The sequence below is a fragment of the Staphylococcus sp. mip270_02 genome, from assembly GCF_054031535.1.
Map to the genome: position 1 here is coordinate 2,710,559 of NZ_CM132934.1, position 57,671 is coordinate 2,768,229.

Annotated in this window: 58 protein-coding genes and 1 pseudogene (2 of these 59 running past the window's edge); 14 read left to right on the forward strand and 45 right to left on the reverse strand. The window is 31.7% G+C overall.

The features are described 5' to 3' along the window. Nucleotides 1–63, forward strand: the end of a protein-coding gene (locus ACW5YJ_RS13000; RefSeq protein ID WP_017722600.1) for a GNAT family N-acetyltransferase. Its footprint begins 444 nt before the window's first position; 63 of the gene's 507 nt are visible here — the last part of the coding sequence; the start codon falls outside the window, past its left edge; the stop codon is at nt 61–63. A gap of 372 nt (nt 64–435) precedes the next feature. On the opposite strand, the gene ACW5YJ_RS13005 is transcribed toward ACW5YJ_RS13000, so the two are convergent. The 12 genes from ACW5YJ_RS13005 to ACW5YJ_RS13060 all read right to left on the reverse strand — a co-directional run bounded on the left by ACW5YJ_RS13005 (nt 436) and on the right by ACW5YJ_RS13060 (nt 13,862). Beyond that, nucleotides 436–1,467 carry an alpha/beta hydrolase gene (locus ACW5YJ_RS13005; protein WP_017722601.1) on the reverse strand — a complete coding sequence of 344 codons (1,032 nt, stop codon included), beginning with the start codon at nt 1,465–1,467 and terminating at the stop codon, nt 436–438. Between the two features lie 144 nt (nt 1,468–1,611). Further along, entirely contained in the window at nt 1,612–2,679 is a 1,068-nt protein-coding gene (locus tag ACW5YJ_RS13010; RefSeq protein WP_107551220.1) for a YkvI family membrane protein, read from the reverse strand. A gap of 393 nt (nt 2,680–3,072) precedes the next feature. Further along, the gene (locus tag ACW5YJ_RS13015; protein ID WP_017722603.1) at nt 3,073–3,573 is read right to left on the reverse strand and encodes a hypothetical protein; all 501 of its coding nucleotides are present in this window, start codon (nt 3,571–3,573) and stop codon (nt 3,073–3,075) included. Between the two features lie 155 nt (nt 3,574–3,728). After that, on the reverse strand, nt 3,729–4,091 hold the full coding sequence (gene dhaM, locus ACW5YJ_RS13020; protein WP_017722604.1) for a dihydroxyacetone kinase phosphoryl donor subunit DhaM: 363 nt from the start codon (nt 4,089–4,091) through the stop codon (nt 3,729–3,731). Continuing rightward, on the reverse strand, nt 4,091–4,669 hold the full coding sequence (dhaL, locus tag ACW5YJ_RS13025) for a dihydroxyacetone kinase subunit DhaL (protein ID WP_107551218.1): 579 nt from the start codon (nt 4,667–4,669) through the stop codon (nt 4,091–4,093). The genes dhaM and dhaL overlap by 1 nt, the downstream gene beginning before the upstream one ends. Nucleotides 4,670–4,703: 34 nt before the next feature. Continuing rightward, the gene (gene dhaK, locus ACW5YJ_RS13030) at nt 4,704–5,669 is read right to left on the reverse strand and encodes a dihydroxyacetone kinase subunit DhaK (protein WP_171914428.1); all 966 of its coding nucleotides are present in this window, start codon (nt 5,667–5,669) and stop codon (nt 4,704–4,706) included. 269 nt (nt 5,670–5,938) lie between these two features. After that, nucleotides 5,939–6,955: a FecCD family ABC transporter permease gene (locus ACW5YJ_RS13035; RefSeq protein ID WP_017722607.1), complete on the reverse strand. Its 1,017-nt coding sequence runs from the start codon at nt 6,953–6,955 to the stop codon at nt 5,939–5,941. Continuing rightward, nucleotides 6,952–7,953: a FecCD family ABC transporter permease gene (locus tag ACW5YJ_RS13040; RefSeq protein WP_119603714.1), complete on the reverse strand. Its 1,002-nt coding sequence runs from the start codon at nt 7,951–7,953 to the stop codon at nt 6,952–6,954. Before ACW5YJ_RS13040 ends, ACW5YJ_RS13035 begins: the two co-directional genes overlap by 4 nt. 9 nt (nt 7,954–7,962) lie before the next feature. Then, the gene (locus tag ACW5YJ_RS13045) at nt 7,963–8,766 is read right to left on the reverse strand and encodes an ABC transporter ATP-binding protein (protein WP_119603713.1); all 804 of its coding nucleotides are present in this window, start codon (nt 8,764–8,766) and stop codon (nt 7,963–7,965) included. Nucleotides 8,767–9,104: 338 nt separating this feature from the next. After that, nucleotides 9,105–9,941 (reverse strand): YitT family protein, encoded by an 837-nt coding sequence (locus tag ACW5YJ_RS13050; protein WP_017722610.1) that lies wholly within the window; start codon nt 9,939–9,941, stop codon nt 9,105–9,107. 583 nt (nt 9,942–10,524) lie between these two features. Beyond that, nucleotides 10,525–11,754 (reverse strand): NupC/NupG family nucleoside CNT transporter, encoded by a 1,230-nt coding sequence (locus ACW5YJ_RS13055; RefSeq protein ID WP_107551214.1) that lies wholly within the window; start codon nt 11,752–11,754, stop codon nt 10,525–10,527. Nucleotides 11,755–12,143: 389 nt separating this feature from the next. Further along, nucleotides 12,144–13,862 carry an ABC transporter ATP-binding protein gene (locus ACW5YJ_RS13060; protein ID WP_457338269.1) on the reverse strand — a complete coding sequence of 573 codons (1,719 nt, stop codon included), beginning with the start codon at nt 13,860–13,862 and terminating at the stop codon, nt 12,144–12,146. Between the two features lie 236 nt (nt 13,863–14,098). On the opposite strand from ACW5YJ_RS13060, the gene pbp4 reads away from it, so the two are divergent. Further along, the gene (pbp4, locus tag ACW5YJ_RS13065) at nt 14,099–15,394 is read left to right on the forward strand and encodes a penicillin-binding protein PBP4 (RefSeq protein ID WP_017722613.1); all 1,296 of its coding nucleotides are present in this window, start codon (nt 14,099–14,101) and stop codon (nt 15,392–15,394) included. A gap of 411 nt (nt 15,395–15,805) precedes the next feature. Here pbp4 and tagD read toward each other — a convergent pair whose 3' ends face one another. The 4 genes from tagD to ACW5YJ_RS13085 form a co-directional block, all read right to left on the reverse strand. Then, the gene (gene tagD, locus ACW5YJ_RS13070) at nt 15,806–16,204 is read right to left on the reverse strand and encodes a glycerol-3-phosphate cytidylyltransferase (protein WP_017722614.1); all 399 of its coding nucleotides are present in this window, start codon (nt 16,202–16,204) and stop codon (nt 15,806–15,808) included. Nucleotides 16,205–16,296: 92 nt separating this feature from the next. Further along, on the reverse strand, nt 16,297–17,355 hold the full coding sequence (locus ACW5YJ_RS13075; protein ID WP_457338270.1) for a glycosyltransferase family 2 protein: 1,059 nt from the start codon (nt 17,353–17,355) through the stop codon (nt 16,297–16,299). Continuing rightward, nucleotides 17,352–18,443 (reverse strand): teichoic acid glycerol-phosphate primase TarB, encoded by a 1,092-nt coding sequence (gene tarB, locus ACW5YJ_RS13080; RefSeq protein WP_119603711.1) that lies wholly within the window; start codon nt 18,441–18,443, stop codon nt 17,352–17,354. The genes ACW5YJ_RS13075 and tarB overlap by 4 nt, the downstream gene beginning before the upstream one ends. 361 nt (nt 18,444–18,804) lie before the next feature. After that, nucleotides 18,805–19,605 (reverse strand): ABC transporter permease, encoded by an 801-nt coding sequence (locus tag ACW5YJ_RS13085; protein WP_017722617.1) that lies wholly within the window; start codon nt 19,603–19,605, stop codon nt 18,805–18,807. Nucleotides 19,606–20,002: 397 nt separating this feature from the next. Here ACW5YJ_RS13085 and tagH point away from each other — a divergent pair, with 397 nt between their 5' ends. The 3 genes from tagH (at nt 20,003) to ACW5YJ_RS13100 (ending at nt 22,657) form a co-directional block, all read left to right on the forward strand. Then, nucleotides 20,003–20,797 (forward strand): teichoic acids export ABC transporter ATP-binding subunit TagH, encoded by a 795-nt coding sequence (gene tagH, locus ACW5YJ_RS13090; RefSeq protein WP_017722618.1) that lies wholly within the window; start codon nt 20,003–20,005, stop codon nt 20,795–20,797. Between the two features lie 169 nt (nt 20,798–20,966). Next, nucleotides 20,967–21,326, forward strand: coding sequence for a Na-translocating system protein MpsC family protein (locus tag ACW5YJ_RS13095; RefSeq protein WP_107545834.1), 360 nt, complete (start codon nt 20,967–20,969; stop codon nt 21,324–21,326). 296 nt (nt 21,327–21,622) lie between these two features. Further along, nucleotides 21,623–22,657, forward strand: a complete 1,035-nt coding sequence (locus tag ACW5YJ_RS13100) for an NAD-dependent formate dehydrogenase (RefSeq protein ID WP_107551211.1) — start codon at nt 21,623–21,625, stop codon at nt 22,655–22,657. A 300-nt stretch (nt 22,658–22,957) separates the two neighbouring features. On the opposite strand, the gene tarA is transcribed toward ACW5YJ_RS13100, so the two are convergent. After that, nucleotides 22,958–23,704 carry an N-acetylglucosaminyldiphosphoundecaprenol N-acetyl-beta-D-mannosaminyltransferase TarA gene (gene tarA / locus ACW5YJ_RS13105; RefSeq protein ID WP_017722621.1) on the reverse strand — a complete coding sequence of 249 codons (747 nt, stop codon included), beginning with the start codon at nt 23,702–23,704 and terminating at the stop codon, nt 22,958–22,960. Nucleotides 23,705–23,941: 237 nt separating this feature from the next. Between tarA and ACW5YJ_RS13110 the strand changes: the two genes are divergently transcribed. Continuing rightward, a complete protein-coding gene (locus ACW5YJ_RS13110) occupies nt 23,942–24,691 on the forward strand; it encodes a M50 family metallopeptidase (protein ID WP_119603710.1) in 750 nt (249 codons plus the stop codon). A 187-nt stretch (nt 24,692–24,878) separates the two neighbouring features. Here the strand turns inward: ACW5YJ_RS13110 and ACW5YJ_RS13115 are convergent, their stop codons facing one another. After that, nucleotides 24,879–25,523 (reverse strand): metal-dependent transcriptional regulator, encoded by a 645-nt coding sequence (locus ACW5YJ_RS13115; protein ID WP_017722623.1) that lies wholly within the window; start codon nt 25,521–25,523, stop codon nt 24,879–24,881. A gap of 120 nt (nt 25,524–25,643) precedes the next feature. On the opposite strand from ACW5YJ_RS13115, the gene ACW5YJ_RS13120 reads away from it, so the two are divergent. From ACW5YJ_RS13120 to mntC, 3 genes are read left to right on the forward strand one after another with little or no spacing between them, the layout of a single operon-like run. Beyond that, the gene (locus ACW5YJ_RS13120; protein ID WP_017722624.1) at nt 25,644–26,366 is read left to right on the forward strand and encodes a metal ABC transporter ATP-binding protein; all 723 of its coding nucleotides are present in this window, start codon (nt 25,644–25,646) and stop codon (nt 26,364–26,366) included. A 25-nt stretch (nt 26,367–26,391) separates the two neighbouring features. Further along, nucleotides 26,392–27,225 (forward strand): metal ABC transporter permease, encoded by an 834-nt coding sequence (locus ACW5YJ_RS13125; RefSeq protein ID WP_017722625.1) that lies wholly within the window; start codon nt 26,392–26,394, stop codon nt 27,223–27,225. Then, nucleotides 27,222–28,151, forward strand: coding sequence for a manganese ABC transporter substrate-binding lipoprotein MntC (gene mntC / locus ACW5YJ_RS13130; RefSeq protein ID WP_017722626.1), 930 nt, complete (start codon nt 27,222–27,224; stop codon nt 28,149–28,151). Before ACW5YJ_RS13125 ends, mntC begins: the two co-directional genes overlap by 4 nt. A gap of 253 nt (nt 28,152–28,404) precedes the next feature. On the opposite strand, the gene ACW5YJ_RS13135 is transcribed toward mntC, so the two are convergent. The 9 genes from ACW5YJ_RS13135 to ACW5YJ_RS13175 form a co-directional block, all read right to left on the reverse strand. Beyond that, entirely contained in the window at nt 28,405–30,456 is a 2,052-nt protein-coding gene (locus ACW5YJ_RS13135; protein WP_017722628.1) for a cation:proton antiporter, read from the reverse strand. Between the two features lie 320 nt (nt 30,457–30,776). After that, nucleotides 30,777–31,223: a Na+/H+ antiporter subunit G gene (locus ACW5YJ_RS13140; protein WP_017722629.1), complete on the reverse strand. Its 447-nt coding sequence runs from the start codon at nt 31,221–31,223 to the stop codon at nt 30,777–30,779. After that, nucleotides 31,198–31,500 carry a Na+/H+ antiporter Mnh2 subunit F gene (gene mnhF2, locus ACW5YJ_RS13145; protein WP_017722630.1) on the reverse strand — a complete coding sequence of 101 codons (303 nt, stop codon included), beginning with the start codon at nt 31,498–31,500 and terminating at the stop codon, nt 31,198–31,200. The genes ACW5YJ_RS13140 and mnhF2 overlap by 26 nt, the downstream gene beginning before the upstream one ends. Next, nucleotides 31,497–31,979 carry a Na+/H+ antiporter Mnh2 subunit E gene (gene mnhE2 / locus ACW5YJ_RS13150; protein ID WP_017722631.1) on the reverse strand — a complete coding sequence of 161 codons (483 nt, stop codon included), beginning with the start codon at nt 31,977–31,979 and terminating at the stop codon, nt 31,497–31,499. Before mnhE2 ends, mnhF2 begins: the two co-directional genes overlap by 4 nt. Then, nucleotides 31,979–33,481: a Na+/H+ antiporter Mnh2 subunit D gene (gene mnhD2 / locus ACW5YJ_RS13155; RefSeq protein WP_017722632.1), complete on the reverse strand. Its 1,503-nt coding sequence runs from the start codon at nt 33,479–33,481 to the stop codon at nt 31,979–31,981. Before mnhD2 ends, mnhE2 begins: the two co-directional genes overlap by 1 nt. After that, nucleotides 33,471–33,818 carry a Na+/H+ antiporter Mnh2 subunit C gene (gene mnhC2 / locus ACW5YJ_RS13160; RefSeq protein WP_017722633.1) on the reverse strand — a complete coding sequence of 116 codons (348 nt, stop codon included), beginning with the start codon at nt 33,816–33,818 and terminating at the stop codon, nt 33,471–33,473. The genes mnhD2 and mnhC2 overlap by 11 nt, the downstream gene beginning before the upstream one ends. Then, a complete protein-coding gene (gene mnhB2, locus ACW5YJ_RS13165; RefSeq protein WP_017722634.1) occupies nt 33,815–34,240 on the reverse strand; it encodes a Na+/H+ antiporter Mnh2 subunit B in 426 nt (141 codons plus the stop codon). Before mnhB2 ends, mnhC2 begins: the two co-directional genes overlap by 4 nt. Next, entirely contained in the window at nt 34,227–36,623 is a 2,397-nt protein-coding gene (locus tag ACW5YJ_RS13170; RefSeq protein ID WP_017722635.1) for a DUF4040 family protein, read from the reverse strand. Before ACW5YJ_RS13170 ends, mnhB2 begins: the two co-directional genes overlap by 14 nt. Nucleotides 36,624–36,646: 23 nt before the next feature. Further along, the gene (locus ACW5YJ_RS13175) at nt 36,647–37,198 is read right to left on the reverse strand and encodes a tyrosine-type recombinase/integrase (protein WP_017722636.1); all 552 of its coding nucleotides are present in this window, start codon (nt 37,196–37,198) and stop codon (nt 36,647–36,649) included. A gap of 147 nt (nt 37,199–37,345) precedes the next feature. Between ACW5YJ_RS13175 and sroA the strand changes: the two genes are divergently transcribed. After that, complete coding sequence (sroA, locus tag ACW5YJ_RS13180; RefSeq protein WP_017722637.1) at nt 37,346–37,552, forward strand: sigS mRNA-stabilizing protein SroA; 207 nt, start codon at nt 37,346–37,348, stop codon at nt 37,550–37,552. A 14-nt stretch (nt 37,553–37,566) separates the two neighbouring features. Further along, complete coding sequence (locus tag ACW5YJ_RS13185) at nt 37,567–37,785, forward strand: DUF2922 domain-containing protein (RefSeq protein WP_017722638.1); 219 nt, start codon at nt 37,567–37,569, stop codon at nt 37,783–37,785. 145 nt (nt 37,786–37,930) lie between these two features. Here ACW5YJ_RS13185 and ACW5YJ_RS13190 read toward each other — a convergent pair whose 3' ends face one another. Next, nucleotides 37,931–38,164 carry a hypothetical protein gene (locus ACW5YJ_RS13190; protein ID WP_017722639.1) on the reverse strand — a complete coding sequence of 78 codons (234 nt, stop codon included), beginning with the start codon at nt 38,162–38,164 and terminating at the stop codon, nt 37,931–37,933. A gap of 223 nt (nt 38,165–38,387) precedes the next feature. Here ACW5YJ_RS13190 and ACW5YJ_RS13195 point away from each other — a divergent pair, with 223 nt between their 5' ends. The 3 genes from ACW5YJ_RS13195 to sarA all read left to right on the forward strand — a co-directional run bounded on the left by ACW5YJ_RS13195 (nt 38,388) and on the right by sarA (nt 41,109). Continuing rightward, nucleotides 38,388–39,317: a DMT family transporter gene (locus ACW5YJ_RS13195; protein ID WP_017722640.1), complete on the forward strand. Its 930-nt coding sequence runs from the start codon at nt 38,388–38,390 to the stop codon at nt 39,315–39,317. Nucleotides 39,318–39,425: 108 nt separating this feature from the next. Then, nucleotides 39,426–40,370, forward strand: coding sequence for an HlyD family efflux transporter periplasmic adaptor subunit (locus tag ACW5YJ_RS13200; protein ID WP_230454273.1), 945 nt, complete (start codon nt 39,426–39,428; stop codon nt 40,368–40,370). Between the two features lie 364 nt (nt 40,371–40,734). Then, nucleotides 40,735–41,109 carry a global transcriptional regulator SarA gene (gene sarA, locus ACW5YJ_RS13205; protein ID WP_017722642.1) on the forward strand — a complete coding sequence of 125 codons (375 nt, stop codon included), beginning with the start codon at nt 40,735–40,737 and terminating at the stop codon, nt 41,107–41,109. Between the two features lie 219 nt (nt 41,110–41,328). Here sarA and ACW5YJ_RS13210 read toward each other — a convergent pair whose 3' ends face one another. The 17 genes and pseudogenes from ACW5YJ_RS13210 to ACW5YJ_RS13290 all read right to left on the reverse strand — a co-directional run. Beyond that, complete coding sequence (locus tag ACW5YJ_RS13210; protein ID WP_107551205.1) at nt 41,329–42,132, reverse strand: alpha/beta fold hydrolase; 804 nt, start codon at nt 42,130–42,132, stop codon at nt 41,329–41,331. Nucleotides 42,133–42,335: 203 nt separating this feature from the next. Further along, nucleotides 42,336–43,046: a hypothetical protein gene (locus tag ACW5YJ_RS13215; RefSeq protein ID WP_017722644.1), complete on the reverse strand. Its 711-nt coding sequence runs from the start codon at nt 43,044–43,046 to the stop codon at nt 42,336–42,338. Nucleotides 43,047–43,320: 274 nt separating this feature from the next. Next, a complete protein-coding gene (locus ACW5YJ_RS13220; RefSeq protein WP_017722645.1) occupies nt 43,321–43,827 on the reverse strand; it encodes an SA0570 family protein in 507 nt (168 codons plus the stop codon). Nucleotides 43,828–44,173: 346 nt separating this feature from the next. Next, nucleotides 44,174–44,974, reverse strand: coding sequence for an alpha/beta fold hydrolase (locus ACW5YJ_RS13225; RefSeq protein WP_426432535.1), 801 nt, complete (start codon nt 44,972–44,974; stop codon nt 44,174–44,176). After that, a pseudogene (locus ACW5YJ_RS13230) lies at nt 44,955–45,675 on the reverse strand (HAD family hydrolase). Before ACW5YJ_RS13230 ends, ACW5YJ_RS13225 begins: the two are co-directional and overlap by 20 nt. A gap of 70 nt (nt 45,676–45,745) precedes the next feature. Beyond that, nucleotides 45,746–46,696 (reverse strand): FecCD family ABC transporter permease, encoded by a 951-nt coding sequence (locus tag ACW5YJ_RS13235; RefSeq protein WP_171915219.1) that lies wholly within the window; start codon nt 46,694–46,696, stop codon nt 45,746–45,748. Between the two features lie 273 nt (nt 46,697–46,969). After that, nucleotides 46,970–47,854: an ABC transporter substrate-binding protein gene (locus ACW5YJ_RS13240; RefSeq protein WP_017722649.1), complete on the reverse strand. Its 885-nt coding sequence runs from the start codon at nt 47,852–47,854 to the stop codon at nt 46,970–46,972. Between the two features lie 228 nt (nt 47,855–48,082). After that, nucleotides 48,083–48,721: an endonuclease III domain-containing protein gene (locus ACW5YJ_RS13245; RefSeq protein WP_457338271.1), complete on the reverse strand. Its 639-nt coding sequence runs from the start codon at nt 48,719–48,721 to the stop codon at nt 48,083–48,085. Nucleotides 48,722–48,864: 143 nt separating this feature from the next. Next, nucleotides 48,865–50,532: an arginine--tRNA ligase gene (gene argS, locus ACW5YJ_RS13250; RefSeq protein WP_457338272.1), complete on the reverse strand. Its 1,668-nt coding sequence runs from the start codon at nt 50,530–50,532 to the stop codon at nt 48,865–48,867. Further along, nucleotides 50,533–50,946: a YwiB family protein gene (locus ACW5YJ_RS13255; RefSeq protein ID WP_017722652.1), complete on the reverse strand. Its 414-nt coding sequence runs from the start codon at nt 50,944–50,946 to the stop codon at nt 50,533–50,535. Nucleotides 50,947–51,269: 323 nt separating this feature from the next. Then, nucleotides 51,270–51,782, reverse strand: a complete 513-nt coding sequence (locus ACW5YJ_RS13260) for a YwhD family protein (RefSeq protein WP_017722653.1) — start codon at nt 51,780–51,782, stop codon at nt 51,270–51,272. Nucleotides 51,783–52,032: 250 nt separating this feature from the next. Beyond that, complete coding sequence (locus ACW5YJ_RS13265) at nt 52,033–53,337, reverse strand: HD domain-containing protein (protein ID WP_171916384.1); 1,305 nt, start codon at nt 53,335–53,337, stop codon at nt 52,033–52,035. A gap of 28 nt (nt 53,338–53,365) precedes the next feature. Continuing rightward, nucleotides 53,366–53,845, reverse strand: coding sequence for a GNAT family N-acetyltransferase (locus ACW5YJ_RS13270; protein WP_017722655.1), 480 nt, complete (start codon nt 53,843–53,845; stop codon nt 53,366–53,368). Nucleotides 53,846–54,037: 192 nt separating this feature from the next. Further along, nucleotides 54,038–54,580, reverse strand: a complete 543-nt coding sequence (locus ACW5YJ_RS13275; protein ID WP_017722656.1) for a flavodoxin family protein — start codon at nt 54,578–54,580, stop codon at nt 54,038–54,040. 262 nt (nt 54,581–54,842) lie between these two features. Next, on the reverse strand, nt 54,843–55,778 hold the full coding sequence (locus tag ACW5YJ_RS13280) for an aldo/keto reductase (protein ID WP_171915405.1): 936 nt from the start codon (nt 55,776–55,778) through the stop codon (nt 54,843–54,845). Nucleotides 55,779–56,194: 416 nt separating this feature from the next. Next, a complete protein-coding gene (locus ACW5YJ_RS13285) occupies nt 56,195–56,536 on the reverse strand; it encodes a YuzB family protein (RefSeq protein ID WP_017722658.1) in 342 nt (113 codons plus the stop codon). 389 nt (nt 56,537–56,925) lie between these two features. Beyond that, nucleotides 56,926–57,671: the 3' portion of a sugar phosphate isomerase/epimerase family protein gene (locus ACW5YJ_RS13290; RefSeq protein ID WP_017722659.1), read on the reverse strand. The gene runs 223 nt beyond the window's last position; only the last 746 of its 969 coding nucleotides appear in the window; its start codon lies beyond the right edge, outside the window; it ends in the stop codon at nt 56,926–56,928.

Consider the following 57,671-nt stretch of genomic DNA (forward strand, 5'->3'; position numbering starts at 1 on the left):
GATAAATTATACATCGACGGTAGGTATTACAACAAATATGTAATGGCCAAGTTATTATTTTAATCTACCTCTAAGCATAATATTTAAACATGTCACACTTATAGTTTAATTATAAATTAACAAGGAGCCAAATAATAATGTTGTCATATAATCATTTAGATATAGAAATTTAAAATACCGATGTTGTTTTATAATCATTAATAGTTGACCTCTTTCAACTTTTTACTACAATTTTAAAAAGGAGCAGGACAATAAAATCATTATTGAAAATATGATTTCTGTCCCGCTCCTTTTTTATAACTGGAATGTAGTCAATTTTTGAAATTAAATTAATGATTATACTATATGCGTTTAGCTAGCCTCATATTAAGACTGTCGCAATCTAAAATTACTAACATTATAAGATACAAATAACACTTCATATATTCTTATTATTTAATAAGGGTTTAATTCGACTCCATTAGGATTCGTTGTTTCTTCGCTAACATTTGTTTCAACACCTGATGAACTTGTATTTCTACTTAAAAACCTTAGAACATCTTTCATATTTTGTTGTGATTCTGGTAAATCCATATGGAATTGGTATTGGTGTCTCAAATTATGGGAGCCATCATAAAATAATTTATCCACCGGAATATCCATCGATTTCAGCTTTTTATAAAATGATATATTTTGACTATAAAATGGATCTGCGTCACCTACAGATAAAAACGTTGGCGGGTAATCTTTGGTAACCTGATTTATCGTAGACATCTCACTAATATATTTAAACTGCTGTTCCCAATCTCGTTTTCCTGTATAACTTTCCATAAAAAGTTGTATCCTTGGAAACTCAGTAGCTTTTACTGTTTTCATGTCATAAAAACCACCGAAAAATATTGCTGCCTTCAATTGATTTGCCTCAAATTGTTGTTCGAATGACATATCTTCTCTTAATGATTTATTTGTTTGAATTGCCGTGTATTGGCTAGATAGCTGTGCACCAGCAGAGTCCCCTCCGAAAATAACTTGATCAAAATCCATTGGTAATTCATGCTTATTACGTTTTATAAATTTTACAGCTTGATCAATTTGGTGTAGCTGCGTTGGATATTTATTATCTGGTGCAAGTGCATAATTAATATTTACAACAATATAGCCTTGCTCAGCGATTTTGGATAATAGTGGATTCTTATATTGTTTATCTCCCGCTATAAAGCCACCACCATGCATCCAAAAAATTACGGGCAACTTATTATCCGAATCTAATTCAGTTGGTGTTAATATATCTAGTCTACTATTAGGCATACCAGTACCATAAGTTATATTTGTAAATGCATTTACATTTTTATTATTAATCTGTACTTTTTCTTTAATTTCTTGTGAATGTTGACGGTCATACTGTTGTTTTAATAACAGAGCAGTCAAGATTGCTACTACAATAACAATACTTAAAGTAATTATCGTCCATTTGTGTTTTTTCTTCATGCATTACCTTCCCTTTCGAAATGCATTGTACCATAATTAACTATTGCACAGTAGTGTTTATAAATTATCGAGATTATTAAAAACTCAGCTTGTACAATTTGTACAAACTGAGTTTTTATTTCTTATTTTAATACCATGAATACTTTATGCTATGAACTTTTTGTTTTGACGTTTTCTGCTATAGTATTTAATTAGTACGCCGATTACAACAACAAGTCCTACAATACCCATTATCGGGTATAAGAAATTAATCAAGCCTGCGAAACCTACGAAACTCAAACCGTAAGCTACAACCATTATAACTACGATAAATATATGATATTTTTTACTATATGGTTCTGTAAATCTCGCAGCAAATGAATACATTAAACCAAGAATTGTATTATACATAACAGCTAACATAATAACTGATAGTATAAGTGCAATCCAAGGACTTATGTTATTTGCTAATGTCAACATAGGAATATCAGCATCCTTAATCTTTGGAAACTCAGACTGCAACGCAAAGTTAATCAACGCTAATAATATTGTATAAACAATACCTCCAAATAATGCCCCAGCTCCGGATACTCTACGTCTAGAAGCATCACCGCCAATAGCAACAATCGTACTAAAGCCTACTGCGAACGCAAGTCCACCATAATTAATTCCTTTCAATATACCTAACCATAAGCTAGCTTCTGGTACAGTTTCATTTACTTTACCTATCGAAATACTACCATTAAAAAGATAATACGCAGCAATGATTACAACCAAAATAATTAAAAATGGTGTAACAATGCCTAATGCTCTAACAATTTTATTAAAATCCATCAATAATGTAATATAAATTGCAATAACCATAATCAATGCACCTAACCATGTTGGCACATTAAAGCTTTCTTGGAATGTCGATCCTGCTCCAGCAATCATTGTGACTGAAATGCCAAATAAGAAAAAGATAAGCAAATAATCTACAAGCTTACTGAACTTATCGCCAAACAAATAGTCTAATGTTGACTCATGGTTTTGCGCATCAAACGCAGTACCAATCTTTGCAACTTGTCGACCTATAAAGCCTAATATTAAACCAGAAAGTATAACCCCAATATATGACCATAGGCCATATGGTGAGAAAAATTGCATAACCTCCTGTCCTGTTGAAAAGCCAGCACCTACAACGATACCGACATAAGCGAAACCAATTTTTATAGCTTCTTTATTCAACCCCATGTTATTTTAACCTCCTCATAGTTAACACATTGCATTATTATAACTTACTGATTATTTTTTGCAACTACACAATATAAAATTTTACACTTATAATTGCTCTCAACAATAACAAATAAGTTGAATATCGTTTTTAATCATTCATTATATTCTTTAAATATAACAAACCTTAATGTAGCCATTGCATTTTTATGGTTATCTTAATTTAATTTTTGCAATTTTATACATTACTAAAGTTAGGCTTCAACAATGTGTAAAATTGCAAAAAATAAAAGAAAAAGAATCAAAATAGATACACCTTTTAACATGTATATTTCGATTCTTTAATAAATCACTTTAATGTGTTATTTTGTCAAGTTCTAATAATATGATTACTCAACTATGATAATTTTATAATTAGTGTGCATTTTTAAAACGATTAAGTTCATTAAAGTCAACAACTACGTTATCCATACGTTTGGCTGTTTCTTTCAGTACATTACGCGCAACACTGTTAGTTGGGTCCAATTTAAGTATTTGTCTAGAAATTTCAAATGCCTTTTTATCAGAAATGACTGGTTCAGGAACTGCATGTAATAATAACATTTGTAACAAACTTTTTACTTCTTTGCCCTCAGTAAGTTTTATGGATGACTCTGCATGGTAATACGCAGAATCTAAAGCACCCTGAAGTTCACTTAATGGATAGACTAATAATAGAAAAGCTAAATCATGCATTTCTGCAGTTTCTTCTACTTTCATCATATCTAAAATACATGTATAAAACATAATGTTTTCAGCTTCATGTGCGCTTGAAATGTATACTTCTTCAAATTCCATAAAATCTGTTTGGGACATTAAACGTTTGACTGACTCAAATTCGCCGTTTAAGACATGTTTTAATATTAAATCTTTCATGGCAATGTCCTCCTAGATATCCAGATTTCTATTACAATTAATTTTCATTTTACCACAATTCAATTAAATATTCCTATAAAAAAGAAGTTTTTTGTTATATTAGTTGAGAACTTCATTTTAATTTATATTTAACATAGTAAAACAAATAACATTATTTAGCCAAACGTTTTATTTAATTCTCCTAAAGTTTCCTCTATGGATTTACCAACTGATAATTGCACAGCTGCAGTAAAACTACCTTCAACAATTGGCGCTTCTACTTTTTCAATACGCTGGTTACCTTCATACATTTCAATCGCTAAATCTAAGTTCATTTCAGCAGAACCTATATCATAAAAACACAATGCATCATCTGTTAATTCATTTATTAATGCTTGAATATGATCATACGATGTACCAATTTTACCATCAACGCCACCTTGTACAATGACGTTAACATCGCCGGCCATTTGATTTAATAGTGCTTTTGTACCTTCTGCAATTTCTTTACTATGACTAATTACTACTATATTTGTCATTACGAGTCATCTCCAATCAATGCGTTCAATATATAAACACTACTTTGAGCTCCAGGGTCAACATGTCCTAAGGAATCTTTTTTGAAATATGCCGCTCTACCTTTAGTTGCTTCGATATCTTTTGTTAAATCTGCGTAGGATTGTAATACATCAATTGTTAATATTTCATCATTTTGTGAAGCTTGGTTTGCACGCTCAATTACATCATACATAGTTTTTTCATTCAACGTTACTTTACCTCTTTGAGCAATTGCCTCTGAAAAAGTTTTTAAGAGTTCTTTCAAATTCGAACTTCCTATTTCATCTGATACTACTTGTGACATCTTTACAAAACTAAAACCGTATAATGGACCAGAAGCACCACCAATATTAGACATAAGTGTCATACCTGTAGATTTCAATAAACTTTGCATAGAACTATCATCAATATTATTTGGTAACGCTTTGAAACCTCTAACCATGTTCACGCCATGGTCGCCATCACCGATTGCTCTATCTAATTCTGTTAATAATTCTTCTTTTTCTTCAAACACATCTACTAATTTTAATAATCTTTCTTTTAGTTCACCGATATTCATCTATCTTTCTCTCCTTTCAATAATCATTTTATTTTTAATGGAAATATAAACTTTCTGTTGTTTCAGTTAACGCTTCTAACAATTCTTCTGAAGATGGCACAAATGTTAATGATAGACCTTGCATATCTAATGCAGTCATGTAATCTCCGACTAACCAATGAGTAATCGATTTGCTCTTTTGTTCTAAATTTTCATCGACATATTTTGCAGCGATATTAAGTTCTGACAAAGGCGTTGCCCCCATGCCGTTGACCATTACGATAAGCTCATCTGATTCAACCTCTTTAAGTAAAACTTGAATTAATCGCTCTACAATTTGATCTACGGGTTCAATTTTTTCTCTAGACAATCCTTTTTCACCGTGTATACCTACACCAATTTCCATTTCATCTTCTTCAATATCAAATCCATATTGTCCAGTAGTGGGAACCATAGGTGCTGTTAGTGCCATACCAATACTTTTTATTTGAGGTAATAAACCTTCTACTTTTTCTTTTATTTCTGACAATGACAGCCCTTTTTCCGCTAAATGTCCTGCATACTTATGAACAATAACTGTACCTGCTACACCTCGACGTTGGGCCTCATCTTCCACTGCAACATCATCTTTTACAACGACAGTTTCTACTTGAATGCCTTCCATTTCTGCCATTTCCTGAGCCATCTCAAAGTTCATAACATCACCGGCATAGTTTTTTACTATAAGCAATACACCATCGCCATTATCAACAGCTTTTATGGCACTAAGAATCTTATCTGGCGTCGGTGAAGTAAATACTTCTCCACAAACTGCAGCGTCTAACATACCATTGGCAACATAACCCGCATGAGCTGGTTCGTGCCCACTTCCACCACCAGAAACTAAAGAAACTCCTTGTTCTTTTCTATTCTTTCTAACTACGACTGTGTCTGAAATAATTTCTATTTGTTTGTTTGTTTTTGAAAGCCCGTCCAACATATCATTCAAAAAATTCGTCTTTTGTTTAATTAATTTTTTCATAATAACGACCTCCTATTTAAACTATTCAGTTATAGTATACCCTACACACAAATGCAAACGCTAACATATGAATGCTAATTTCATTTGTATGGGAAAAATTAAAACATTACTCATAATTTCTAAAAGTTATTTATAGTAGCAAAGCACTGTTAGCAAAGATGAGTAAGCGCAAAAAAGCACGAGATATAAATGTATCTCATGCTTCCTTGCCTCGGTTTTTTTCAATTTTATAAACACTACGTAAAGCGAAAATTTTACACTTAAATAAATTATACTGATTTTGTTTTATACATTAAGTATAAGAAATAAGGGGCACCTATAATAGCAACTACAATACCTGCTGGAACACCTGAAGGTTGTAGTATAACTTGACCAATAGTATCTGCTAGTACAAGTAAAAAGGCGCCTATTAGTATTGAAATCGGTAAGAATAATTGATGTCTTGGGCCAACAATCGACTTAGCAATATGTGGTCCCAACAAACCAATAAATCCAATCGCACCAGCTACAGAAACAGCTGCTGATGATAACACAACTGCCACTAATAATAAGACAATCCGTTCACGCCCTATCTTCACACCGACACCTTGAGCAATATACTGATGTGTGTTCAATAAATTTAGCACATTCGCTTTAAATAATAAGAATGGTATTAATACGATAACCCATGGTAAAAAGGCTATAACAAACGCCCATTCATCACCCCAAATATTACCAGCAAGCCAAGAAGCTATAAACTCTGATTGGTCTTCGTCAAATGTGGACATTAGTGTTAACGACCCACCACTAAGTGCAGTAGACATTCCCACGCCGACAAGTACCATACTCGCTGGAGTAATACCTTCTCCTTTATTATAACTAAACGAGAAAATAATAAGTGCTGTTAAAACACCGCCTACCATACTAATAAATGGTAAAACATACACAAAATTACCCGCGTCTACCTGGCCTACCACTATAAATAAAGCAATTACAAAGCCGCTTCCGGCATTAATACCTAATATACCAGGCTCTGCAAGTGGGTTTTTCGTTACACTTTGTATGACTGCACCACTCATGGCTAAAGCAGCACCAGCTAGTATTGTAATAATCATACGCGGCAATCTAAATTCCATCAATATCAATGTGTCTGTATATTCGCCCTGGCCAATTAACGTTTTGAAAAATGCCTCTACAGACATTTTATATTCTCCAGAAGTAATACTCCATGCGCACGCTAACAAGACTAGAATAGTGAGTATAAGCATCGTAAGCCATTGTTTATATCTTAACTTTGGATCTATCATGAGAAGCGACCTCCTCTTTTAACTAAATACAAGAAGTAAGGTACACCAATAAAGGAAATGATGGCTCCTACTGGGGCTTCTCCTAACATACGTGCAATCGTATCTGCTACTAGTAATAGCAAACCACCGACTACAGCAGTTAAAGGTATCACTCTAGCATAGTCCGTGCCCACTAAGTATCTCACTATATGCGGCACCATCAGACCGACAAAGGCAATTTGACCAACCATTGCAACTGCAATACCAGCCAAAACCATAGATAATATCAGTGAAATAGCTCGCGTAAACGCAACGTTTTGCCCTAGACCTTTAGCCAATGTTTCACCTAAATTTAAAATTGTTAATTGCTTACTCATTGAAATGATAATAACAAGAGCAATGATGATAAACGGCGCTGCCCAAACTAATTGGTTCCAGGTTGTACCAGATACACCACCAGCACTCCAAAACGTTAAACTTTGATTTAGTCTAAATAATAACGCAACACCTTGGCTTAACGCGGTTAACAATGCACTAACAGCAGCGCCTGCCAAAATAATTCTCATAGGATTGAACCCGTCGCTTCTTGACCTTCCAATCATTAAAACAATAAAGCCACCCATCAACGCACCTATAAAACCAGCGAACATCATCACAAGGAATGGTGCAGTAGGATAAAATGCAAACGTAAGCGCTAGCATAAATGATGCACCAGAGTTTAATCCTATAAGACTTGGATCAGCTAAACCATTTTTAGTCACACCTTGGATAACAGCGCCTGAAGTACCTAACGCAACACCTACTAATATAGCTCCAATATCTCTTGGAATACGAATCTCACTAATAATATTATGCTGTTGATTTTTAGAGTCGTAATTAAACACCGCTTCAAAAATTGTGCTTAAGTGAATTTTGGCATCTCCGAACAATATAGAAATGATGAGTGCGCCGATTAATAATAATACAGCTATTATAAAAGTTGCTGTAAAACTTAACTTCCCTTTTTTCTTAGTAGTCATAATTTACCCCTAAACTTCTGAATAGCTTTTTCTGCACAAGTCGTAAGTTACTAACATTGGTTTGCCAGTTCTTGGGTCTGTACTAATTTCAACATCAATGTTGAATACTTTTTCTAATATGTCTTTAGTTAATACTTCCTCAGTATCACCATTAGCGATAATATCACCATTCTTCATAGTGATTAAATGATCAGAAAAACGAACGGCTTGGTTAATATCATGCAATACCATAATAATAGTACAGCCTTGTTCTTTATTGAGCTGTGTAATTAATTCTAATATCTCTAACTGATGCGAAATGTCTAAATATGTTGTTGGCTCATCTAAGAATATAATATCTGTACGCTGAGCTAACGCCATTGCAATCCATACACGTTGTCGTTGTCCTCCACTCAAATCATTTATTGGTCGTAATTTAAAATCGTAAGTACCTGTAACACGCATTGCCCAGTCTATTTCTTTTTTATCTTCGGCAGATAGACGTCCAAAACCTTTTTGATGTGGAAAACGACCATATGATACTAATTCACCAACTGTAAGGCCATCTGCAACCTCTGGAGATTGAGGTAAAATTGCAATTTTTTTAGCAATCTCTTTCGTAGATTGTGAGTGTATGTTTTCGTTATCTAATTGGATTTCTCCACCTTTAATTGGCAGTAGTCGTGATAACGCTTTAAGTAACGTCGACTTACCACAACCATTTGGTCCTATAATTGAGGTAATCTTGCCATCAGGAATGTGAACATCTAAGTTATCCACAATAATATTTTCTCCATAACCTATAGTGACCTGTTCTCCTTTTAAGCGATTCATAATTCCCCTTCTTCCTATATTAATAAGCATAACATCGTATATTTTCCCAATTAATTTATATTAAGTCATGTTAAATTTTCTAATTATCTCAAGTAAATGATAATCATTATCATAGATGGTATTATATCATTTTTTACACCTATTGACTATTAATTATTTTCAACAGACCTTCATATTTCGTTATCTTTATAGGCTTTATGTTCATAAAATAACATTTTTAAATCTTAATTCGCTATATGATTTGTTTAACTTTTTTCTATCATAAAAAGCCTAATTCACTATGGAAATATTCCAAATAAATTAGGCAACTTTATTATTCAACTTTACATTGTGTTATCTTAATGTTCATCGATTAAGAAACCATTTCCGTATACATCTCGTACATCATGAATAACTAAAAATGCGTTATCATCGATTTTTCTTATTAAACGCTTGGCTCTTGTTACTTGTGTTTTAGTAATAACAACATACAAAATATCTTTATCTTCTTTTGAAAAATAGCCACGGCCATTTAAAATGGTAAGCCCACGTCCTACTTGTTCATCAATTACTTTAGCAATTTCATCAGGCTTGCTTGAAATAATTGTCATTGCTTTCTTCGTATTTAAACCTTCAATGACGTAATCCATTACTTTCGTACCGATATACAATGAAATCACAGTAACCAGTGCACTAGAAATTGGAATAACAGTCAGTGATATAGCTACAACAATTAAATCGAAGAATAGTAACGCATAAGGTGTACTAACGTCTAAGTATTTATTAGCGATTCGAGCTAAAATTGTAGTCCCTGCTGTAGTACCACCTGCAAGCACAATCACACCTATACCTAGCCCCACACAAAGACCACCAAATACTGCATTAACCAATATATTGCCTGTTTCAATTTCCCAACTTACAGTTAATTCTAAAAAGATAGAAATTAAAATCGTTGCGATAATAGTTAAATACATACTTCGTTTACTTAAAAATTTATAACCTATCCCAATTAAAATGGCATTAAATACGAAGTTTGTAATACCTGGAGAAATGTGAAAAGCATAGTAAAGTACGATCGCTATACCAGTCACTCCTCCCTCACCTAAATCAGCAGATATAATAAACGTATTCACCCCAGCTGAAAAAATGAACGATCCAAAAACAACTAATATTAAATCTCGCACTGTTTTGTTCACCCACACGACCCCCTTGAATTTGCACTAATCAATTGAATGTTAGCAAATTATCGGAAATACTACAACACGAATATACAGAAAACCCTTTATATAATAAATTTATTTTGTATTGTAATTCCTATATATTTAATTAAAATTAGTTAATTTTAAAAATTCTGAAATTTCTGTTTACTTATTAATATCTCTTTGATATAATAAAATTTATCTTCTTATTGGTAGCCAATAAGAAGCCATCTCCTTTGTGTTGTTTATAGTAACAAACAAAACAATTTTTGCTCGAGTATATACTTAGTACCTAGTCCTTACTATTTATATACAGTTAATTCATTTCCCGTAAAAGCCAAGTAATGATGAATGTGTCTCCTCACTTCAATTACTTGGCTTTATTTTTTTGCTTTTTATTTTATAACTATAATGTTTGATGGCTAGGAATTTAATTTATAACAAACTATAATGTTGCGTCTAATAAGGAACAAAAAAACTAGACATTCAAAAGCGTGACAAACACTTTTAAACGTCTAGTAATTTAACATGTTCCAATAAAAAATAAGCATACAACTTAAGTTTAATGTTTATTTATAATTTACCAAGCAAATAATCCAACAAATCCTGCAGTCATCAACGATACTAAAATACCTGCAAGTAATAACATCGGTACATATTGTGATACGAAATCTGATGTTTTCTTGTCTACGATTCCTTTTAAAGTACCTACAATCATACCAATTGTCGAGAAGTTCGCGAATGAAATTAAGAATGTTGTAATGACTGCACGTCTATGTGGCGAATAAGATTCAACAACATCTTTAATTTGTCCCATGACAACAAATTCATTAGTGACAATTTTTTTGGCCATTTGTTGTGCAACAATCCAAGCTTCATCCCATGGTAAACCAAGCAATAACGCAAATGGATACATAAACACACCAAGTATTTGATCTAAACCAAAACTACCTTTAATACCTGCCCAACCACCAATGATGCCGGTAAGTAAATTAATCAATCGATCAATTAAATCTGATAACGCAACGAAACTAATAACAAATGCTATAATAATTAAGATTAATTTACCTGCATTTAATACTGAGTCACCTAAGAATGAGAAGAACGGTTGACGTTCTAATTCATTACTTTGAATAGTGTAAATAATATCTTCTTTTTCTTCTACCGTAACCGGATTCAATATAGATGAAATAATAATCGCATTGATTATATTTAATGGAATAGCTGTCAATACTAAATCACCAGGAACCATAGAGACATATGCCCCTACTATAGCCCCAGATACAGAGCTCATAGACATCATCGCCACCGTTAACACACGAGTTTCTTTCATACGTTTTAATTGTTCATTCGAAACTGCTAATGCTTCTGTATTACCTAAAAACATCATTTCAATACCAAAGAATGATTCGAACTTTGGTTGACGTGTGATTTTTGCTAAAACCCAACCAATACCACCAATTACTTTAGGTAAAATATTAAAATACATTAAAATGTCGAATAACGGAACAACTAATAATATTGGGAATAATGCACTAACTGCCATATCCATTGCGCCTGGTTTTACCCAGCTAGAAAAAGCAAACCCTGTACCTGCATGTGCTGAATCAATCACCCAAGAAATACCATTAGCTAATGTTTGTACTGCAGTTTTCCCCCACGGGAAGTACATAAAGAACCAAGCTAAAAATAAGTTTAATACAACTAATATTGCTATTGATTTCCATTGAATATCCTTTTTGCTTCGAGAGAATAATACTGCAATCCCTAAAAACACAAACAATCCAATTATGTTAATCACTAAAAACATAATACACCCACCATTTCTTATTAAAATCATTGATAACAATGAATTTTTGAAAGTAATTTATGTAGCTATGTATTCAGAAGAATAAAGGTAAATGCATATTACTGACATAAACAATCAAACGTTCATAGACAGCATTAAATCCTGCATTTACCTTAATTATTCCTAATCCCTAGATTTGTTAATTCATTTTTGTAATCAATTTATACTTTCTCAAAACACTGTTTATTAATAATTCACAATAATTATAGCATGCATGTACTTTATATAAAATAACAATTTTATAGTTCGACAAACATCACTTTTTGTACATAATCTAAAATCAAACATTCGTCTTTCGGTATGAAAACGCCTACATAAACACAACTATAATTTACTTTTTACTCTTTTTCTTATTTCGTCAAATTCTGTGTGTTTACAAATTGTTGATATTTCTCATGTTTCATAATCAATTCTTGATGTGTACCTTTACCAGTTACTTTACCAGCATCTACGAAAATAATTTGCTCTGCTTTTTTAATAGTAGATAATCTATGCGCAATAACTACAGTTGTGCGGTTTTCCATTAATTCTTCTAGCGCATCTTGAATCTTTCTTTCGCTTTCACTATCCAAATTAGCTGTAGCTTCGTCTAATAATAAAATATCTGGATTTTTGACAAAACTACGAGCTATATCAATACGTTGACGTTGACCACCAGATAATTTCAATCCTCGTTCGCCAACCATCGTATCGTAGCCATCTTCAAATTGTTCTATAAACTCATGACAGTTCGCTAATTTCGCAAAATGTATAAGTTCCTCATCACTTACTTCACGATTAATACCATACAATATGTTATCTCTAATAGTACCATTCATCATTGAGTTTGATTGCATTACGTAACCTATTTTATCACGCCAGTCACCTAACCCAATGTCATAAATGGACTTATCACAATATTTAATATCACCTTGCTCAACATCATACATCCGCTCAATAATATTAAAAATAGTACTCTTTCCTGACCCTGAAGGGCCTACAAATGCAGTAACTTTACTCTGTGGTATTTCAAAATTAACATCACTCAGAATTGGTTTAACTCCATATTTAAAGTCAACATGTTCAAATACCAAACTACCATCAGTAATCTCATCTTCTTGTTCTATATGAAATGCTTCCGTAGGCTCTTCCATAATTTCATAAATACGGCCACTTGCGCCTACAGCTTTTTTATAATCTGTAACAAGCGTTGAAAGATTAATCAGTGGCGTTGATAATTGGATCACATAGAAAATCATAGCAATCAATGTACCTGCTGTGATTGCACCAGTGGAAATTCTAATCGCACCAAACCCTAATATAATTGCGATTGTAAGTAACATAATCACGCCTGAAATAGGCTGTATTACTGCGGTGATTTTAGCTTGTTTTAATCCTAAAAAGTAAATTTCTTTTAAGTTTTTATGTGCATTATTCAGTTCTAAGTCTTCTGTATGTGAAACTTTCACTAAACGCATTTCTGTCAAAACTCGACCTAACAAGCCACTAAAATTAGCAATTTCAGCTTGTGTTTTTTTAGAAATCTTTTCCATAATTTTACCTAATGGAAACATAATTAACACAAAAATTGGAATAGTGATGAATGTGACTAATGTCATTTTCCAATCCATAATGAATAACATAACCAACGAACCTAAAATTGTTAATACAGACGGTAATAAATTAGGAAGTTTTTGAGAAATAAATTCATTGATGACTTTCGTATCATCCGTCAGTCGGCTCATCAATTGGCCACTTTCATTTTGATCAAAAAATGGCATTTTTAAATGGATAATATGATGCCATAAAACAGATCTAATTGCGTATATAACCTTTTCCCCAATTTTACTTAACAGATATAAACCAACACCGCTAAGTAATGCATTAACAATAAAAATTGAAATAAAGCCTGCAACAAACATCCAGTTCATATTGTCAAAGGAAAATTTATCTACCAGTTTCCCAGTAAATAGTGGGACTAGAAGCCCAGTAATACTACCCAATGAAGAAATAAATACAGCAATAATGATAAGGCCAACTGGCCATGACAGTTTTTTAAATAAATAGAATAATGGATTTTCTTGCTTCATATTTTTACCTCTTCTATTTTTATATTTTTAAGCTAATGCTAAAAATCAATCTGAGCAGAATAACATTATAATAGTTAATGAGTTAAATTCCAAGCAAACACAATTTTATTTTTTACAATCATTTTTAACAATGCAATAATTACAACAATTTCATGAATGTATTTTATTTAAACTTTACAATATGCTAAAATATTTCTATTGCAATAAAACTCAAAATATTAAGAGGGAATGTAATTATGAGAAAGTTAATTTTGACATTTATAACTGTACTCTTCGTCGGTACAATTATAACACCCTTTGCTGAAGCTGAAACTGTTACACCCACACAAGCAGCAAATCAATATGGTTATAATGTATCTGAAGCCTATCAACCTGAGGGTGCAGTAAATGTTGCACAAACGGGTCAGCTACTTTATCAATACAACATGAATAAAAAGTGGTACCCTGCTTCAATGACTAAGCTTATGACCATGTATCTTACGCTTAACGCAGTCAATAAAGGCGAGTTATCTTTAAACGATAAAGTAAAAATTACAGATACACACTATCGTATGTCCACCTTACCAGAATTAAGCAATACCAAGTTATACCCTGGCGAAACGTATACAATTAAGGAATTACTTCAAATTACGGTATCAAACTCAAGTAATGCAGCTGCACTCATTTTAGGAAAAGAAGTTTCAGGCAATCTTTCTGACTTCACTGATAAAATGAATAAAAAAGCAAAAGCATTAGGAATGGAAAATACGCATTTTGTAAATCCAACAGGTGCAGAAAATCACCAACTTCGTGACTTTGTACCTAAAAAATATAAAAATGAAAATGATAATACATCTACTGCCAAAGACTTCGGTATACTTTCGCAACGTGCCGTTCAAGACACACCGAAAATATTAGATTTCACTAAGCAACTAGCACCTACACAACACGGTGTGACATATTACACCTTCAACCATTCGCTTGAAGGTGCAGATATGAGTTTAGAAGGTACTGACGGTTTGAAAACGGGGTCAAGCGATGTTGCTGACTATAACCATACAATAACAACGAAACGTGATGGCTTTAGAATTAACCAAGCTATTATGGGTGCAGGTAATTACGATAAACTTGGTGGCGAAAAGCAGCGTAACATGATAGGTAATGCTTTAATGAACATGTCTTTCGACCAGTATAAATATGAAAAAGTATTGTCAAAAGGTGAACAAAAAATTAATGGGAAAACGTATTTTGTAGAAAAAGATCTTTACGATGTGTTACCAAAAGATTTTGATAAAAAAGACTATAAAGTTGTAATTGAAGATAACAAAGCACATATTGAATATGACCGCGAGTTTATTAGTAGTAAATATGGTCCCCCTTCAGTTGATGTCAACAAACCACTCGTTCATCAAGCAACAACAGTTGTAAAATCATCTTGGGATGAGCATCCAATACTAACTTTATTAGGTACAATTCTAATTATTGCAGCAATCGCAATCATTATCTATCTAATCATTGATTTAATCAGAAAAAAATCAATTAATAAGAAATAATAATCGTTCAAGTGATTGTTACATTATTAAGCCCTGCTATTCAATTAAAGTTATACTCACGCAAAGTAAACTTAATATTACTACTACCCTTAACTAGGTAGTAGCTGCTCAAACATATTGAGGGTGTGAAGATGAAATCGAATTTTTGATTTTGTTTTCACATCCTCATTTATTTTAACAACAAAACTAAATGAGTCGTGAAGAGAAATAATTAGCGTTAAATGCCCGTTCGCAGTCCCTACAGATTCTTTATAAACCTTTTAAACAGTTGATACTAAATACACGTCTTAAATGTAAATTAACAAACAATAACAAAAATAAGCTAGATCACATCAACGGTTATCAATCCCGTATTTCTGTAACCTAGCTACTCAAATCACTTCGCAATAAATCATTTATAAAATAGCAAAGCTATTTTTCATTGTCACCATAAAGTTCTTTTTTAATTTTAGTCGTAGAGATACCTTCAGTACGATTTAGATAAATAACTTCACATTTATCTTTTAAGAAGTCGAATTCACCTTCCCAATCGTGGCCCATAACAAATGTATCTATCTCATATCGATCAACATCAATTTCTTTTTGTCCCCAACCACTTTCAGGGATAACAAGATCGACATACCTAATTGATTCTAACATCATTTTTCTTTGTTCATAATTATAATAAGATTTTTTATTTTTAACTCGATTAAATTCATCTGTTGAGAGTGCCACGACTAAATAATCGCCCATTTCTCTAGCTCTTCTTAATAATTCAATATGGCCATAATGCAATAAATCATATGTTCCATAAGTAATAACTCGTTTCATTAGCATATGCTCCTTAACAAAATATTAATTTAATATTTACATTTTTAAAAATTATAGCATATTAAATCTTAGTTTACGAATTCTGATAATTTTCATCTTTTCAAAATTTGTTTTAATTTCATTTTACCTCTAAATTTTGCGCGTCTCGGTAGCACTTCCACTTTAAAACGATAATAATTAGGTCTCCCAATACCAACGCTTAACAATGCATCTCTCCATTGATAATATAAAGCTTTGTTCCATTTCACACTACCTTGTTCAATCACTTTAATTATTCTAAATAATGCTTCCCCAGCATAATCTGTTTTTTGCATTTCTTTAATATATGAGATAACAAGACCTAACATTTGTTGTGTAACGGTTTTATGCTCTCTGACGTATGCTTGAATCAGATAACTTACAATCAATTCATCCATACGGTAACTATAATAGACTCTTGCTTCTCTTAGCAATAATGTATCCATTACACGTGTTCTAACTTTTTCTGCATCACGCATATAAGATTCAAATTGATTCGCAAGTTGATCAGTTACTGAACCAGCTTGCTCATTATATCCATAAACGATATCTGGCAATAATTGAATATCTCGTGCCTTTTTATATGCTTGGATAATGAAGGTATGTTCTTCACAAAAAACAACGTCTTCATCGAATCTTAAATCAGCAAATTTTGCGCTAAACATTTTGGCACCAGGACCAATTGATTGCATCATTTCAGGACATTGAGCAATATTTACAGTATCTAATTTCTTGATTACTTCATGAGAATAAATGGTTTGCCAGTCACCATTGTTTTCCCTTGCAATTTGTCCGATAACAATATCTACATTTTCATCTCGTTGATAATAATCAGCCATAAAATCTATTCTACTAGGTAAGAATTCATCGTCAGCATCTAAAAACATAAAAACATCGCCTGACATATTAGCAATACCAACATTTCTACTAACTGCTGCACCTTGATTTTCTTGGTTGATAATCGTTATATTTTTATATTCTTTTTGCAATTGTTCTAATACAAACTTACTATCATCTTCCGAACCATCATTGATGCATATAATTTCATAATTTTGCTTTGTATCAATCGATGCAATTGCTCTTCGAATTGTGTCTTCAGCATTATACACAGGAATGATTATTGAAATTTTCATTTTTTCACCATCTTTTCAATTTCATTAATTATGCTCGTCAAACTATCTTTCGTATTATATTTATGCCAATCTTCAAATAATAGTGCTGTCGCGTAACTATTTTCATGTAACTTATGCATTAATTCATCCTCATTATATGCTTTATATGCCTTAGGTATTTTTTCATAAAATACATTTAATCCACGGGTGCGACTATAATCCGCTTCATCATAAACATAAAAAAGCGTGGGTTTGTTTAATATGCTCGCTTCAATTGCTAGTGAACTGTAATCACTAATAATCACGTCTGCTAATATCATTAATGATTGCAAGTTAATTGTCGTCTGTTGCTCTGTGGCAATAGATGGGTGTAATTTGCTCAATAAAGTATACTCTGGTAACTTTGCTTCAAATTTCTGTTTATCTATCTGACGGTTAGCCTGCTTGTGTTCTCGATAGGTAGGTACATAAACAGCTACCTTGCCGTTTATCCCATATTGTTGTTTCAATTCTTGTTGTCTTTGTTCAACGTCCAACCTTGTGTATGGCACCAACCTAGGCAATCCCGTTCTTAAAAATTGTTTTTCATTTGCCCCAAATGATTCTTTAAAGCAGTCTGCCATTGGTTCACCACCAACAATATACTTATCTGTTGCGTCATAAACTTTTTTATATTGTTGAACTATTTTATTATTTGATAAGTCAACTTGTCTATCTGTAAATCCGAAATTTTTCAATGCGCCTGCCGCATGCCATGTTTGTACGACAGTTTGCTGTTTTTTCTTCTTAAATCCACCCATTATCAGATAATAAGTGTCTATTACAATCACCTTTGCGCTACTCAACGCTTTGATATGCTTAAATACTTGTTTATTTCCTGCAGGTAAAAACACTGTATTCTCTAAATGTTGGATATATTTACGATTTTTTTCTGTGCCAATAACTGTCAATTTATATCCTTTACGGTTTAACGCTTCAATAATAGGTAACACATCTTCAGCAAAAGTCATCATCAACACAATTTGGTCACTTTGAACTTTTTTCTTTCGATATATCATATTCAAAAAGCTAATGATAATGATATAAAGCTTTTTTATAATTTGTCTCAATACATTTCACCGCCGTTAATTATTAACTACTTTAGCTTTTATTATATCTACCCCACATAAAAAGTTATAGAAAAACCTTTTATATAATATAACATCAACACATCTTTAAAAACGTATTTTACTTTCATTCATAAACTCACATGATTTTAAAATTTATGTTTACCAGCTAAAGTTTTATGTTATTTAGGTATCGTACCAGTTCTATAACAAAACGTTAACTATAAACACTACTCTATTTAACAACTTTTAATTTTAGTAGAAAATAAAAAAGGGAGCAGATGCAGAAATCATTTTAAAAAAATTGATTTCTGCCCTACTCCCATTACAACACTACTCAAATGTAGTCATTCCAATATTTCCATTACATAAAGTCTGCAAAATGATCTCTATAACGCATATGCATAATCGAACCTACTATAAATAAGAACAAGATGATTAATAGATTATACAATGTCAGTTCCCAATGCGTTATAAAATACCACTCTTTATGTAACACAGCAGAACGATATGCTTCAGCTAGATAATATATTGGATTTAATTTCATTATATCTTTTACAATGCCTTCTGGAGGTACAATTAAAATAGATGATGCAAAGAACACCATTCTCATGAGCGCTTGAATTGCCTGTTGTGTGTCCTTTACAAGCACTCCTAACGTTGATGTAAATAACGCTATTGCAGTTGTTAATATTAATGCAAATGGTACATATAAGAAAAGTTGCAACGTGTATATCGTTGGATAGTAACCTGCCAACATACATAGTAAAATGACTACGACAAGTAGTGCAAGATGACCGTAAAACCTACTCATTACTATGTAAGAAGGTATGATTGATAACGGAAAATTCATCTTCGCTACTTGGTTATATTTTGTTGCTATTGATTTAGTACCTTCCAAAATTCCTTGGTTAACAAAGAACCACATGCTGATACCTACGAGTAACCAATAAATAAATGGCACACCATCTATAGGATTGTTACTTCTAATACCAAGACCAAATACAAACCAATAAACCATGATTTGCATAGCTGGATTAATTAACTCCCAAGCCATACCTAGATAGTTATTTGTATTAGAAATCTTCACTTGGAACTGTGCTAGTCTTTGTATTAGATAGAAATTTTTAAAATGCTCTCTAAATACTACCCATACTGCATTCATTTAAATAAACCACACTTTCAATCGATTTGCTTATCACAATTTACTTATGACACTATTATATTCAATTTCAATATACGCTTTATTAACTATCATAACAACTTTCAGTGACTTTCGGAAATAGTTATTTAAAAAAGTGTTAAAAAGTTGAATCTCTTGTATACTGAATAATGAATATAGATAGTTGATATAAGTCTAAATAATAGCTATCGCACTTTATATATTTTTTAATTTTGTCGTTATAGTTGATTTTATAATTTTAATTCAGTAAAATTTAACAACTGTATAAGCATTAATTCCGTTAAATTATACTCACTTACTTTACAATAGGTTTATAAATTTAACAACTAATATAATGTATAATATAATAGTACTATCTGTAAACAAGGAAGGTAAAATTATGAATGTATCCGTTAACATTGAAAATGTAACTAAAGAGTATCGTATTTATCGTAATAACAAAGAACGTTTAAAGGATGTCTTACTCCCTTTTCATAAAAACAAAACATTTTACGCCTTAGATAACTTGTCCTTGAAAGCATATGAGGGCGATGTGATTGGATTAGTTGGTATCAATGGTTCAGGGAAATCTACCTTAAGCAATATGATTGGTGGATCTCTATCTCCTACTGATGGTGGTATTAAGCGTGATGGTGATGTAAGTGTGATTGCAATTAGCGCAGGACTAAATGGACAACTAACAGGTATTGAAAATATCGAGTTCAAAATGTTATGTATGGGGTTCACTAGAAAACAAATCAAAGAATTAACGCCTGAAGTTATTGAATTCAGTGAATTAGGAGAATTCATATACCAACCTGTTAAAAAATATTCTAGTGGTATGCGTGCTAAATTAGGTTTCTCAATTAACATTACAACCAACCCAGATATCCTTGTTATTGATGAGGCTTTATCCGTCGGTGACCAAACTTTCGCGCAAAAATGTTTAGATAAAATTTTTGAATACAAAGAACAAGGTAAAACCATTTTCTTTGTGAGTCATAATATGAAACAAGTACGAGAATTCTGTACTAAGATTGCTTGGATAGAAGCTGGCAAACTGAAACAATTCGGTGAATTAGATAAAGTATTGCCTGAATATGAAAAATTCTTAAATGACTTTAAAAAACGTTCTAAAGCAGAACAAAAGAAATTCAGAAGTGATTTAGACAATTCTAGATTTGTCGTAAAATAATATAAAACGTGATACCCCCTAGCATTGATTTCATATTCAGTGCTAGGGCTTTTTATACTTTATAAACTTTTGAATTAGTGAATTACAAACAAAGCACTTTTCAAAGTATATTAAAAGCGTTACCATATATTTATGTGTCTATAATAATAAATATTATTTAGCAAATGGGGTGAATATCATAGAAAAAAATAATAAAACCCAGGCATTCGCTAATTTAGTTCGTGCTTATAGAAAAACTTATATCGGCAAGGGTCCAGAGACTGTTAAAGTTTTCTTTAAAGACAATTGGGCTGTAGTTCACATGACCGGTAGTTTAAGCAAAGTTGAAAATCTTTATTTGCGTAATAAAGATTTAGAGAGTATGCTTAAATATGGAAGGACTGAAGAAGTAAAAGCATTATATAAACAAAGTCCACCAACTGAAATGGAAGAACTTGTCGGAGCAAAATTCGTTAAACTATTTACCGACCTCTCTTTAGAAGACGACGAAGTTGTTTCTATATTTGTTTTCGATCAAAATATTGAATAGATTTTAAAAACTAACTATATCATTATCATTTATAATTTACTTCAACTTTTTATAAGTTACTAATGCATACAATGTATTGAGTAAATATTAAAAAGTTATAAATATTAAAGGGATTGTCAAAAAGTACTTGGTGCTGTATTTGTTACTCCCCTCACTGAACGTATTAACATTCAAGGAGGTGGTTTATACAAATCCATCAAGTACTTTTTTTGATTCATTTAAATATGAATCACTCAACGTAATAAGTGCTTTTCATCATAGAAATAACTCAATAAAAAAAATTAGGAGTGTATATTATGAAAATTGTAGCATTATTCCCAGAGTATATAGAGGGCCAAGAAAACCAATTATTAAACACTAAGAAAGCAATCGGTTTAATTCCATTTTTAGAAGAAAAAGGACACGAACTCGTTATATTAACAGATAATAACGCGGACTTAGACAAGCATTTATCAGATATGGACGTTGTAATTAGCGCGCCCTTCTATCCAGCATACATGACAAAAGAACGTATAGAAAAATCACCAAACTTAAAATTAGCGATTACTGCTGGTGTAGGTTCTGATCACATAGATCTACAAGCTGCTAGTGAAAACAATATCGGCGTAGTTGAAGTAACTGGTAGTAATACCGTTAGTGTAGCTGAACATGCAGTTATGGATCTTCTCATTTTATTACGTAACTACGAAGAAGGACATCGTCAGTCTGTTGCAGGTGAGTGGAATTTATCTAAAGTTGGAAACCACGCACACGAATTACAAAATAAAACAATAGGTATTTTCGGTTTTGGTAGAATTGGTCAACTTGTTGCTGAAAGACTTGCACCATTTAACGTTAAAATTCAACATTATGATCCAATTAACCAAAAAGATAACAAAGATTCTAAATTTGTTAATTTTGATGAACTTGTTTCTACTAGCGATGCACTTACAATACATGCACCTTTAACACCAGATACAGACAATTTATTTGATTATAATGTATTAAGCCGTATGAAAGTTGGTAGTTATCTAGTAAATACTGCACGTGGTAAAATTGTAAACACAAATGATTTAGTAGAACTTTTAACTGCAAAACACATCCAAGGATATGCTGGAGATGTATGGTACCCGCAGCCAGCACCAGCTGATCATTCATGGAGAACTATGCCTAGAAATGCAATGACAGTGCATTATTCTGGTATGACTTTAGAAGCACAAGAACGAATTGAAGAAGGTGTAAAAGATATTTTAAATCGCTTCTTTAACAATGAACCGTTTCAAGATAAAGATATAATTGTTTCCGGCGGTAAAATTTCAAGCGCTAGTTATAAGAGCAATAAAAGTAAGTAATAACCAATTAATAACAGATATATCAGATATTCTAATTAGTAGAAATGTATTATTTTAAATTAATATCCACATCTAAATCCCACACTTTAAAGATAATGTATAATATTAATAACGATTAAATCAAAGTTAACTACTAATATTAAATCTATTTTGATTAACTAAAGCATATGTAATGTTTAAACTGATCATACGACAGAAAAGGCTGAGACAATTAAAATTTGTCTCAGCCTTAATCATTTTATAGGAAAAGATGACGAAATATTTTTAAATAAAATATATTTCTGTCCCAATCCTTTTTCACTATTTTTTAAATTTAACTTTAGCTACTTTAAATAAAAATTTAGGTATCGATTTCATTCTACCTATACGCTTCCAATCAATTAACAAGCGATAAATCCATTCAATATTTAACTTCCTAAATACCATAGGTGCTCGTTTTTTTGCACCACTGAATACTTCGATTGATCCACCTACCCCCATTAACACTGTTTGGTTAAATTGATCTAAGTGACGTTCTATCCACTGTTCTTGTCTTGGATAACCCATACCAACAAACACATAATCCGGATCAAAAGAAGTTACTTGTTTTAATACCATCTCATCTGATAAATCAAAAAAACCATGGTGGTAATCAAAAATAATATTAGGGTATTTTTCAGCTAGTTTATGTTGCGCCGTTTTAACAACATCATTTTCAGCACCTAGTAGAAATACTTTTTGTTGATTTACATTAGCAATTTTTAAACATGCTTCCATCAATTCAATACCTGGAACTCTGGATTTTAAAGGCGTATTAAGTATTCTCGCTGCCTTAACGATGCCAGTCCCATCCGGCACTACATAATCTGCACGGTTTATTAAATTTCTATAATTCTCATTCTCCGTAGCATAATCTACAATTTCAGGATTTGCAGTTACAATAAACAAACTTCTAGAACTTAATGTTAAGAAAAATTGTTTAATATTGTCTTGCATTTCCTCTAGAGTAACGTTATCAAAATATACAGATAACACATTTACTTTATTTGCTTTGTTGCTTCCCGTCATGTTTTAGAATCTCCTAACTCATTTATAGCGCTTTATCATTATAGTTTATGATTGTTATATTAACACATTATGATTCCTCCATATAATATAAGTAGATACTAATCATCTTTTTATTCAAAATCTACATCCAAAGTCCAAATGCTTTATTTCAAAATTTACTTTATACTTAATATTGCGCTATGACTGTTTTTACTTTCTATAAAAGCGTTTATTGAAAACTAAAATCGAGGTTATATTATGTCATATTTACAATCATTTTTTAGCTCTTTAATACAACTCAATTTATACTGGGTCGTGTTGATAGCTTTAATATATGTTTTGATTCATTCTTATCGCAACAAACCAATAAATCAAATTTTAGATATATACTTAAATTACATCCCCGTATTAACACATGAATTCGGACATATCTTATTTAATAAAATAAGTGGCGGTAAAGCTAAAGATTTAGTGATTGTTTCCTCACCTTCAGAACGTATCGAGACTTCTCAACAAGGTTTCGCCATTACTCAATCCAAATCACGCTTAGGACAATCCATTACCACTTTTGGCGGGTATGTTATGCCACCACTAATGTTATTTATTGGTTTTTGGGCACTAGATTCACAGTATCCTAGTTTATTTATTACGGCATACTTAATCATTTTTATATATTTTTTAATATTAACTTCCAGAAAACTATTGCCAATTATCATTGTAATATTGTTATTTACTTTGCTTTATTTCTTATTCCAAAGCGATAATCAACTCATGATGTTTTACATTGTAGCAATCACCTATCATTTCATTCTAGGTGTACTTTTAGGCGAGGTTATACAATCCTCATGGACTATTTTTAAACTAACATTTTCACACCAATCAGTTACTTGGGATGGCTCAACTCTTAAATCATTAACTTATATACCTACATTCATTTTTAGTATTATTTGGATAGCAATCAATTTATTTACTATTTATCAATTGTTTCATGTTTATTTTACAACCTAAAAACCTAGTTAGATTGGTATCAGAAACTAGATAAACGCCTTCATGAGATATGCAAATAAACCCCCTCCAAAGTTTTCATTTTTTTATGATTACTTGGAGGGGGTATCATTAACGATAGTTTAAGCACCTTCATAAAGTGGAGGTGCTTTTTTTGAATACAGCACATGTCAAAGCTCAATTTGCAGCATCATTTTTCTGCATAGATATGTGCTGCGTTATCATAGCTTAATACTGTAACTTGATCACCTTTTTTAACAATAATGACTTTGTTGGTATCATCTCTATTGATAATTTCTATTTGCTCATCTATTAAAATTGCTTTACTTGATAAATAAATTAATAAGTCCGTTCTATCACGTACTCTTTTAATTGTTACTATATCACCAGTTTCAAAAGACAATAGATTCGTTGTGTATAGTTCTTTATATTGATTTTCTCTTGGTATTACGCCCCCATGAGGACACGTTATTGGGTAATCTAATAATTTATCTAAACGATCAACAAACAAATGAGATACTCTATGTTCCAATACCTCTGCTTCTTGATGCACTTCTTCCCAATTATATTGCAAAATTTTTATTAAAAATAATTCCAATAAACGATGACGTTTAATTATATCTAAAGTATAAGTTAAACCCGTTTCAGAAAGTTTCACACCTTTATAAGGTTTAGTTTCTACATATCCCGACTTTTCTAAACGATTAACCATTTCACTTACAGAAGGTGGTTTAATATTTAAATATTGGGAAAGTGTTTTGTTTGAAACGAAAGAATGGTCGCCATCATGCGTTAAAATTGCTTTTAAATAATCTTCCTTTTCTTCAGTTAGCATTATCTCACCTCTCAAGTCATTCATCTTATTGTATCACGAATCGACTTGACACGCTAAAAGTTCATGGTATATTATAAATGAAATTAGGTTAACCTAAAATTATTATTAAGGAGGATGAAAATGCTAGAAGTTGAAAATTTGAATCTTACATTAGGAAATAAACATGTTCTACAAAATGTTAATTTATCCATCCCCATTAATGGTGAAATAATCGGGATTATGGGTCCTAATGGAGCTGGGAAATCATCTTTAATTAAATCTCTTATCGGAGAATTTAAATCGACAGGCAAAGCCCAATTAAATGGTTCTCCCATACAAAATGATTTAAAATCTATAACTTATATCCCACAAAAAGCGCATATTGACCTAGATTTTCCTATTAATGTGGAGCATGTGGTCATGTCAGGTGCATATAAAGATATAGGGTGGTTTAAATGGGTAAATCCCGAAACAAAAAAAAGATTAAATCAATTAATGGATACCTTAGAATTAAAAGATTTACGTCATCGTCAAATTTCAGAACTAAGTGGTGGACAGTTACAACGTGTGCTAGTAGCTCGCGCTTTAATGACTGATAGCACATTATACTTACTAGATGAACCTTTTGTTGGAATTGACTTTCACAGTGAACAAATCATTATGTCACAATTACGAATTCTAAAAGAATCCGGAAAATTACTGCTCATTGTACATCATGATTTATCAAAAACTGATGAATATTTTGATCGCGTAATTCTTTTAAACAGAAATATTCGTTACTTTGGGGACAGCAGCACTGCTATGAAACCTGAGCATTTAAACAACACATTTATAAGTGCTCCGTCACAACATGAAACTGCCTAGTATTTTAGAAAGGACGTAACTTATAATGGAATTTTTTCAACAATTACTCGATTATAAATTTTTAAGTAATGCATTAATTATTTCAATTGTTGTAGGTATTGTATGCGGAACAGTCGGCTCTCTTATTGTTCTTAGAGGCCTTTCATTAATGGGAGATGCCATGAGCCATGCCGTACTACCAGGTGTAGCATTATCATTTTTATTCAATATACCTATGTTTATTGGTGCTTTAGCAACTGGGATGGTGGCAAGTATTTTTATTGGTTTTATTACTAAAAATAGTAAAACCAAATCCGACGCAGCTATTGGCATTAGCTATACTGCATTTTTAGCTTTGGGTATTATATTAGTCAGTTTAATCAATAGTACTACCGATTTATATCATATTTTATTCGGTAATTTACTCGCAGTTACACAAGTCACATTCTGGTCAACTATCGTTGTTGGAGTTTTAGTAATGTTATTAATTATTGTTTTTTATAGACCTTTAATGGTTTCAACATTCGATCCAGTATTCAGCAGAATGAGTGGCCTAAATACAACATTAATTCATTACTTTGTAATGCTATTACTATCTCTTGTAACTGTAGCAAGCATTCAAACTGTCGGTATTATACTGGTGGTAGCTTTACTTATAACACCAGCATCTGCCGCATTTTTAATTTCTAAAAAATTACATACCATGATGATTGTGGCTAGTCTAATTAGTACTGTAAGTGCTATTGTCGGACTATATTTCAGCTACGTTTATAACATCCCTAGTGGTGCAACGATTGTATTCTTCGCATTCTTAATTTATATCGTTATTTTTGCTTTAACTAAATTAGAACTTTTTAAAAAGAGAGGACAACAAACATGAAGAAATTACTATCACTCGCTTTAATATTTTTACTATTTTTAGCAGCCTGTGGTAACGACAAGAATGACTCAGGTTCAAATTCTAACGAAAAATTAAAAGTTGTAACAACAAACTCTATTTTATATGACATGGTTAAAAACGCTGGCGGCAAAAACGTTGAAATTCACAGTATCGTACCAATAGGCCAAGATCCACATGAATACGAAGTTAAGCCTAAAGATATTAAAGCGTTAACTGATGCTGATATCGTTTTTTATAACGGCTTAAATTTAGAAACAGGTAATGGTTGGTTTGATAAAGCCTTATCTCAAGCTGGTAAGTCAGCAAAAGATGACAGTGTGGTAAAAGTGTCTGACAAAGTAAAACCATTATACTTAAACGATGCTGAAGGCGATGAAAGTAAACAAGACCCACATGCTTGGTTAAGCCTTGAAAATGGAATAAAATACGTAGAAACAATTAGAGATACCTTACTTAAACACGATAAAGCACATAATGATGATATCAAATCGCACAGCAAAGATTATATCGCTAAATTAGAAGAGTTAAATAAAGAGAGTCATGAAAAATTCAATGATATACCAAAAGATCGGAGAGCCATGATTACAAGTGAAGGTGCATTTAAATATTTCTCTAAACAATATGATATTACACCAGGTTATATTTGGGAGATAAACACTGAAAAACAAGGCACGCCAGAACAAATGAAACAAGCGATTCAATTCGTAAAAGATCATGACTTAAAACATCTTCTTGTTGAAACAAGCGTAGATAAGAAGAGTATGCAAAGCTTAAGTGAAGAAACTAATAAAGATATATACGGTGAAGTATTTACTGATTCAATTGGTCAAGAAGGATCAAAAGGTGATTCTTATTACAATATGATGAAGTCAAATATCGAAACTGTTCACGGAAGCATGGAATAAATGGTTTGGGCTATTTAACCTAGATAATAGGTGAATAGTCCCATGCCGTACAGCTTTCCTCCTAATTGCGTACGGCATGGTGGTATTCAAGCCTTAAATCATCTCCCTAACTCCATCAATGGCTGGTTCCTCCCCCCATTGATGGAGATTTTTATAATACTTTTAAATAAAGTACATAATTATATTTTTCTAAACAAAATAATAGATTTCATAAAAAAGCAGATTCCATCAATGGAATCTGCTTTTTTATGATTTAATCCGTCAGACTATCTACAATAATCATTTCATCATAATTTATCGCTTCACGGATTTTTAATGCTGTCACTTCACTTACTTCTTCATCTTCAACAAGTTGATTTAAAATACGACGTTGCTCTTTAAGTGCAAGTAATTTAATTTTTGTTATTGAATTTTCATTTTTAGGATTAAAGAAATTGGAAGGTGTTAAGTTATCGATACGAAGAAGATAGCTATCACAAATCATACCGACTTCTAATTTATTATCCTCAGTTGTTTCTTTTGCTAAACGGCTCACAACACGATAGTGAACTGTACGCATTACATTTGAAATCTCTTGTAAGTTATCAATTATGGATAACGGAGATGCCGCATTAGTTTTTACTTTATACTTAATTCTTCTTTTTAAAATCATTGCTCTGAATTCAACTTTTATACGTTGTATTAATGAAGCCTGTTTATAAACTTGAGTACGCTCTGTATAACGCATATAGTTATCTAACACGTTAGTAGTAATATCGCCATTCTCAACTAAGTTATTGAGTGTATGGTTCTCTACATCAAATGCTAATTTTTGTAATCTTTGAAGTTCTTTAGTATTTTCATCTTCATTTTCAACAGTTCTTAGGAAAGCCAATTTATCATGATAATCCTTAATTACGTTGCCATATTGAAAACTAGATTCTACTGAAGACATTTGATTTAAATTATCTATTACTTTTTCTAAAATATACACACGGGCTTGTTTGAAATTCATACCCACAACTTTAGGTTTTTTAGCGTTAGGAGTAACAATAGGAAGTACAAATTGTGCTACGATTAAACTGATGATGACCATGCCTGAAGCTATAAACAATAGATCATCTCTAAAAGTAAACGAGTGATGATTTGCAAGCATATAAGGTAATGTTAAAGCAATGGCTAAAGAAATCGTCCCATGAACACCACATAAAGTCATGATAAACGCATACATGCCACGTTTAGGTGGTGTTTCCTTTACTTTGGTTTCATCTTCATTATATGAAATCATTTTCTGGAATGGGCTCACTGGTAAATAAAAATACGGATATAAAACAAAAACCCATAAAAATCTAAATAAATAAATAGCTAAGGCGATTAAACATGTCACCACTATTAAGAAAATTAAATTGTGTGGTTCATTTTCAATGATACGCCCAACCACTTCAGGAATTAAATAGCCTAAAATAGAGAATACAAAACCATTCAAAGCATATCCCAAAATATTCCAAGTATGGTTATAGCTCATCTGCAATCTTGTACGTGCTTGAGCAATACGATCACGTTCAAAACCATGAACTAAACCAGCAATTACTGCTGCAATAATACCAGAAGCATGGAACATTTCTGCCACGATATAAGTTACAAATGGTGTGACTAATTGAATAAATGTGAACATATTAATATTTTCAATACCACGACGAGACAATGTCACTCTAAATCTAACAAGCGCAACACCTATGATTAAACCTACGACAAAACCGCCAATTGAAGAAATTAAGAACTGTTCAACAGCATTAATCATTGAGAAACCACCTGTAATCAGTGCTGCTACAGCAATTTTAAAGGATATGATACCAGCTGCATCATTTAAGAGAGATTCACCCTCTAAAATTGTCATAGAACCCTTCGGTAATACTTTCCCATTAGTTATAGCTTGTACTGCTACTGCATCAGTTGGACATAATATCGCGGCCAACGCAAAGGCAGCTGCCATCGGTAATTCTGGCCAAATCCAATGTACAAATAGTCCTACCACTATAACTGTAGTAACTACTAGTCCTAACGCCATCATTAAGACTGGTTTTATGTACCGTCGCAAATGAACACGTGAAACTTTAACACCTTCAACAAACAGTAGCGGTGCAATTAAAGCGACCATAAATAGTTCCGAATCAAATCGAAATTCAACGGGGATTGGTGTCACATACAATAACATACCTAATACAATTTGGATAAAAGCCAATGGTACCTTAGGAAGTATTGTGTGGACCAGCGAACTTACAATAACAAGTGCTAAAAATATAAGTATCGTTTCAAATATTTGCAAGGTTTCACCTCTTTTCAACATAATTATTCATTCATAATTGTTGAGGTTGAAACATAAAATAATATTGTTTTTTATTGAATATATTGTGTTTCAAACTCTTACTCATCAAATACCAAACGTATTTCATCCCCAATTTGATAATTAATTTAAAAATTAACATAATTACAAATATATATTATTTTATCATTTTATAGACTATCCCTTAAACGTAATGCACCTAAAAACTACAATTTTCTACTTTAAAGTAAAATTATAGTTAATTAACCCATTTTAACAAAAAGACACTTCTTAAAATATGAGAAGTGTCTCCTTGAAACAAATTAGTAATCATGTTCTTTTTCATAAGTTTTTCTTCTGCGTTCTTCACGCTCATGTGCACGTTTTTTCAATTGTTCAAATGTGTTATTCTCAGTAGCGCTCAATAATATATTCGTTTGTCTAGGGGCATCACTTTTTCTATACATATACGCGCCAGTACGGTATGCTGCACGAGAAATTAAGTGTCCCCCAACAGGAGATGTTAAATTAATAAACACTAAAGCGAGAATAAGTCTTACACTTAAATAACCTTGTGACGAAATAAAATATATGATAACGCCCACAAGCGTCAATAATACAGATAACGTTGAACTTTTCGTTGCCGCATGGCTACGTAAAAAGACATCTTGGAATTTAATTAAACCAATGGCACTAATTAAAGCTATAATACTTCCTAAAAATATCATAAAGGCTGCAATAAGATTAACGATTTCGCTTGTTATTTGCATTGAAGACGTGCCCCCCTTCTATAAATCTAGAAATCGACACTGTACTTACAAAGGAAATAATGGCGATGAGTAATATCGAATCCAAGAATGAGAATGTGCCAAACACGATGCTTAACAATCCAACCATCGACATTAATATTGCACTGGCAGCATCAAATGCAACTACTCTATCTGCAGTAGTCGGGCCCTTTATCAATCTAAATAGTGTTAGTAACAAAGCTATGCCAAATATAATTAGCGCACTCGTAATAAAGAAGTCTATTAGATATTCAATCATTCTGCCACCTCCAATATGAGTCCTTCATATTGTCTGATACTTTTCAGTAATTTCTGCTTTTCTTTATCTGAAACATCAATAGCATGTATAAAGAACTTTTGCTTTTCTTTGGAAATTCTAATAACTGTAGATCCAGGTGTGATAATAATTAAAATTGTTAGGAAAGATACTTCCCAATCTGTATCTAAAGTTGTTTCATAAGTTACTAATCCAGGATTTAAGTCCTTTGTTTTAAATAATATATAATTGATTGTCGTAATACTTGAAGTAATTAGCTGATAAAGATAAACTACTAAAAACTTAATGCTGACCCAAACTTTTTTTAAATAGAATTGTTGCCCAAAGAAACGATGTAAAATATAGATAACCAATAAACCTATGAGGTAACCTGCGAAAAAGGTCGATATTTTAAAAGAATCTTCATCTTGAAAAAGGACCCATAAAAAGGCAATTACGATATTAAGTAAGACTTGTCTCATTATTTATCCTCCTTCATTAAATGAGGATTAACCATTTTTTCGTACAATCCATCATCCATATTTAAATGCGTCGCATTATCGGTTACTTTAAATATTAACGGCGCCGCGATACCCATTGCGATAATTGTTGCCACTAAGATACCTATAAGGACTTTTCGGTATTGTGGAATTTTTTTAAATACAATAGCCTCGCCTCTTTGTTCATTGCCTAGATACATCACAAAGAAAACTCTAAATAAACTAAACATTGCTATTAAGCTTGTAATAATCATCAGCGTTAAACCAATATAGTTGCCATTTTCAATTGCACCTTCAAAAATGAAAACCTTACCAGGGAAACCGCTTAATGGAGGCACACCACCGATTGCTAAAATCATCACTACAAATGCTACACCAAAGAATGGTTCTTGTTTCGCCAATCCATGTAAACTTCGATATTGTCTATAACCCGTCACGTATACTAGACTACCTATAATAAAGAATAGTAACGTTTTAACTACAATATCATTCGCTAAATAGAAAATAGCACCGTTCACACCTGCAAAAGTATTTGTTCCCAACCCTAAAATTACGAAACCAATAGATAAAATAACCTGATATGCTGCAATTTTTTTAATATCTTTATATGCAAGTACACCAAAAGCACCTATTAACATTGTAATACAAGATAAGAAAACTAATAATGGGTGTGAAATCCCATGATGTTCATCAAATATAAGTGTAAAGAAACGAATTAATGCATAAGCACCAACTTTAGTCATTAATGCTGCAAATAGTGCTGCTAATTCTGTATTTAGCACTGCATATGCTTTAGGTAACCACATAAATAGTACTAATGCAGCTTTTGCACCAAATGCAATTAAGAACACCATTGAAACAATTACGATAGAACTTTTGTCATTCATTTCATTTAGTCGTTGGGATACAAGTGTGAAATTTAATGTACCTGTTAATTTGTACAATAAGCCAATGCCTAATAATAATAACCATGAACCTAAAATATTAAGTACGACATAGATAATTGCAGCACGTAATTGTTCTACTGATTGCCCTAATGTAATAAGTACGAATGATGCCAATAACATCACTTCAAACATAACATAGATATTGAATAAGTCTGCAGTTAGAAATGAGCCTATTACGCCGACAGTTAAGAATAAAATAAAACTAGGTAAATAGTAACGTATCGCTCTTTTCTCAGTTCGTCCAAAGCCATATGCCATAATCAGCGTAACAACAAAACTTGAAGTTACAACCAACAATAAACTTAAGGAATCTCCGACAAATTGAATGCCGTATGGCGCTTTCCAACCACCAAAATCTAACGCAAGCGGTTTGTTATACATCACATAAATAAGCAATGTTAAAGAAACTAACGTTGTAAGAGCCATTGTACCAATTGAAAAGATCCTAGATAACCTACTGTGCGTACGAATGAACACTAAACCTAAACCACAAACAGCTGGCAGTAGTAATGGTAATATTAATAAATTACTCATCATTGTCGTCATCACCTCTCAGTACATCGATTTCGTCTTCTTTAGTTACACGATATGTTCTATAGACAAGTACTAAGAGAAAGGCAGTCATTGCGAACCCGATAACAATTGCAGTTAATACAATCGCTTGTAATAAAGGATCCACAAATTGCTTGCTTCCTTCACCAATTAAAGGCTCAACCATATCTTTGCTGTATTTCCCCATACTCATAATAATTAGATTACCAGCATGCGTGTATATCGAAATTCCAATAACAATTCTTATTAAATTGACTGATAATATCATATACGTTCCAATAAATATTAAAAAGCCAATAACCATTAATAAAATTAAATTCATGAGCGACCACCACTAATTGAAAGCATAACTGTAACAACCACACCTACAACGGATAATACAATACCCGCTTCAAATAGCGTTACAGTCGATAAATGTACTTCACCTAGCAATGGTAGCTGTACATATGCATCTGTTTGATAAAGGAACGGTTTACCAAAGAACATAGGTACAACTGCTGTAATAAATGATAGTAAAGAACCACAAATCATTAGAATTCTGAAATCTAATGGTAATGCGACTAAAACTTGTTTAACGTCGAAGGCCAAAAACATCAATAGAAATGCTGAACTGAAAACGAGACCGCCAATAAAGCCACCACCTGGATTATTATGACCAGCTAAAAACAGATAAAATCCAAAAGTTAATAAGATAAATACGACAATCTTCGTTATCGTTCGTAATACAACATCATTCTCTTTCATCTTGACCCCTCCGTTCTTTAAAGTTAAGTAATGTGTAAATGCCTAAACCAGCTATGATTAACACCATACCTTCAAACAATGTATCTAAAGCACGGAAATCACCTAGTATTGAATTCACAATGTTTTTACCACCTGCTAAATTATAAGCATCATGATAAAACGTTGAAATGGTAGGCATTGAATCACTTTGTTGAGCGATAAATACCAGTGTCACGACAATGATTGCCATCAACAGTGAAACGACAATTTTGACTGCTTCACGCTTTTTGTGTACTTTAGCACGTGGGACGTTTGGTAGTCTTGAAAAACTTACGATAAACAGAATCGTAGTAATCGTTTCTACCACTAATTGTGTTAATGCTAAATCTGGCGCTTTCATTAAAATGAAGAAAATTGTAACACAATAACCAATAATTCCATTAAGTATAACCATAGTTAAACGTTGACGAATAAACGTTAAAGCTATACCGAGTACAAATACAACGATTAATGTAATTACTTCAATTGGACCAAATTCACTGACATGAATCTGTTGGACGTGTGGGAAGCCTGCTTGAATAATCCCATAAATGACAACCATACTAAATATTAATAAAGTTAAGGTAATATAATGATTTAAGCGGTTATTCATTAAAGTACGAATACCATAACCAGAAAAGTGTTCGAATTGATTATATGACCCCAAATATAAGTCGGTGATAGATTTCACCTTAAGTTTATTAGCATAGTTTTTCCAATTTATTTTAAAGGCCATCGTAAACCCAACAACTATTACAATAATGCTTAATATGAGAGGTAAATTGAAGCCATGCCACTGAGCAATATGTGGCGCCACATTATCTACTTTTTCTCCAATTGTGATACTTCGAAATGCCGGTAAAATAACATAATGTCCAAAAACATTTGGAACAAAAAAGATAACCGGTAATAAAATCATCATAATTGCAGAAGGTAGAGTAAAGACAAACGGTTCATGTGGTGATTTTATCGGTAAATCTGCTTTTTGATAATCTCCCCAGAATACTTCCTTAATCATGTAAGCTGAATATATTAAAGTAAAGATACTTGCTAAAACCCCAATAACTGTTATAACTATAGTTAATGAAAGATTAAATTGAGGTAGTTCAACCGCACTAATTAGGCCATCAAAGAACATCTCTTTACTAAGAAACCCATTTAGGAATGGTATACCGGCCATAGAGAACGCTGATAATAACATAACAATGTGGGTGATTGGAAACACCTTTCTTAATCCAGACAATCGACGGATATCTCTCGTACCTGTTTCATGATCGATGATACCTACGCCCATAAATAATGCACCTTTAAATAGCGCATGATTCATAAGATGGAATAAAGCTGCAAATAAGATAAAACCATATGCTTCAGATAATGTACCAGTAGGGTGTTGTGCAAATCCACCACCTAAACCAACCATAGCAACAATCATACCTAATTGACTTATTGTTGAATAAGCTAATATAGCTTTCATATCAAACTGTCTTGTTGCATTAACTGCTCCAAATATCATGGTAATTAGACCAATGAATGTCACACAATAAATATAAAAATCACTCAATCCTAATAATGGTGTAAACCTAAATAATAAGAAAATACCTGCTTTAACCATTGTTGCAGAGTGTAAATAAGCACTTACTGGTGTAGGTGCAGCCATTGCTTTCGGTAACCATATGTGGAACGGAAACTGTGCTGACTTTGTAAATGCACCAATCAAGAATAATATAACAATTGGGATAAAAAGATTACTTTCAGCAACCTTATCACTTTGCTCAATAATAGAAGATATAGAATTCGTACCTGTTACAGTATAGACCATGATGAACCCTACTAATAAAGCAAGTCCACCAAACACTGTAATCATAAACGATTGAATCGCACCAAATTGACTCTCACCTTTACTATACCAATATGCAATTAGTAAAAATGAAGAAACACTCGTCAATTCCCAAAATACATACATTAAAATGGTATTATTTGCAGTAACTACGCCTAACATACTAATCATAAAAAGTAATAAATATATATAAAAACGTGGTAAATTATCATGTTCTTTCGATAGATACTGAGTAGCATAGAAAAATACTGCTAATCCAATAAGTGAAATCAACAAGCTAAAGAATAAACTTAAGCCATCCAATCTAAAATCTATATTAATATCCAACAATGTAAGCCACGGTATTTTTACTGATACAAAATGCCCGTGCATTACTTGTGGTAATTGCCATAAAAAGTATATAGAGGCAACGATGGGCGCTAAGAGTGCGATATGACCTGCAAATCTTTGGATTTTAGGCGTAGCCATTGTTACTAATAAAAGTAACATTATTAAAAATAAAGCTCCAAGTAGATAGACTAAACTCATCGTATTCCCCCTTTAATTGTAATTTATAAGTTTAACGCTATTGTCGTATTACTTTTCTTTGTAGAAATACCTATAAATTTCATCGTTTCATAAGTAGTTTGATGGCCGAGGTATTTTTGAATAATAGATATAGATATACCTGCTTGATAAGCATGATATGCAAATGTTTTCCTCAAAGTGGTCAAACCAATATGCAACATTCCTAAGTCGTTAGCAGCCGCATGTATAATTCGGTAGGCTTGTTGCCTCGATAAACCTTTAAATGTTCTATTTGATTGAAACAGCAATTGATTTTCCTTTAGACCTTCCTCATTTATATAATCAAATAACTCACTTCTTAAATCATCAGGTAATTTGATATAAATGTTAGGTGCATGGTCTTCAAGCCAATATAATTTTATGTGATTATCTGCTCCTTTGACATCATTCACACATAAATTCAATAATTCAGATAGTTTAACACCTGTATGTATTGCAAATTTAAACAGTAAATAATCCCGTCTAGACTTACAACTCAATACTTTATACATTGATTTAATTTCTTCAATATCCCTAATAGGATCTACTTGATTCATATTTTCACCTCTCACGCCATAAATGTTTCTTATTTAATGATATATGATGTTTATGTCACATGAAAGTGTTTAATACAAATTTTTAAAATTTTTTTGACCGTTTTGCTATTCTCAATCGATATATATAGTGAAAGGAGGTTAATTATAATGAATAATATAAGTCAACTCGCAGTCACATTATCTCGTACATTGTTCGACAAAAATGGTAAAGCTAGTCAGTTTAAGCGTCATTTCACTAATTTAAATACAGACGTAAAACCTGAACAACTTAAAAGTTTCAAATCCATTATAGAGCAAATCACAGGAGAAAGATTTGACAAACTTGAAGTCATTAAGACAGAAACGATTAATTAAGGAGGAAACAGAATATGTCACAAACGTTAGAACTTATTTTCAACGATGCTGTTAACAAGACGGTTAAATTACAAATACCTAAAATCGAGCACTTTATAAATGAATCGGCCGTAAAAGAAGGGATGATCAAATTAATTCAGTTAGATATTTTGAGACCGAAAGCAGGCATTCCTAAAACAGCGCATGCTGCACAAATTATAGATAAATCTACTAAACTTATATTTGAAAATTAACTACCTAGCAACTACGACGTAATGGACTATAATTAAAGTCATTACGCAAAAAGGCTTGAAACAAATGTTTCAGGCCTTTTTACTGGTTAATAATAAATGTCACATCATAATAATCAACTGACTACTTTTCTATTCTAATCTATCATTAATCTCTCGAAGGTCTTAGCCTAACGGTATCACCAAAAAATATCTTCTTCTTACCCAATTTTTTACACATTGAATATTTATCATATACTTCAACAATTTGAGCTAAATTTTTATAGGTACGTCTAGGATTTAACACTTCTATAAATTGATTCTTTTTTATTTGATCGTTACTGCCTGCACCAACAAAAAAAGTTTCCTCATCTAAAAGACGAATTATGGAAAGTTGTTTCAATATCTATAGTCACTCACTTCTAAAATTACTTTCATTATTCAAAATACATTAATTTTGTTAATTTTTATTATATAAAAAACATCAACATACGTATTTTATTATACTTTGTTTGTTGTGTACATTATTTTCTCTGATATACATATATTTCTGCTCCTAATTTAAATGTATGCATACATTAATCTTTCCTTTATAATATAGTTATCTCGAAGGAAAGCGTGATTTAATGTTTCTCTTATATATCATTGGTATTGTTGCAGGAATGGTAGTTCCATTTCAAACTTCAATCAATTCTAGATTGAGTTTATATACAAGATCTTCATTCTATGCATCAACGATTTCATTTGCAACAGGAACTCTTTTTTTAATTTTAATTAATCTTATTATTAACCCCCATGTCTTTACAGGGCAATTTTATAGTAATCAATCGTTAAATTATCAATGGTTTGTTGGTGGTATACTAGGTGTTATTTTCTTAACAGGGAATCTATTACTTTTACCTCGTTTAGGCGCTTCTTTAACAGTCGTTATGACTGTAGCAGGCCAAATTATAATGGGCGTGGCAATTGATAGCTTTGGATGGTTCGGCGCCGATAAACATACTTTCACCTTACTAAAAGTATTAGGAATCCTTTTTTTAATTTTCGGCATTTTACTTATGAATTATGTCCGACGAGATCCTAAAGACAAAGCACAATATTCAACGGTATATATATGGCTTATAATTGGCTTTATATTTGGCTTCTGTCCACCTATCCAAACAGCTATTAATAGTGCGTTGGGTCAACAACTACATTCATCAATAATGGCATCACTTATATCCTTTACAGTTGGAACCATTGTATTGTTTATATTGACACTGATATTTAACAAAAGTCTTAAAGTTGCAACTTTTAATAATAAACAAGGCAAATTAAAACCCATTTATTTTATCGGTGGCATATTAGGTGTAATCTTCGTAACAACAAATATTATCTTGATGCCACATTTAGGCGCTGCGCTAACAACTATTATTGTTATGCTAGGTCAAATGCTAATGGGTATCGTCATAGATCATTTTGGTCTCTTAGGCACAAATGTTAATAAAGTAACACCGCGTAAAATTTCAGGGATTATAGCCATTATGATTGGTATTATATTGTTAAGATTATTTTAAAATTGTGATAGTGCGTCATTTACTTTTACCAAACTGTAAATGATGCGCTTTTTTTATAGCACATTAAGTCATTTTCACTGTATAATCAAACCATATTAACAACAAGAGGTGACCTCATTGCGAAAATTTTTTGTATTACTTACATTAATAATAATTTTAAGTAGTATGGCATTATTTTACTGGTTTTACTTAAAATCAATGTCCCCTAATCAGACAAATTCTCATATAGAAACTATTAAAATTAAGTACGAACCCTCCTATCACTTTTCAGGCATACAGTCCCCAACCCAAATAACAAAAATACTATTAGAAACAGATAAAGGTTATATTCATAATTGGTTTATAAAAAATAATGACATTGTAAAAAAACATCAACCACTCTTCGAATATTACAATCCGACCACCGAACATCTCATCGCTAAGAAGCAAAAATATCTTTCACACTTAAAACAAAAAAAACCACGATTACAGTCAATTATTAGTAATGAAATCAGCCGAACTCAATCAGAAATTGAATCACTACAATCAACGTTACGTACCGTCATATATGCTCCTTTTGAAGGTAACATCCATATAAACCAAAATTTTCCTACTAAAGATAAAGAACTTATTCTGCAAATTTTTAATTCTAATGCTATAATCAAGTCTGTTGTTTCTGAATCACTTATAGCACAATTACATGAAAATGATAAAGTATTGCTTAAAGATGATAACCAACAAAGTTTCACTGGTGAAATAAAATATATTTCTAAATTACCATTACAATTTGATCCTGCAGCTAAACATTCACAATATAATGTAGAAATAAGTAGTAACTTTAAAACATTATATGGCAGACATTATAATATTGAAAAACCTAATAAAAAAATTGTAATACCAAAAACCGCAATATATGATGACAAATTTGTTTTCTTACAAAGAAATAAAAAATTTATTAAACGGGTTATCAAACCACAAAATATGGGTAATAAAAAAGATGTATTAATTCTTGAAGGTTTAAAACAAGGAGACATAATCGCTAGAAACGTTGATGCAGTGCCGTCTAAAAATTAGATGTGCACTGTATAAATAGCGATTATCTTTAAATACAAAACGCTTATTTACTATTTTTATCAAATTACGACAAATTGAAATAAAGATATATTAATTTCAATTCAATCATTGGTATGTATAGAATTGAATTAATATCTGAAATCATTTACGTAACGCTTAAACAGTTTTTTGTTTACTTTCTATTTTTATTTAGTTATAATAAACTAAATAATAGTGGTTTTAATATATTTTACCCAAATATAATTAAGCCATAGATTATGATAAACTCTTTGTTTTACACTTTGAATTAAGACAAATAATTATACAAAAACATTTTTAATATGTATATTTGATTGGGCATATAGAATTAGGGAGGAATAATAGGATGGCTATCACCAAAATCAATGATTGTTTTGAATTATTAGCTATGGTTACTTACGCTGATAAATTAAAAGGTATTATCAAAAAAGAATTTTCTGTAAGTTTTGAGGAGTTTGCTGTATTAACATATATCAGCGAGCACGAAAGTGAAGAATATTATTTAAAAGATATTATTAACCACTTAAACTATAAACAACCTCAAGTTGTTAAAGCAGTTAAAAACTTATCACAAGAAGATTACTTCGATAAAAAACGTAATGAACATGATGAAAGAACTGTATTAATTTTAGTAAACACAAAACAACGTAAGAAAATTAATGAGTTATTATCACGCGTTAACGATCGTATTAAAGCAGCAAACGACGATAACGAAGTATAAATTTTTCATTAACAGAATTAGAACGGTTAGACATAACTGATTAATAAGTGACTTACAGCCCCTGTTAGAAGCACTTATTTTATTTAAATCAGCCTATGCAAATTAAAAATAAGCCTAAGACATGATTCATTATGTCTTAGGCTTATTTTTATGTATGTCATAGTTTACAAGTGCTTACCATTGAAACAATACATAAAAAAGAATATCAAAAATATCACTTTAATATTTTTGATATTCTGTAGTATTTATAAAATCGCTATAAACATCTAAAAAATGTTTTGGTTCTTCAATATGAGGTGCATGACCAGAATGTTCAAATTCTATCATTTGTAATGAAGTAAATGCATAATGATACTTTTCTATTACTTCAATAGGAACTAATGGATCATACTTTCCATTAATAATCAATGTAGGTGTATCCGTATTTTTAATAACGACATCTTTATTAAATACTGGAAATTCCATTAATGCTCTCGTGGCTACTGCACTATCTTCAGCCGATTGTCTACTATAAATTAATTGGTTCTGGAACCATCTTTTTGCTTTATCCTCTGCTTGATACATATAGGGTAACAATAAAATGAGTGATTCTGATTTATCGAAACCTTCAATTTCATCTTGATGTTCAATCATTAATTTATTTAATCCATGTACGCTATCAATTAAGTTACAAGCTATCAATGTCAGCGTCTTTACCATCGAATTATATCTATCACTAAAATGTTTTGCAACCAAACCGCCCATATCATGCCCAATAATATGCGCCGTTGAAATATCTAACTTTGTCATCAATCCCTTTAAATCTTCTACGTGATCTTCTAAATTAAATGAATTGGGTTTAGATGATTTACCGTGACCTCTAACATCGTAAACAATAACTTCGTAATGTTGCTTTAAGCCCTCTTTCAAACTAAATAACGAAGCCATATTACCATCTAGTCCATGGATTAATATAATAGGAAAACCTTGACCCTCTCGGATGTAAGCAATCTCGTTGTTACAGTTTGTTACTAATTTTTTCATTATGGGTCACCTCCCCTTACAAAAGTAATATACCCCATTTCGAAAGCGCGTATGCTATATTTTTTATTTTTAATTATTTTATAATCTGATATGTTTTATACACACTTTAAGTACAATAAAAACACGTACCATTTTGTAGTCATAAGACTTTGAATAAACGGCACGTGTTTCAGTTCACTTTTTAATTAATCCAAAAATTGATATTAGTTTCGTGAAGAAATTCGAATAGTGTAATAAATAATCACAATAAGTAGTAAAATCCATATAACTATAGAGGCAATTTGTGTAATACTTGAGTTACTTATCATGGCATCAATAGTCTTTTGACATAAAAGTAAACCAATACCTGTAAATTCTAATCTTCTAAAATACAGACCTGATATACTAAATAAAATTCCGATAAAAAATACAGCTTGATGTGCATAAATTGTAACAGCAACAATGCCTAAATTGATATTAAAGCCTTGTAAGACAACAAGTACCATCGATATAACAGCGACTCCTAATCCTATAACCATTTCGAATTTATTACTATATAGATAATTCTTCCAATCAATCCTTAAATATATAAAAATTGAAATGGGTAAAATCACTAGACAATAAAAAATAGAGGTGCCTGTTGCTGCTTGGAATGGCACATATTGTTTATCATATAAGTAAGATAACAAGATAAAATTCACGATAAAAAATATGATGGGATTCAATTGTAGAGTGAATAAATTACGTTGTATAGTTAATATAATTTCCGCTGGTGATTTACGTCTATATTCTATATAATCTTCATCTTTTGCTTCTGATTTTTTCAAATCTTTTTTTAGTTTCTCTTTAATATCATCTATTAAATTGGGAGAAAGCCCTTTATGAGTAAAATAGTCATTTATATTTTCTACTAAAACTTTGTCATTAACTCTCATGATTGGCTCCTTTGAATCATTTTTTATTTATGTAACGCCCCATTATTTTAAAGTCATTAAAATAGTTTAATCTTTAATTCAGTTAATAGTCTCACATTACTCTCTATTTTAACAATAAATTAAGGCTAAGACATTAATAAATGTCTTAGCCTCTCAATTAATATTGGTATTTCAAGTATCACTTTAAAGAACCACTTTTTTAAAGTCACACTATTTAACCATTAAAATTATAATTCGCTACCACACAATTCGTTAAAATGTTACAAAGTAAATGTTATTTCCCCATATCTATACGATATAGTTTGATATTTTTATCACTTGGTGATGCTGAACTAAATTGGTAAGATAATTCATCATCTTGTACATAGCCAAAGTTACCAGTGACATCATTATAATGTTCACGTGTAACAGCATTTTTACTTACCTGTGACTTAACATCTTTATATGTTGGGCCATTTGTATCATTGTAACTCATAGAAACACGGGTAATTTTACCTTTGTTTTTCTTACCGTCTGCCGTCACAACAAGCACACCGTTATCTTTTTTAAATTCATAATAATGTTCATTACCATCAGGACTATATGAATAAATTGGTGCGTTATTCTCATTCAATACGCTTTGTATAGAAGCACCTATTTTAGCACCTTCTAGCGTTGTATCTCCTTGTTGAAGTGATTTAACACTTTGGATAGAGTTACCTGATGCTGCCTCAACACTACCTGTACTAAATCCAGAGATCGCTAAACCTGAAACTAGGACTGCTGCAAATACTTTTTTCATAAGCACTCTCTCCTTCTGTATATATAAGTTATCTTGTGCTTATCTATATTGTACTATAAATATTACTAAAATAACAGTGGTGTTACAAAAATATTACAAAAACTCTTCGTACTGTAATCAAAGTAACAATTATATTCTAACGACCTAGATTGTGTTATTAAGCTTTAGATAGATGAAATCATCCCATTTTCACAATTCCCACTCAATCCTTTTATATTATTATCTAATGACATTTGTTCCTCCCACAGTAATGGCATTCTATCGAATCACACTTCCCATTTTGCTTTCAAACAAAAAAACAAACCAAATGCTATAATTAACTTTTGGTTTGCTTACAATACTGTTTTTAATATAACGTTGCTGGTTCGTTTTCTTTAATAAATTCAGTTACAACATCTACAAATTTTTCTTTTTCTTCTACAAATGGATATAACCCTGATGCTGTAAACACTTCAAATTCCACTTTTCCTATATAGTCACCTACTTCTTTTGCTTCAACAACGGTTGTTCTCGCACCATGTTGCCCTGCAACAATTAAAGTTGGTGAATTAACTTCACTTAAATAACGCATAATATCGTTATCATTAAATGAGGCTTTTACAGCATTTAATTCTGCTTTTGTTGCAATGCTATTTGTATCATCTACTTGTTTTAAGAATTTTTTAGCTTTGCGTTTAGAATAATATAAATGCTTATCCAGGAATTTTTGTTGTGTTTCTTTATCCCAATTTCTAATTAGGTCAGCGTGCTTACGATACAAGCGTTCCTCTGGTGACATATCACTTAATAACGTGGGATTAATTAATGTTAATGAACTTGTCATTTCTGGATATAATGATGCAAATGATACTGCAACAGAAGCACCTAATTCATGACCGATAAATGCGCACTGAGTTACATATAAGTGATCTAATAACGCTTTAATATCCTCTGCATATGTTTCAAAATTAATTTCATTTGGTTTATCTGAATAACCATGACCACGTAAATCCACTAATATAACTTGATTATTCTTATTAAATTTTTCTTCAATATCATTAAAAACAGTTAAATTGTCTAACGCAGTGTGTATCATCACTATCACATTGCCTTCTCCACTTGTTCTATAATTTAAGGCTACACCATCTCTAGTTGTAAATAGATTCATAATTATCTCCCTTTCTTTGCAATAGGTAATATAGAAAGCAGTTCTTCAGTTGTATTGATTGTAAAGTCTACTTCTTCCGGTAAAGGCTCTACATCGACTGTTTCCTCTTCTTTAAACCAGACACTAATCATGCCCATCGCTCTTGCTGGCGCTACATCATTTAGAGGGTCATCGCCCACATACATTGTCTCTTCTGGCTTTGTCCCTAATTGCTTTAACATATCTTCAAAAATCCTTGGATGTGGTTTGCGATACCCAACAGTTTCTGAAGTGGATAAATAGTTAATAGCATCTTCTACACCTAATGCATGCATTCGATATTGCTTAATTTTAGATTTACCATTGGCTATGACACCTGTTAAATAACCACTGTTTGTCAATTTTTCTAAAGTATATAATGTATCGTAATATGGAAAGACGTAACGGTAAAAATGCATTTCAAAGTCATGAAATAAATCTTTCCAAGTTAACCGATCAACGTGAAAATCTTTAATAATTGCTTTATACAGTTCTGGTTTATCATGATCTTCATCATCATCTAGTTCAATAAATTTTCTTTTAAAATCTTCAAGTTGAATGCGCACCAAATAATCATGGAATCGTTCATATTGCTCTTCAATAAATTTTTCACGTGATTTTTTTCTGTCTAAAAGTGTACCTTCTAAATCAAATACGACCGCTTTAACTTGTGTTAAGTCCATCATCATAACCTCTTTATAAACATTTTTTCAAACAAGCAAATTTTGCTTTAAAATTTTTAAATAGCACTATCTAACTATGAACACGCGATTGTGTTATCATAATATAAAATAATACTGGAATACCGAGTAAAGCTAAAATAATACTAGCTGGTATTTGGAAAGGATCTAGCAACGTGCTCCCCAACCAATCTGATAGTACCATAATTGTACCACCTATAAGCATGTTCAGTACCATTTGTTGACCTAAATTATAATGTACCCTATTTCTTCTTACAAGTTGAGGAATAACCATTCCAATAAATCCAATAACTCCCACATATGCCACAATCACTGCAGTCATAATTGAAGCAATTAACAATAGAATATATGTCACTCTTTTCACATTTAGTCCTAATGATTGCGCACGTAAATCTCCAAGTTGTAATAACTTTATTTTAGAAATCATACCAAATAGTATTATCACACTTATGAGGGTTACAACACCAATATAAATGACTTCATTGTACTCTGCAGATGAAAACCCACCAAACATATAATTTACTATATTCTTCATTTTACTTTGATTAAATATAACCAAAACATATAAAAATGCATTAAATAGTGCGCCTATCATAATGCCAGCTAATATTAATGTTCTAATTGGATAGCCTTTTGACATGGCTGTAGTTAAAGTAATAACTAAGATTAGTGTAATTATACTAAACACTACTGAAAACATTGGCAACCATATAAATGAAACACCTATGACAACAGCTAAACCTGAGCCAAACGTTGCACCACTTGCGAGACCTAAAGTAAAACTATCTGCTAGCGGGTTATTTAGTAACGTTTGAAACATATGTCCTGCTAATGTTAAGCCTACTCCTGCTAATAATGCTTGCAACATTCTCGGCATTCTCACTTGATATAAAATTGTTTGGGATAATTCATCATTCACTTGTCCAATTCCCCACATCAAACTAAATAAAATGCTTGTTATAAGAAGTATTAACCATATGATGATTGCTTTATAATATCTCATTTCTTTCTAAGCCACGCTTTCACTTACATATTTCAACTATTACAATACCACCTGTAGCCCATTAACACTATATTTAATCATATGAATTTCTTTAAATTATAAAAAGAGAGCGAAACATAAATCTAAACTTTTACTTAGATTTATGTTTCGTCTCTCACAACTTATGACTAACTCAAATGTTTTACATCTCAACAAGGAAATATGTAATAATCACTAGGAGTTATAGTTAATACTTCCTATGCTAATTACACCCTATTATGAATTCCTCGTATTTTATTGTTTATAAATAGCATCTCTCAACGCTTTTAATCCGTCATCAATTCTTGGTCCTGGACGTGAAATTTGATCTCCATTTATAGCTTTAATATTATTGTTTTTTACCGCATTAATTTCATTAAAACCACCGCGTTGGTTAATAACTTTCTCATACTCCGATTTTGAAATACCCATCGTTGATATCAAAATATCAGGATTCTTCTTAATGATATCTTCTTTACTAACTTTTTGCCATCCTGTTAAGTTAGAAAAACTGTTATCTACTTTTAATTTATTTAGCATATCATCAAAAAAAGTTTCTTTACCTGCAGTATATATTTCTGGCTCAGATGATACCTCCATAAATACTTTTTGAGTTTTAGCATTTTCAGGAATAGAGTCTTTAACTTCTTTAATATTTGCTTTTGTTTCTTTTATAAGTGCCTTAGCTTCTTTATTCTTACCTGTTACTTCCCCTATTTGATGAAATGTTTTATACATATCATCAATGGATTGAGCATCTTTGACATATACAACTTTCACGCCATTTTTCTTTAGTGAATTGAGTATTTTACCACTCGTAGGCTTTTGAGATTCATGCGCTAAAATCAAATCAGGTTTAGCCTTCAACAATGCTTCTTTATTTAACTTCATCGCATCAAATTGCTTTTTATCTTTTACTTCTTTCGGATAATCATCTACAGTTGAAACACCAACCACACTGTCGCCTAAACCTAATTCATATAAAATTTCAGTGTTACTTGGCATCAACGATACAATTCGTTTATAATTATGATTTTCTGACTGCTCCTTTTTTTCTGATTGATTAGAATTTGTACTACATGCTACTAAAAGCATAGACATAACAATAAAAAGACAGACTATTTTAAATTGCTTTTTCATTTCTTTAACTCCTATTATCAATTTTCTTTTATCATACCAAATTCCAATACATTTTTAATTATTTTTTAAAGTATTTCGTTGCAAATTCAGACAGATGTTGACATAATTCCATGAAAGTAGTGCACAGTTTTCCCAGTGCTTCTAATAAAGTTTATGAGGTTATGCCAACGTAATTGACATAACTTGAGCAAACCATAATTTTCATATATAAATCTTTTCAAATTAAAGTCATCGTACGAAATGTTTTTCTAAAAAATCAACTGTGTTTGTTCCGCTACCGTTAAAGTATGCTTTGCCAAAATTATCTAATAATGCATGAAATTCATTGGCATCTTGGTTCGTAAAGTTATCTGGTAGTATGACATGTTTTTTTAGCTTTTCGTAACTCGTAGTATGATTATAACCCAATTTATAATATATTCTTCGCGTATAACTGTCCGGTATAAATTCAACACCACCAAATATATAGACAAGTAAAACATCTGCAGTCTCACTACCAACACCTTTTATACTTAGCAATTCTTTACGAAGATTTTCTTGAAAACATTTGTTAATGGCTTCATAATCAAAATCAAATTGCTCTAACCAGCTCAATAAAGCGTGAATCGTTTGCGCTTTACTCTTGTAAAATCCACTAGATTTTATAACCTTTTGTAAAACATCAATTTCTAAATTTAGTATTTGTTGTGGTTCTAATGAAGTATTAAGTTTAAGAGATTCAATTGCATAAGCAGCGTTTCTCCAATTTGTATTTTGAACTAAAATTGCTCCTAACATTATTTCAATCTTTGTATCAGCAGGCCACCAGCCTTGTGGACCCATGTGATTATATAATTCCTGATATAACGTTTTAGTGTCTAAATTCACTTGAACATTCCCCTAATTATTTTTGACTTTCTTGAAATTTTAACACAATAAAGAGAGCTAGCACGATTTATTATTTTTTAAGTAAGTAACATCAGTCTACTCAAAAACAACAAATTCCATACTAGCTCTCTTTTATTTACTCCCTACATTGATTCTGGTGCAGTTACACCAACTAAATCAAGTGCATTGTGCAATGTAATTCTCACTGCATCTACTAACGCAATAAGGGCTTTTGTCTTATCTTCGTCATCTGTCAACACTTTTTCAGCATTATAAAACTTATGGAAATGTGAAGCCAAATCTTGAATATAGTTTGTAATTCTATGTGGTGCTCTATTTGTAGCAGCACTTTGTATCGTGGTCTCAAATTCAGCAATTTTTTTCAACAAATCAATTGCTTTATCATTTGTAATAAGTGAATAATCTGCGTCTTTAGAAGGTGTAATACCTCTTTCAGCCGCTTGTTTCAATATTGAACAAATACGTGCGTGTGCGTATTGCGCATAATATACTGGATTGTCTTGTGATTCTTGTTTAGCAAGTTCCATATCAAAATCAAAGTGTGTATCAGGACTACGCATTGTTAAGAAATAACGTGCAGCATCTACGCCTACTTCGTCCATAATTTCACGTAACGTGATGGCATTACCTGTCCGTTTACTCATTTTAACTTCTTGTCCATCTTGCATTAAACGTACCATTTGCATAATTTGTATTTCAAGACGTTTACTATCCACACCAAATGTTTCAAGTGAAGCTTTTAAACGATTGATATAACCATGATGGTCAGCACCGAATAAATTGATTAAAGTATCATTACCACGCTCAATTTTATCAAAGTGATACGCAATATCTGGTAAGAAATAAGTGTAATTACCATCATTTTTAATTAATACTCTGTCCTTATCATCTTTAAAATCCGTAGTACGTAACCATGTAGCGCCATCTTTTTCGTAAGTATAACCAAGTTCAGTCATCTTATTAAGTACTTCTGTGATTTCGCCTTTTTCATATAAAGTCGTTTCACTGAACCAACTATCAAAATGAGTATTAAAATCAGCTAAATCTGTTCTTAATTTTTCCATTTCATAATCGACGCCTAATTTTCTAAATGTTTTAATACGAGTTTCTTCATCTAAGTCTTTTAATTCTGGTTGTTTTTCAGCTAAATCTTTACCAATATTAATAATATCTTTTCCATGGTATCCGCCCTCTGGCATTTCAAATGAGTAATCACCAAGCGCTTCAAAATAACGTGCTTCAATAGAAAGCGCTAAATTTGTAATTTGATTACCCGCATCGTTAATGTAATATTCTCTAGTTACATTATAACCAGCTGCAGTTAAAATATTAGCTAATGTATCACCAACAGCGGCATTACGCGCATGACCGATGTGTAAATCTCCAGTTGGATTTGCTGACACATATTCTAGTAATATGTTTTTACCATTTTTTTCTTCTGTGCTTCCAAATTCAGAGCCTTTATCTATAGCTTCTGAAATGATAGCTGTTAAATAAGCGTTATCTAAATAGAAATTAATAAAACCAGGTCCAGCAATTTGTACTTTTTCAACATTAGCTGCAGTTGTATCTAAGTTGTCTACGATGGCTTGGGCAATTTCACGTGGATTACGTTTCGCAATCTTAGTTAAAACCATTGCAATGTTCGTTGAATAATCACCATTTGAAGTATCTTTAGGGATTTCAACTTTAATTTCTGGAATTTCACTTGCGTCTGCAAGTTGTGCTTGCTGTATACTATGATTGATTTCTTCAATCAATGTTTGTTTCACTTGATCAATTATATTCATTTACGGTGTCTCCTTATAAATAATTTCATATTGGTAAGAACCCATTTTTTCTTCATCTTGAATTAAATCATAATGCACTTTTAACTTGCCGCCACCATCTAATACAAAATGTAAAATAGAGTGTGTACGTACAGTCAACGGAATCCGACCACCACTAATTTCGTATAAAGTAATTGTATCTTCACCTTCAACAAAATGAAGATTCATATTGATATCACCTTTACGAATAATTTTTACACCAGTTTCTTCAATTTTAACTGTCACATTTACAGTCATTTCATTAACTTTTTCTTGATAACGTATAAATTCAGCGTTTCGTTTTTGCCAAGTGCCTCGTGTATTCACATTAAATTTCTCTTTATTGTCAAATTGTTTAACAACTTGTTTAGTTTGGATATTAACATTGTTTTCCAATGTACGTTTCACCCTAATCTTTTAAAATAATACACACCATTATAGCATACTTAATATACGCATTACAGTTGATAAAATGATTTTATTATAGAATCATTTTATCAACTGTAATGTATATCCATACAAGATAAAGAAATTATATAAACAGACTCCTGTTATTAAATACACATGAAATAACTCATTTTTTTCTAAGTATGATTAAAGTTACTAAACTAGAAATCATCAGGGCAACAATTTCAAGCGAAGTCTTCACTTAACTTATATAGAGAAAGGGAGACAACAATACCTTAGTTTAAGGCTTAGCCGTCTCCCAATAATATGAACTATTTACTTTCTAAAGTTTCATGTAATATAGCTGCAGAATTACGCCACATCTCCGCATCATGTGATTCAAGGAATTCTCTTAACACAGCTTTATTTTCCTCACCAATATGGTCAATTTCAATTTGATGTTTCATTGATTTGTCCATCATATTAACATGTTCAGGCATACTCTTATACCCTCTACGTATACTTTTGTTCACCAATAAGTAACAAGCTGTAACACCGGCATAGTAAGGACCATTTTCTCCTCTTTCAGTTGTAACCCAACATAGCCAATATGGTTTCGCTTCGTCACCTTCTACTACTTCTTTTTCTTTAATCCATTTAACACCTTTTTCAACGCTCGAACGTGCATGCATACCACCTATATCAATAAAAGCTTCTTTATTTTGAACATCTATAAAGACAGGTGCTACGTTGTCTAAAGTAATTGAACCTATATTTGTACCCTTATGTCCGTCTAGTGGATCATTTTTGATAATATTGAATTTAAACCCTTTATTTTCAGCCATTATCGCACACCTCCCACATTTTCATTTAATTTATAATAGTTTTTGCGTTTAATCAATTATTGTCTATTAAATATTGAGTTTAACAGTGTTGTTTTGTTGTGTTAAGTATAAACGTAAATCATATGTAAACTAGTTGTATATCTGAACTCTCTTATAAATTTCAATGTCTACAAAATGACTGTGTTGTTATTACTTAACTCTATACTTACTTAATCTACATGTTAATTACATGCTGCAATTCCACTTAAAACTAGTTCAATTCATCTAAAATGCTATTAATAGCATTCTTTATTTGGTCATCCTCTATTTGAGAAATTAATTCCTTAGGATAATATAATTTATAATCCTCTCTATTAATACCTGTAATACTATGGATAACCAACGATTGACTACTTATTTCCCGAGTCTTACCATTTCTTTTTAGCAGGTGGATAGGTTTTCTATCAGATCCTGGTCTGTCGTAATCATATGGTAAATCTGAAAAAGACTCGCTTACGAAATAATAATTTGGATCAATCCCTGCTTGAACAAATAAATCCGTTAATTCTGTAATCGTTATAATAGATCCATCAAATGGCATATATTTAAATAAGTCGCGATTAATGAAACGACGAGATAAGTCACTCAGTATAGGGTCATCTTCTTTAACCCAAGCTTTTAAGTAATATAATACAACCGCTTCATCTAAATCAACGTATTGCTCAATTGTCATAGACTCTTCAAAGAAAGGTATGAAGTCAGTCGGATACATTTTAAATGTGTAACCTTCGTTATACAATTGTTTCGCGCGTTTTAAACAGTTGTTTAATAAAACCTCGCCACCTCTACTTACCGGATGAAAGTATATCTGCCAATACATTTGATAGCGACTCATGATAAAGTTCTCAACGGCGTGCATGCCACTCTCTTTAATGAGGACCTCATCTTTAGAAGGCCTCATCAGCCTTAATATACGTTCCATGTCAAACTGTCCATAAGATACACCTGTAAAATAAGCATCTCGTTGTAAATAATCCATTCTATCTGCGTCAATTTGAGAAGATATCATTGAGATTACTAATTTATTTTTATGTGTTTTATTAATTACATCAGCTACTTGTTGAGGAAAATCTTCTGACACACGTTTTAAAACTTCGTTAACTTCAGTTGGCCCAGTGATTATCGCTTGTGTAAAAGCTTCATGATCTGTATTAAATATTTTTTCAAAACTATGTGAAAAAGGCCCATGCCCTAAATCGTGTAGTAAGGCTGCACATAAGGCTAATGGTCTATCATTGTTATCCCACGCTTCTCGTCCATCAAATGAATCATCGATTATTCTACGCACGATTTCATATACACCAAGTGAATGCCCAAATCTACTATGTTCAGCTGTATGGAATGAGAGATATAGTGTACCTAATTGCTTGATTCTTCTCAAACGTTGGAACTCTTTTGTTTTAATTAAATCCCAAACTACTTGATCTCTGACATGAATGTACCTATGAATGGGGTCTTTAAACACTTTTTCTTCTGGTAATTTTTGTGTAGCATATGTTGTAAAAGTCAATGTCATTCTCCTATCCATATCTATACTGCGTAGCTTATTTTAATGTTTTACGCATTAATGCCAAATCCATTGCTTCTCCATACATTACATGTGTGTAAGAACGGAGTTTTTCGAAGCCTTTTTGCTCATAAAATGACACTGCTTCATCATTTTTATTATCGACTTCTAAAAAGACTTCGTCATATTTATCCTCAAAATAATTCAATCCTTCAGTTAACAATTTTGAACCATAGCCATGGTGTTGCCATGATGGCCTCACATAATGTGCAGATAAAAATAATTCTGTGCCATATATGAACGTTGCAAAACCAATAATCTCATTATCTTCTTCTACGACTAAGAATAATTGATCTTCTAATCGTTTAAGTAAATGTTGAGCATTATATGAAGCAGCCAATAGCTCATTGACTGTTTTAGCTGCGTAAATATTCAAATAAGTGTTATACCAAGCTTTCGTTGCTACATCTCTGATACCCACAACATCTTCGGGTGTTGCTCTTCTAATTTCTTGCATGTCGCTCTCCCCCTATTTAGATAGGTAATAATAGCTACATTATAACATAATATTTGTATTCAAAATACTTTATCTCGCTTGATACAAATAGTTTGTTATAAGCGCATTTTCATTTCAGTTATCTGTTGCTTATGTGATTAAAAAGTCCGAGACACGTAATTATGTCCCGGGCTTAAAATATTTGTTATATATTTACTTATGTTGTAATGTTTGTTGCCACTCTTGGGCACGTGTTAATGCGTATACATCTTTTTCTATGTCTCCAGGTCTTTCTGCCGTGCCTATAATATAGCCCGATAAGCTCGCGCCTAAAAATTCCAAACTATATTTGACTTGTGTAATACAAGGTTTAGCTTTGACTTTAGGGCAATCGCCGCCCACGATAATTAATCTAAAATCTTTTTCTGACATTTTTTCTTTAAAGTCTTTATATCTTGGATCCATCAACGTTTCAGACCAATGATCAATGAACGATTTCATTGATGCTGATAAGCTATACCAATATATTGGTGAAGCAATAATCACGGTATCACTTGCTAACACTTTATCTATAATTGTTTTGTAATCATCTTCGTATGATCCTATAGTGGTATTATCGTGTCTTACGTCTCTCACAGGATTTAATTGATATTCTGTTAAGTCTATCCATTCGTAGTCATACCCAGCTATAGCCATCTTAGTTAAATGCGCAGTATTTCCATCTGGTCGACTGCCCCCGAATAACACTGTAATCATAATAATCTCCTTCTACTACTAATTTAAAAATACATCACATGAAAAGTTATAAATATACAATCCCATAAATGTTCTAAACTTAATTAATAATCCTACACTAAAAAGTCTAGTTTATAAACAGTTTAATGAAAATAGATTAAAAAATTAAATTATTTGCTCAAAATCAGAACTTTTATCTATATTATAAATGCATATTTTTAGAAATAAAGTTATAAATATAAAAATAAGACAAACTAAATTCTAGCTTGTCTTATTGTATTTATTATTTTACAGGAAATAATTCTTCTATTTTATTAATCTCGTCTTCCGTCAATTTCACATCTAATGTCGTTAAATTATCAACTACTTGGTTTGGTCGTTTTGCGCCAGGTATAACAATATCTAAAGAAGGTCTAGTTAAATAGAATGCCAATACAATATGAGCTACATCAACTCTATGATTATCAGCAATACCACGCAATTGATCAACTTTAGCTAAATTCTCTTTATATCTTTCACCTTGAAATTCAGGATTTTTTGCACGAAGATCATCAAAAGTTGTATTTTCATTATATTTTCCAGCTAATAAACCAGAAACTAGTGGAAAATATGGGATAAAGGTAATATTATTTTCACTTGTGTAATTAAAAATATGTTCATTTTCTCGGTTTAATAAATTATATTCCATTTGTACAACATCTACGTAGCCATCTTTATTAGCTTCTTTTAGTTGGTCTAGATTAAAATTAGACACACCAATCGCTTTAATTTTACCTTCATCTTTAAGTTCTTTTAAAGCAGCGACCGCTTCATTCTTCGGTGTGCTATCATCTGGAAAATGTATATAGTAAACATCTATATAGTCTAATTGCAGTCGTTTTAAACTTTGTTCAACTTGATCCTTTAAAAATGCAGGATCATTTGACATTTTCACATTGCCATAATCATCAAAATAATGCGCACCTTTTGTAGCAATAGCATACTCTTCGCGTGTGAATTCTTTTATAGTTTCTCCTATTAATTCTTCAGAACGCTTTGGACCATAGATAAATGCTGTGTCAATTAACGTTATGCCATTTCTAATTGCAGTGCGTACTGTTTCCATACCTTGTTCTTCATCCAAGTCGTTATATAAATTATGTCCGCCAACAGCATTTGCTCCAAAAGCTATTGGATTTACTTTAACATCTGATTTCCCAATTTGTACTTTTTTAGTCAATATTATCCAACTCCTTCACAGAAATTTAAATTTTATTTTATCATTATATTTATTACTTAGATTTGTCATTTATAATCAGTTACCTTTTTAATCACTGAGTATTATGGTTCACATTCTTCTTTACCCAATTTCAACAATTTTAATAATGAGAAATAAGATAATTTAATCTATTCTAAACTTAGCACGATTTGGTTATAAAACTAAATAAATTTGCTTATTAAACAACTTAATTTGATATCTAATTAATAATTAAACGTCTCAAATAATGATAATATTCTAACTATTTTTAGAACTATCTATAAAAAACACCCTAAAAGCCAGAAGTTTAATTCTAACTTTTAAGGTAATCCTTTTTCTCCATTATTTTCAAATATGTTAAATCCGTTTTGTGTAATTACTTTATAAACTCATGTAACTTATTGCATACTTTTACGTTTTGCTAATTTTTCTTTAAGTTTTCTATCTTGCTCTTCTTTACGACGTTTACGTTCTTCATTTCTTTTTCTCAAACGTTCTTCTTCTTCAGGATCTCTTGGTTTTTGTAATTGTTTTATCACTTTTTCCATGAGCTCATCTTCTGAAAGTGCCGCTAACGGACGATTATTAACAAAAGCAAACGTTTTACGACGGCCTGGGCCACAATATGACTGACAGCCGATTTCAATTTCAGCGTTAGGATCTAATTTAGTCAACTTTTTTTCTAAAGTTTTGCAATTTACAGCTTGGCAATCATCACAAATCAAAAATTTATTTTGCAACTATACCCTCACCTTCCTTATCATTGACTTCCACATATTCAAACAATTTATAATAGCAATAATCTTATCTTATTTAATATTCCATATATTTCATGCGACATTTCTATTTGATGTCTCTTTCTATCTACAACTCTAATTATTTTACCCTTTTTAATAAAAATTTCAAGTTCTTAATTTAGCAATTTTTAAGTTTTATTTAAGTTACATAATGGAATAGAAGGCAAACAAGAAGACAAAATTTAAATTCACTTCGTTATTTGGCAGTATTTTAACAGATATATTATTAATATTTACTTAATTGCCTTATAACTAAAATCATTGTAATGTGGTAGGTCTATAATATGGGATTGCGGCGATGGTCTGCTCATTTTAATATTAAATGTTTATCTTTATGTCCACCATAAATCTGGTGCAGGATTCTCAATATTAATTGACTTCAAATTATTCACTGCCTTACTAAACCCTTCTTCGATAGACATGATAGGATCTTCATGCTCTATACTTACAACATAATCGTAACCATTTATCCTTAGTGCACTAATCATATCTCCCCACACTTGAGTATTGTGACCGTATCCTACTGTCCTAAATGTCCAAGCCCGAGTTTGCACATTGCCATAAGGTTGCATGTCTGTCAGACCATACATATTTACATTTTCTTGATCAATGTATGTATCTTTTGCATGAAAATGGTGAATAGCATTTGCTTTCCCTAATATTTTAATCGCTGCAATTGGCTCAATACCTTGCCACCACAAATGACTAGGGTCTAAATTAGCGCCAATATATTCATTAGTTGCCGCTCTTAATTTCAACATGGTATAAGGTGTATGTACTAAAAAGCCAGCATGTAATTCTATACCGATTTTCACATCATTTTCTTTAGCATATTCTGCAACTTTTCGCCAATAAGGTATAAGCTTTTCTTCCCATTGCCACTCTAAAATTTTAGTATAGGCTGTTGGCCATGGCGTCACTGGCCAATTCGGATACTTAGCTGTTTCATCTGATCCTGCAACACCAGAAAAAGTGTTAACTACAGGTACATTTAAAAGTGAGGCTAATTTAATTGTTTTAAACAAAGTATCATGTGCTTGTTGGGCTTCTTTTTCATTAGGAGAAATTGGGTTGTTAT

Excerpts from the sequence above, each read along its gene's own strand:
- ACW5YJ_RS13005 (WP_017722601.1), bottom strand. The coding sequence starts at position 1,467 with ATGAAGAAAAAACACAAATGGACGATAATTACTTTAAGTATTGTTATT.
- ACW5YJ_RS13010 (WP_107551220.1), bottom strand. The coding sequence starts at position 2,679 with ATGGGGTTGAATAAAGAAGCTATAAAAATTGGTTTCGCTTATGTCGGT.
- ACW5YJ_RS13015 (WP_017722603.1), bottom strand. The coding sequence starts at position 3,573 with ATGAAAGATTTAATATTAAAACATGTCTTAAACGGCGAATTTGAGTCA.
- dhaM (WP_017722604.1), bottom strand. The coding sequence starts at position 4,091 with ATGACAAATATAGTAGTAATTAGTCATAGTAAAGAAATTGCAGAAGGT.
- dhaL (WP_107551218.1), bottom strand. The coding sequence starts at position 4,669 with ATGAATATCGGTGAACTAAAAGAAAGATTATTAAAATTAGTAGATGTG.
- dhaK (WP_171914428.1), bottom strand. The coding sequence starts at position 5,669 with ATGAAAAAATTAATTAAACAAAAGACGAATTTTTTGAATGATATGTTG.
- ACW5YJ_RS13035 (WP_017722607.1), bottom strand. The coding sequence starts at position 6,955 with ATGATAGATCCAAAGTTAAGATATAAACAATGGCTTACGATGCTTATA.
- ACW5YJ_RS13040 (WP_119603714.1), bottom strand. The coding sequence starts at position 7,953 with ATGACTACTAAGAAAAAAGGGAAGTTAAGTTTTACAGCAACTTTTATA.
- ACW5YJ_RS13045 (WP_119603713.1), bottom strand. The coding sequence starts at position 8,766 with ATGAATCGCTTAAAAGGAGAACAGGTCACTATAGGTTATGGAGAAAAT.
- ACW5YJ_RS13055 (WP_107551214.1), bottom strand. The coding sequence starts at position 11,754 with ATGTTTTTAGTGATTAACATAATTGGATTGTTTGTGTTTTTAGGGATT.
- ACW5YJ_RS13060 (WP_457338269.1), bottom strand. The coding sequence starts at position 13,862 with ATGAAGCAAGAAAATCCATTATTCTATTTATTTAAAAAACTGTCATGG.
- pbp4 (WP_017722613.1), top strand. The coding sequence starts at position 14,099 with ATGAGAAAGTTAATTTTGACATTTATAACTGTACTCTTCGTCGGTACA.
- tagD (WP_017722614.1), bottom strand. The coding sequence starts at position 16,204 with ATGAAACGAGTTATTACTTATGGAACATATGATTTATTGCATTATGGC.
- ACW5YJ_RS13075 (WP_457338270.1), bottom strand. The coding sequence starts at position 17,355 with ATGAAAATTTCAATAATCATTCCTGTGTATAATGCTGAAGACACAATT.
- ACW5YJ_RS13085 (WP_017722617.1), bottom strand. The coding sequence starts at position 19,605 with ATGAATGCAGTATGGGTAGTATTTAGAGAGCATTTTAAAAATTTCTAT.
- tagH (WP_017722618.1), top strand. The coding sequence starts at position 20,003 with ATGAATGTATCCGTTAACATTGAAAATGTAACTAAAGAGTATCGTATT.
- ACW5YJ_RS13100 (WP_107551211.1), top strand. The coding sequence starts at position 21,623 with ATGAAAATTGTAGCATTATTCCCAGAGTATATAGAGGGCCAAGAAAAC.
- tarA (WP_017722621.1), bottom strand. The coding sequence starts at position 23,704 with ATGACGGGAAGCAACAAAGCAAATAAAGTAAATGTGTTATCTGTATAT.
- ACW5YJ_RS13110 (WP_119603710.1), top strand. The coding sequence starts at position 23,942 with ATGTCATATTTACAATCATTTTTTAGCTCTTTAATACAACTCAATTTA.
- ACW5YJ_RS13115 (WP_017722623.1), bottom strand. The coding sequence starts at position 25,523 with ATGCTAACTGAAGAAAAGGAAGATTATTTAAAAGCAATTTTAACGCAT.
- ACW5YJ_RS13120 (WP_017722624.1), top strand. The coding sequence starts at position 25,644 with ATGCTAGAAGTTGAAAATTTGAATCTTACATTAGGAAATAAACATGTT.
- ACW5YJ_RS13125 (WP_017722625.1), top strand. The coding sequence starts at position 26,392 with ATGGAATTTTTTCAACAATTACTCGATTATAAATTTTTAAGTAATGCA.
- mntC (WP_017722626.1), top strand. The coding sequence starts at position 27,222 with ATGAAGAAATTACTATCACTCGCTTTAATATTTTTACTATTTTTAGCA.
- ACW5YJ_RS13140 (WP_017722629.1), bottom strand. The coding sequence starts at position 31,223 with ATGCAAATAACAAGCGAAATCGTTAATCTTATTGCAGCCTTTATGATA.
- mnhF2 (WP_017722630.1), bottom strand. The coding sequence starts at position 31,500 with ATGATTGAATATCTAATAGACTTCTTTATTACGAGTGCGCTAATTATA.
- mnhE2 (WP_017722631.1), bottom strand. The coding sequence starts at position 31,979 with ATGAGACAAGTCTTACTTAATATCGTAATTGCCTTTTTATGGGTCCTT.
- mnhD2 (WP_017722632.1), bottom strand. The coding sequence starts at position 33,481 with ATGATGAGTAATTTATTAATATTACCATTACTACTGCCAGCTGTTTGT.
- mnhC2 (WP_017722633.1), bottom strand. The coding sequence starts at position 33,818 with ATGAATTTAATTTTATTAATGGTTATTGGCTTTTTAATATTTATTGGA.
- mnhB2 (WP_017722634.1), bottom strand. The coding sequence starts at position 34,240 with ATGAAAGAGAATGATGTTGTATTACGAACGATAACGAAGATTGTCGTA.
- ACW5YJ_RS13170 (WP_017722635.1), bottom strand. The coding sequence starts at position 36,623 with ATGAGTTTAGTCTATCTACTTGGAGCTTTATTTTTAATAATGTTACTT.
- ACW5YJ_RS13175 (WP_017722636.1), bottom strand. The coding sequence starts at position 37,198 with ATGAATCAAGTAGATCCTATTAGGGATATTGAAGAAATTAAATCAATG.
- sroA (WP_017722637.1), top strand. The coding sequence starts at position 37,346 with ATGAATAATATAAGTCAACTCGCAGTCACATTATCTCGTACATTGTTC.
- ACW5YJ_RS13185 (WP_017722638.1), top strand. The coding sequence starts at position 37,567 with ATGTCACAAACGTTAGAACTTATTTTCAACGATGCTGTTAACAAGACG.
- ACW5YJ_RS13195 (WP_017722640.1), top strand. The coding sequence starts at position 38,388 with ATGTTTCTCTTATATATCATTGGTATTGTTGCAGGAATGGTAGTTCCA.
- sarA (WP_017722642.1), top strand. The coding sequence starts at position 40,735 with ATGGCTATCACCAAAATCAATGATTGTTTTGAATTATTAGCTATGGTT.
- ACW5YJ_RS13210 (WP_107551205.1), bottom strand. The coding sequence starts at position 42,132 with ATGAAAAAATTAGTAACAAACTGTAACAACGAGATTGCTTACATCCGA.
- ACW5YJ_RS13215 (WP_017722644.1), bottom strand. The coding sequence starts at position 43,046 with ATGAGAGTTAATGACAAAGTTTTAGTAGAAAATATAAATGACTATTTT.
- ACW5YJ_RS13220 (WP_017722645.1), bottom strand. The coding sequence starts at position 43,827 with ATGAAAAAAGTATTTGCAGCAGTCCTAGTTTCAGGTTTAGCGATCTCT.
- ACW5YJ_RS13225 (WP_426432535.1), bottom strand. The coding sequence starts at position 44,974 with ATGAATCTATTTACAACTAGAGATGGTGTAGCCTTAAATTATAGAACA.
- ACW5YJ_RS13235 (WP_171915219.1), bottom strand. The coding sequence starts at position 46,696 with ATGAGATATTATAAAGCAATCATCATATGGTTAATACTTCTTATAACA.
- ACW5YJ_RS13240 (WP_017722649.1), bottom strand. The coding sequence starts at position 47,854 with ATGAAAAAGCAATTTAAAATAGTCTGTCTTTTTATTGTTATGTCTATG.
- argS (WP_457338272.1), bottom strand. The coding sequence starts at position 50,532 with ATGAATATAATTGATCAAGTGAAACAAACATTGATTGAAGAAATCAAT.
- ACW5YJ_RS13260 (WP_017722653.1), bottom strand. The coding sequence starts at position 51,782 with ATGGCTGAAAATAAAGGGTTTAAATTCAATATTATCAAAAATGATCCA.
- ACW5YJ_RS13265 (WP_171916384.1), bottom strand. The coding sequence starts at position 53,337 with ATGACATTGACTTTTACAACATATGCTACACAAAAATTACCAGAAGAA.
- ACW5YJ_RS13270 (WP_017722655.1), bottom strand. The coding sequence starts at position 53,845 with ATGCAAGAAATTAGAAGAGCAACACCCGAAGATGTTGTGGGTATCAGA.
- ACW5YJ_RS13275 (WP_017722656.1), bottom strand. The coding sequence starts at position 54,580 with ATGATTACAGTGTTATTCGGGGGCAGTCGACCAGATGGAAATACTGCG.